A 56,673-nucleotide genomic window follows, 5' to 3' on the forward strand; every position below is an offset into this window, starting at 1 on the left:
GTTCGTATTTAGTAAATAGAAAAATTAAATAAAAAAATCGCGAAGAATCGCGATTTTTTTTGTTTTTTAAATTTCATAATACGGAAACGGACGGTCACTATCTAATGGACGATTTGGTACTTCTTTTTCCAAAATAGCCCGCCAACCAGATACCAATTCTTCAAAAGTCAATTTGGTTTCAGGAGAAGCAGTTGTAAGCTTCCGTCCAAACCAAGCCATGGTTGCAGTTTCAAACTGAAGCATAGCGTAGTCGATTACCGGTACATTTGCCTCTTCATAATTCTCATTTACTGCTTGGGCAACTTCTGATGCTTGTGGAAGAAGTTGATTGCTGATTTTATCTACAACACTTGCGTCCATCTCTCGCCAAGAAAGTAATTGACCATCTACCTGATAAAAGAGCTCAAAGGTTTCTTGATTTTTCTTAAAATTGGTAAGAACAAAAGCACGTTCTACTGCATCGGGACCACCAACAGCCTTGACAGCGTTTATCAAGAGGTTTTGTTCCATTTGTCTCCAATAATCATCAGCTTCTTCTACTAAATCAATTGTGAAAGGTGGAACAATTTCCTCGGCAGAAATTTCGCCTTTATTCGCTTTCTCGATATTACCAAATAATTTTTTTAAGAATCCCATTTGCTTCTCCTTTTGGGTTTTATCCAACTGACCCTTCCATTTCATAGCTAATCAAGCGGTTAAGCTCAACTGCATACTCCATTGGAAGTTCTTTGGTGAAGGGCTCTACAAATCCCATGACAATCATCTCAGTTGCTTCAGTCTCTGACAAGCCACGACTCATAAGGTAATAGAGTTGTTCTTCTGAAATCTTAGAAACCTTAGCTTCGTGCTCAAGTGCAACTTGCGAGTTGTGGATTTCATTAAACGGAATGGTGTCAGATGCTGACAAGTCATCCATGATAATGGTGTCACACTCGATGTGAGAAACAGATTTCTTAGAGTTCTTGTTGAAAGTCACTTGTCCACGATAGTCTACCTTACCTCCACCTTTAGCGATTGATTTAGAGACGATAGACGAGCTCGTATGTGGAGCATTGTGGATCATCTTAGCACCAGTATCTTGGTGTTGCCCTGCATTGGCAAAGGCAATCGAAAGCATCGTCCCACGCGCACCTTCTCCATCTAGGTAAACTGATGGATATTTCATAGTTGTTTTGGCACCTAAGTTTCCATCAATCCACTCAACAGTCGCATCTTTCAAAGCCTTAGCACGTTTTGTTACCAAGTTATAAACGTTATCTGACCAGTTTTGGATGGTTGTATAACGCATATAAGCCCCGTCCAAAGCAAAGATTTCTACAATAGCAGCATGCAAGCTGTTGCTTGAATAAGTTGGCGCTGTGCATCCTTCTACGTAGTGGACACTTGCTCCCTCATCAACGATGATTAAGGTACGTTCAAACTGTCCAGTATTTTCGTTATTGATACGGAAATAGGTTTGAAGTGGAATATCTACCTTGACACCTTTTGGTACGTAGATAAAGGTTCCACCAGACCATACTGCTGAGTTGAGGGCAGCCAACTTGTTATCTGTCGGCGGTACCAACTTAGCAAAGTATTGCTTAAACAAGTCTGGGTATTCCTTGAGGGCAGAATCTGTATCTGTAAAGATAATTCCTAACTTCTCAAATTCTTCCTTCATGTTATGGTAAACCACTTCTGACTCATACTGGGCAGAAGCTCCAGCTAGATAGGCACGCTCAGCTTCAGGAATCCCAATCCGTTCAAAGGTTTCTTTGATTTTTTCAGGAACGTCATCCCAAGAACGGGCTGGTTTATCAGATGGTTTTTGGTAGTAGATCAAGTCATCAAAGTCAATCTCTGACAAGTCTGCTCCCCAAGTTTGCATGGGCATTTTTTTGAAGGTTTCATAAGATTTCAAACGGAATTCCAACATCCACTCAGGTTCTCCCTTAGCTGCTGATAGTTCACGAATGACATCTTCATTCAATCCTTTTCCTGTCGATAGGACAGGCTCTACATCGTCATGAAAACCAAATTTATATTCACCAAGATCGATTGGTTTTGGTTCTACTCTTTCTTCAGCCATAATATCCTTTCTTTCATTATATATTTCTATGTTTCTTATTTATCTTCTTGATTTTCAATTGTTTTTTTGAGAGCATTCCAAGCTAAGGTTGCACACTTAATTCTTTGTGGGAATTTAGCTACACCAGATAAGAAAGCTGCATCTCCAAGGCTGTCTTGTCTGTCATCTTTTTGCCCTTGAACCATTTCAGAAAAAATGGTTGCAAGTTCTAGGATTTCTTGCTTGGTCTTGCCCAAAACAGCATCCGTCATCATACTAGCAGAAGCAGTGGAAATCGTGCATCCTGAATTTAAAAAAGCAATATCTTCCAAACGATCCTCTGCGTCAAACTTGACAGAGAGGTTGATAACATCCCCGCAGGTTGGATTATTGAGGCTGATTTGCTCAGCATCTTCTAACTTTCCTTGATGATGAGGATTTTTCGAATGGTCTGCTACCACTGCCATATAAAGGCTATCTAGTTTAGAAAGTGCCATTGAAAAACTCCTTTGTCTTTTGTAGGGCATCGACCAACTTGTCGCAATCAGCCTTGGTGTTGTAGATATAAAAACTAGCGCGAGCTGTTGCTGGAACATCCAAATATTGAAGCAAAGGTTGCGCACAATGGTGACCCGCACGAACTGCTACTCCTTCATAATCCAGAGCAGTTGCAAGGTCATGAGGATGAAGGTCGCCTAGGTTAAAGGCAATGACACCTGAACGTTGAGCCAAATCTTGCGAACCGTAAATGGTCAATCCTTCAATTGCCTGTAATTTTGGAAAGACATATGCAATCAAATCTTGTTCATGGGCTTCAATGACGTCCATACCAATCTTTTCAAGATAATCCACGGCAGCTGCAAGTCCAATAGCACCAGCCATATTGGGAGTTCCTGCCTCGAATTTCCAAGGTAACTCCTTCCAGCTAGCAGATTGCTCGTAAACAAAATCAATCATCTCGCCACCAAATTCTACTGGTGACATTTGTTCCAGATACTTTTCTTTCCCGTAAAGGACACCGATACCAGTCGGACCAGCCATCTTGTGACCTGAAAAGGCAAAGAAGTCCACATCCAAATCCTGTACATCAATCTTCATATGAGGCGTAGATTGAGCACCATCTACCACCATGATGGCTCCAACTTCATGAGCTATTTGCGTGATTTCTTTGATAGGATTGACCACTCCAAGAACGTTTGATGCATGAGCTAGTGAAACAAATTTTACTTTGTCAGTCAATTTAGAACGCAAGTCATCCATATCCAGAGCTCCATCTTTGAGATAGACATAAACAAGCTCTGCCCCAGTCTTTCGGCAAGCTTCCTGCCATGGAATAATATTGGAATGGTGTTCCATGACTGAAATCAAGATCTGGTCTCCCTCAGTCAAGATTTCTTCAGCAAAACGCGCCACCCAGTTAAGACTGGTCGTAGTTCCTCTAGTGAAGAGTACTTCCTTTGTCGAACCAGCGTTGATGAACTTACCAATGGTTTCACGAGCGGCTTCATATGATGCTGTCGCTCTCTCAGCCAAGGTATGAACACCTCGGTGGACATTGGCATTGTCCTGTTCATAGTAGCGATTAATGGCTTCCAGAACAGCTAGTGGTTTTTGTGTCGTCGCAGCATTATCCAAATAAACAAGAGGTTCGTCATTAACAATCTGATCTAAAATTGGAAAATCCTTGCGAATCACTTCTGCATCTAACATAGGCTTCCCCTTAGCGTTTTGACAATTTTTCTTCGATCGTTGCAATCATTTCATCACGAACTTCCTTGACAGGAATCTCAACGATTACAGATCCAAGGAAACCACGAACAACTAAACGTTCTGCAGTTGCCTTGTCCAATCCACGGCTCATGAGGTAGTACATGTCTTCTGGATCAACTTGTCCAATAGAAGCCGCGTGACCTGCAGTGACATCATTTTCATCAATCAAAAGAATTGGGTTGGCATCGGAACGCGCTTGGTCTGAAAGCATGAGAACACGACTTTCTTGTTGGGCATCTGCTCCCTTAGCACCCTTGATGATGTGACCGATACCATTGAAGGTCAAAGTTGCTTTTTCAAGGATAACCCCATGTTGCAGGATATTACCGATAGAGTTGCAACCATAGTTAGTTACTCGAGTATCAATCCCTTGCACCTGACGACCACTTGAAAGAGCTACGACCTTGAGGTCTGCATGGCTACCATTTCCAAGTAGGTCACTATCAAAGTCAGCAACAACATTTCCTTCGTTCATGACACCGATAGCCCAGTCAATACTTGCATCGTTGCCTAATTTACCACGACGGCTAATGTAGGCAGTGACATTCTCACCAAGACGATCAATTGCAGCAAATTTCACTTGAGCACCAGAACGTGCAATCACTTCAACAGTGATATTAGCAGTCGCCTTAGCACTGCCCTCACCGCGTGATTCTAAACGTTCGAGGTAGCTGATTTTAGAGTTTTTACCTGCAATGATCAGAATATGCTTGTTAAATGGCACATCGCTATCGCTATCTTGATAGAAAATTCCTTCGATTGGTTCTGTGATTTCGACATTGTCTGGAATATAGAGAACAGCGCCACTATTAAAGTAAGCTGTGTGGTAGGCTGCCAATTTGTCATCGTCGTATTTTACTGATGACATGAAAAATTCTTCAACGAGTTCTGGAATTTCTTCTAAAGCCGAATGGAAGTCTGTAAAGACCACTCCTTGTTCAGCCAACTCAACTGGAATTTGTTCGAAAACAGTTTGAGTTCCAACCTGCACCAATTTCAAGTGATTATCTAAAGCAGTGAAATCAGGAACATTTGCTGATGGTTCACTTTCCATGATGATTCCATCCCCCAGATTCCAACGGTGAAATTTTACACGCTCAATGACTGGCAATTCCAAACTCTCAATCTTATCAAAAGCTTTTTGACGGAGGTCTGACAACCAGCTTGGTTCAGCGTGCATTTCTGAAAAAAGTTTAATAGTTTCTTTAGTCATTTACTTCTCCTAAAAGATACGAAGGGATTACAATTCTTCCTTGTAGTCATAGCCAAGTTCTTCAGCTAGTTTCGCGTATCCTTCACGTTCCAAGCGTGCAGCCAATTCTGGACCACCAGAAAGAACAACACGACCTTCCATCATAACGTGTACCACATCTGGTGTGATATAGTTCAAAAGACGTTGGTAGTGAGTAATGATCATAGCACCAAAACCTTCACCACGCATAGCATTCACACCTTTAGAGACAACTTTAAGGGCGTCAATATCAAGACCAGAGTCAATCTCATCTAAGAGTGCAAAAGTTGGTTCCAACATCAAGAGTTGAAGAATTTCGTTACGTTTTTTCTCACCACCTGAGAAACCTTCATTGAGGTAACGCTCTGCCATTTCTTCTTTCATGTTGAGCAATTCCATTTTTTCGTCTAACTTAGTGATAAATTCACGAACTGAAATCTTCTCATCATCTTCTTTACCAGCATTCATAGCTGCACGAAGAAACTCAGCATTTGTAATCCCAGGAATTTCTGATGGATATTGCATGGCAAGGAAAAGTCCCATACGCGCACGCTCATCCACTTCCAATTCAAGGATGTTTACACCGTCAAACAAGACTTCACCTTTAGTGACTTCATAGTTTGGGTTCCCCATAATAGCAGCTGAAAGAGTAGACTTACCGGTACCATTTGGTCCCATGATAGCTGCAATTTCTCCTGTTTTAAGAGTCAGATTGACCCCTTTTAAAATTTCTTTTCCTTCAATTTCAACGTGAAGATCTTTGATCTCTAATACTGACATGATTGTTCCTTTCTTTTCATCCTTTTTACTGTATTTACCTGAAATTTAACCTTTTTAAATCCCTCGAAAAACACAGTAAAATGTCAATAAATATACCTTAATAGTATAACAAAAAAAAGCCTAAAAGGCTTTGATTTTGTCTAGAAGCTAGGAGCTACTTCTTCCCTTGAAAATGATCGTCTATAGCGCTCACAATTTTACCCATGATATAACTCACGCGAAAATTTCTCAGGATCAAAATAGCCCAAAGCAAGGCCACGATATACCGTTGCTCCATGATGGATTCATTAAAGAAATAAGTCTCAGCAGCAGTAAATAAGGCCATGATAATAAATTGTTGTCTGTTCATAGTCTTTTACCACCAATCCCTTTTAGTCTTCTGCTATGGTCACTTTATCTGCTAAAAATTCAAAGCCTTGAGGAAGAATTGACTCCTCAGTCTCTTCCTCCACGACCTGTTCTTGAGAACCTTTAGCTCTGCTTGAAAATGCAGCTCGAACTTCCTTCCATTCTTCCATAGAAATAGCAAGAATCTCTGGAGAAAATCCAGCAGCACGACTAAGAATATTGCCAAACATGGTGTTAAGATTGTCTCGTTTCATGGTTTGACCAGCATTGAAATTCGATTCAAAAGCCAAAATCGCATGATGTTCATTAGCAGCAACTGGTTGAGAACCAGCCAAGAGTGCCTTATCTGGTCCTGATAAGCTTTCGATGACTTCTCCCCAAGCATTCTGAAGACGGATTAAGTTTTGACGGGCTAAGTCTGGATTTTCTACTGCTTCTTGAAGAATAGACTGAACCTTATTTCGGTCTACACGATAGATTGACTTACTGTTAGTCGGACGACTTTGTGTAGAAACAGTTTGTTTGGGATTAGAACCAACATTAGCAAGAGCTTGTTTCAATCGTGCAACTTCTTCTCGAAGAGAAGACAATTCCTCAGCCACTTCACCTGAAAGTTCTGGTTGAGAATCAATTTCTGCTAAACGAATAGTCATCATTTCGGCATAAATTTTAGGTTGTAGGCTAGCCTTAATATCAGCTAGACTTCTAGTAGCAAGACTAATCATCTCAAACAAGACATCCTGCGGAAGAGCTAAGTTTCTCTCAAACGCATCACTATGATGTGTATTTTCTCCACCTGCTTGAACAATTAAGATATCACGGAGATATTGCAGCAAATCGACTACAAAACGTGTCATGCTCTTTCCATTCTCAAAAATCAGATCAAGATTTTGAAGGGCTCCTGGTACATCCTTTTGAGCTAAAGTAGCTACGTAATGATCCAAGGCACTTAAACTAATGGTACCAGTGATTTCTTCTGAGACTGCAGTTGTCAATGTAGCTTCTTGGGTTAAGCTTAATGCCTGGTCTAGAATTGACAAGGCATCCCGCATCCCACCTTCAGCTCGGCGAGCAATAATTTCAACAGCTTCTGTTTCGTAATCAATCCCTTCTTTTTCTAAAATCTGGAAGATATGATCTCGAATATCCTGAGTCTTAATGGACTTGAACTCAAATCGTTGAACACGAGACAAAATAGTTGCAGGAATTTTATGAAGCTCAGTCGTTGCCAAAATAAAGACTACATTTGGAGTTGGTTCTTCCAGTGTTTTCAAAAGGGCATTAAAGGCACCTGTCGAAAGCATATGAACCTCATCAATGATATAAACCTTATACTGAGCTATACTTGGAGCATAAGTTGATTTATCACGAATATCACGAATTTCATCAACACCATTATTAGAAGCAGCATCCATTTCGATAACGTCTTCTAAACTTCCATCCGTAACAGCTTGACAGATGTAACAGTTATTACAAGGTTCTCCCCCTACTTGATTAGGGCAGTTCATAGCCTTAGCAAAAATCTTAGCCACACTAGTCTTACCAGTTCCACGAGGCCCTGAAAATAGGTAGGCGTGACTAATCTTATCCTGTTCCACAGCCTGTTTAAGAGTTCTAGCAACAACTTCCTGGCCCACTAACTGTGAAAAATTTTGACTTCTATATTTTCGATAAAGCGCCTGATACATTATTCCTTCTCCTCAAACATTGAAAATTTCCATTCTGTCTTATCTAGTAAAATGGTCACAAACTCTTCTAAATACTTCTGATCAATTTCATCATAATCATCGACATAAGATGAGTCCAAATCTAATACACCCAGAAGCTGTCCATTTTTTACCATTGGAAGTACGATCTCGCTACGAGCACTACTATCACAAGAAATATAATTTGGATAAGTCTTGACATCACCAACGATAACTGTTTGACAGCTAGCCGCTGACTCACCACAAACTCCTTTTCCGAGCGCAATTCTAACACATGAGACTCCACCCTGAAAAGGGCCTAAAATAAGCTCATTTCCGTCATATAAATAGAAACCTGCAAAGACAGTACGAGGAAAGTTCATTTTTAAGAGAGCACTGGCATTGGATAGATTAGCCAACACATTAGTCTCACCTTCTAAAAGACTAGAGAGTTGTTCATTTACAATTTGATAAATTGATTCTTTTTCGGAATGTAACATAAATCCATTATATCAAAAAATACTAGTTGAAAAAAGAAAAATCCCTTGTTTTACAACAAAGGATTTATAATTAGTTCTGATTGATTAAAGTTCGATGTCTCCGAACAAGTCAGCCATTGAGAATCCTGTTTGAGTTTCAGGAAGTTCAAAGTCACGTTTTTCTTGACGTTTTGGACGACGTGGACGTGGAGCACGTTTTTCTTCGTTTTGTCCTTCTTCTTGAGCTGGACGTTCTTCAAGAGCTTTGATAGAAAGTGAAACGCGTTCTGCATCAGCATTAACATCAAGAACTTTAACAGTAACTTCTTGACCAACTGTAAGAGCTTCTTTTGGATTTTCAATACGTTTGTGTGAAATTTGTGATACGTGAACAAGTCCATCGATACCTGGCAATACTTCAACAAATGCACCGAAGTCAGTCAAACGTTTAACTGTACCTTCTACAACGTCACCTTTAGCCAATTTTTGCTCAACGCCATCCCATGGTCCAGGTGTTGTTGCTTTAAGTGAAAGTGATACACGTCCTTCTTCTTCGTTAAGGTCAAGGATTTTCACTTCAACTTCTTCACCAACAGTTACAACTGATTTTGGTGAAACGTTACGTTCGTGTGACAATTCAGTCAAGTGAACCAATCCATCAACACCACCAAGGTCGATGAAAGCACCGAAGCTTGTGATACGAGCAACTTTACCAGTTACTACATCGCCAGCAGCCAATTTACCGAAAACTTCTGCACGAGCTGCTGCAGTAGCTGCTTCTACAACTTCACGACGTGAAAGGATGAAGCGGTTTTCTTTAGGGTCAACTTCTTTGATTTTAGCTTCAAATTCTTGACCTACAAAACGCTCAGTGTTACGTACGAAACGAGTATCCAACATTGAAGCTGGGATAAATCCACGCAAACCTTCAAATTCTACTGAAAGTCCACCTTTAACAGCGCGAGTTCCTTTAACTGTAACAACTTCTTCTTCGCGTCCTACAAGTTTGTCCCATGCTTTGCGAGCTTCAAGGCGTTTTTTAGATACAAGGTATGTTACTGTATCAGTATCTTTACCAACTACTTGACGAAGTACAAGAACATCAAATACTTCACCTACTTTTACAAAGTCATTGATATCAGCATCGCGATCGTTTGTCAATTCGCGAAGAGTCAAGACACCTTCAACACCAGTTCCAGAGATTGCAACGTTAGCTTGATTAGCATCAACTGTCAATACTTCAGCACTAACAACATCACCAGGTTCAACTTGGCTAACGCTATTTAGCAAATCTTCAAATTCATTCATCTAAAAAATCCTCCAACAATCAAGTCTTTTTAACTTGACATACTTATAATTTTTTTCCTAAGCACCCGCAACGACATGAACATCTCGAACGTCCTTCAATTATAAAAATAAAATACCCTAAGATATTTTTCTTTTTATCTTGAATTTATTACCTAAGAACTGGGGTAGCTGGATTCGAACCAACGCATGAGGGAGTCAAAGTCCCTTGCCTTACCGCTTGGCTATACCCCATTGATGATATGGAGAGAGAGGGATTCGAACCCCCGAACCCGAAGGAGCGGATTTACAGTCCGCCGCGTTTAGCCTCTTCGCTATCTCTCCGACAATCAACGAAAACTATTATATCATGAAAATTTGCAAAAAACAAGCATTATTTTGCTAAATTATAGTTCTCAATCAATATTTCCACAGCTTTTTCAAGATTTTTGTAAAAACTATCGACATTTCCATTCTTTATGATTGCAAATTGGTCATCTAGTTCGGCAATTTCACCGATTAATTTTTTACCAATCATTAAAGTATAACCATCGTACTTATCTTTTCCAACTACTACTTTAGCATCTGATAATTGAATCTCAATTTTTTTGTCTTTTTTACTCATACCATACCTCTTTTCACTTTTTCTATTTTACAAGAAATTCCCTAATCTAGCAAGAAAAAACTCTCTATCATGCTTATCTTGACAGAGAGTTTAAGGAATATTTTTTAATTTGAAAATTGAATTATTAGTGAGTCGCCCCTCCGACCAATTTCAAATCTTTATCTTTATGGTCCACGATAGCACCAATAGCAACTTCGATACCTCGGACAATATCTCTTAAGCACATGGATGCAATATTAGGCTTATTTACCACTTGTTCTGTCATATAGGGAATATGCATAAAGCCTGCTCTCATGTTAGGAAATTTCTTATCCGCTAAATAGAGTGCCTGATACATCAGATGATTGCAAACAAAGGTTCCAGCTGTATTGGATATTGAAGCAGGTAACCCTTCTTCTTTTATGGCTTGTACCATTGCTTTGATAGGAAGTGTGCTAAAGTAGGCAGCTTCTCCATCTAGGCGAATGGGAGTGTCAATCGGTTGATTTCCTTGGTTATCTGGAATTCTAGCATCATCTTGATTGATAGCAACTCTTTCAGGAGTTAAACTCGCTCTTCCTCCTGCTTGTCCGATGCAAAGCACAACATCTGGTTGGTATCGATTTATTTCTGCTTCTAAAACCTCTGCTGATTTATAAAAGACCGTTGGGATTACTGCCCAATGAAGCTCTGCACCATTGATTTCAGACGGTAATGATTTAACTGCTTCTAGAGCTGGATTGACCTTTTCACCACCAAAAGGATCAAATCCTGTAACTAATATTTTCATTTTATTTCCTTTACTAAAATGCCAAAAAGTACATCAGAAATACATGTATGATAATCATGACAATAGCTACTCCTACTTGCGCTTTGATAACGCCATTTGGATCCTTCATATCCAAAAGGGCCACAGGTAGAGTATTAAAATTGGCAGCCATTGGGGTTAATAAAGTTCCACAACAACCTGCTGTCATAGCAAGAGCACCCGCCACGATTGGATCTGCTCCCAAGGAAAATACAAAGGGAACACCAATTCCAGCAGTAATGACAGTAAAGGCCGCAAAGGCATTTCCCATAATCATTGAAAATAGAACCATTCCCAACACATAAGCCACTACACCCATCAACCGACTCCCCGAAGGCACAAAACCACTTATCAGATGTGACATTAAATCTCCAACTCCAGCTACAGTAAAAATAGCCCCCAAAGCTCCTAAAAGTTGGGGTACAATCCCACTAGTTGAAACTTGCTGAACCATGCGATTATTTTCTGCCAGCAAGCTTTTAGGAGAACTCTTAGTAATCAATAAAAGAGAGATGGTTGCAAAAAATGCTGCAAGGCTGATAGCAATCTTACTAAACTCAGGGATCATTTTAGCTAAAACTAAAGCAATCAAAGCCATCAGCATAACCGGAATAAAAATTTTATTCTTCAACCGTTTAGCTTCAATATTTGCCTTGACTTCATCCAGAGACGGCAATGTCCCGATACGAACCTGTTTAAAGAGAGTTAGTAGTGCTAATAGCACTACGATAACTCCAATACAGATAGAAGGTAGATAGGAACCACCAATAAAACTGATTCCCAATAAAGCCCAAAACCCAGCTGTTCCATATCGAACTGGGTTTGTTTTGTCTTTATAGCTACAATAGGCCGTGTGAAGAAATTGACAACCAATCACAATATAGGTTAACTCTAATAACTGTCTTGCTAGATTAGTCATTCATCTTTTCCTTTACTAAGCTTATTCGCTAGCAGTTTTCTATCAAATAAGTAATTGTACAGCCCTACCACAAGCAAGGCAACTCCTGCAACAATAAGAGAAGCCGAAGCGATCCCTGCATAATTACTTTCGTAACCTAATTGGTCCAGAGTGCCCCCCACCAAGAGGACACCACCTGCACCAACGAAAGTATTCTGAGCAAAGAAATTTGCAAAATTATCATTTGCTGCTGCACGCGCTTTTAGCGCTTCGCTCTCCTGCTCCGTTAATTTTCTACCTAATTGTGACTCTGCCGCTGCTTGTCCCATGGGTTGAACCAGAGGCCTTACAAACTGCGGCTGCCCTCCTAGACGAATGGCAAAGAACCCGTCGAGTTCCCGAAAAAAGAAATAAATTGTATAAAAACTTCCTACGGTCAGTCCTTTAATCTTTTGAATCAAGTCAATTGAACGTTGCTTGAGTCCAAAAGTTTCAGATAAACCAACCAAGGGCAAGGTCACCATAAAAATCGTAAGAACTCGTTGATTGCTAAATTCTCTTCCTAAAATTTCCAAGAACTCAACAAGAGAAACTCCAGAAACTAGAGCTGTAACTAAACTAGCTAAGACTACCGTTGCGATGGTATCTAATTTATAGATAAAACCAACCACAATGATAGCTATCCCTATTAGTTTAATCCATTCCATATAGGCCCCTTTATTCCAAAAATACTAGTCTGTTTTATTTGACATGACTTTCTAGTTCTTTTTGGTATTTACTGTTTGATTCCAATTTTTCTTTTTGCCATTTTTCAAGAGCTGCTTGATATTCTTTAGCAGATACAATTTCTTTTTGCAATTTCATTCCCTTGAAGATATATGGATCACCCTTAATACCTACTTGTGAGTATGGTTTAGAGAAAGGAACAACGTTGCTGACAACTGGTGAACCACCTGATGAAGCTGTTGGCATCAAGAGAGAACTATCAGTGAGCCATGCTTGAGCTTTAGCATATTTTTCATATCTCTTGTCCAAATCGTTTGTTTCAGAAACTGCATCATCCAAGAGTTTCTTATATTCGTCCAGACCAAGTTGAGCTACTACTTCCTTGTCTTTACCTTTTGTAATACCAAGGTGTTTCATAGCAGAACCAGTCTTAGGATCCATGATATTAAGATAACTTGCTGGGTCTTGGTAGCTTGGAGCCCATCCAGTACTGTTCAAGTCATAGTCTTTTTGAGCTGGAACACGCGCCTGCGATGTAATGCTTTCCTTTTCGTTATCGGTCATCTGAAGGACATCAATCACGACATTTTCAGAACCAAGAGTTGACTCGATTGATTGTTTGAAGGAATTGCTTTGTTGAACGGCGATTGTATCTGTCTGTTCAACTGGAACATCCAAGTGAATTGGGAAGGTTACACCTTTTGCTTCCAATTCTTTCTTAGCTTTCTCAAATGAAGCCTTAGCTTTGTCAGGATTGTAGATAGAATCTTTTCCGTCTACAAGCTCAACGCCTTTCCATTGGTCTCCATAGTTGACCAATTCTTTTTGAGCGATATCACCAAAGTTTTTACCACCAGATTGTACAAAGTTATCTGGAACTAGACTGTTACGAATGATCTTGTCCGCACCATCTTCACCATTGAGTTGTGCAGCATAAGAATGACGGTTGAAGGCAAAGTTGATTGCTTGACGGAAGTCCTTGTTCAACATCGCTTCTTTTGTAGAAGTTTTCTGTTCTTCACTTGTTTTCGCAGTCTTATTATATGATTGACGGTTTACGTTAAAGGTAAAGTAATAACTAGTTGAATCCTGTGGACTGTATGTGATTTTATCTCCGTATTGTTCCAATGTAGAAGCAAAGTTTGAGCTACTTGGGAAGATACGAGCTGTTGTATAAACACCTGAAGAGAAGCTACGGATTAATGATTCTTGGTCTGAACCATCATAATAGGTCAATTTTACTTTCTCAATTTTAACCTTCTCTTTATCCCAATAATTTGGGTTCTTTTCGTATTCGATTAAAGATTTTGAAGTCAATGTCTTCAGGATATACGGACCGTTATAAAGAATACCAGATGGACTTACTGCTCCGTAATTCTTACCTGAAGCTTTGAGGAATTCCTCGTTTACCGGCAACATGGTTGCTGAAGTTACTTTCGAATTCCAGAAACTTTCAGGTGCATTAAGAGTATACTGGACTGTGTAGTCATCCAACGCCTTAACCCCAACTGTAGAGAAGTCATTAGTCTCACCAGTCATATATTCATTCAAGCCCTTAATGGAGTTTTGAATAAGAGTAACACCGTCTGATTTACCATCTGCTACGTGTTTTAGTCCAGTAACAAAGTCATGCGCTGTTACTTCAGCGTATTCTTCACCCTCTGAGGTATACCATTTAACTCCTTTACGAAGTTTATAAGTATATGTCAAACCGTCTTGTGAGACAGTCCAATCCTCTGCTAGTGAAGGAACCAAATTTCCATATTCGTCGTTTTCCAACAATCCATCAACAACGTTACCAATAATATCCGTTGTTGAAGTACGAGTTGCAATACTGTAGTCCAAAGATGATGGGTCTACTCCATAGACATAAGAGAAGGTTGTAGGTGCATCTGCTTCTTTATCAGCTTTACCACAAGCCACAAGAAGAACTGCTGTACTCAGGACAACTCCTGCTGTTAACATCCACTTTTTCGTTTTCATAAATATCTCCTTTAATAATTTTTAATCTACTTTTACAATCCAGCCTTCTGGTGCTTCAATGTCACCAAATTGGATACCTGTCAATTCATCGTATAGTTTACGAGTTACTGGACCAACCTCTGTTTCACTGTAGAAAACATGGAAATCATCACCGTGTTGGATTCCCCCAATAGGTGAGATTACTGCTGCTGTTCCACAGGCACCTGCTTCTACAAATCGATCCAGACTATCAATTGGTACATCTCCCTCAACAGGCTTCAAGCCCAAACGATGCTCTGCCAAGTAAAGTAATGAGTACTTGGTAATCGATGGCAAAATTGACGGACTGAATGGCGTTACAAACTCATTATCAGCTGTAATTCCAAAGAAGTTTGCTGAACCAACTTCTTCAATCTTAGTGTGGGTTGATGGGTCTAGATAAATAACATCTGAGAAATGACGGGATTTAGCCATTTTTCCTGGCAAAAGACTGGCTGCATAGTTCCCACCGACCTTGGCAGCTCCTGTTCCATTAGGTGCAGCACGGTCATACTCATCTTGAATCAAGAAGTTTGTTGGAACCAATCCACCCTTGAAATAGTTTCCAACAGGCATAGCAAAGATAGTGAAAATATACTCCTCGGCTGGTTTTACCCCGATGATATCTCCAACACCAATCAAGAGCGGACGAAGGTAAAGTGTTCCACCAGTCCCATAAGGTGGTACGTAGTCCTCATTAGCCCGAACAACTGCTTTACAAGCTTCTACAAACATTTCTGTTGGCACTTGGGGCATCAAGAGACGGTCACAGGTACGTTGGAGTCGTTTAGCATTTTCATCTGGACGGAAGAGTTGAATACTGCCATCTTTTGTACGATAGGCTTTCAATCCTTCAAATGCTTGCTGTCCATAGTGAAGGCTTGGAGATGATTCTGAAATATGCAAGGTTGCATCTTCTGTTAATTCTCCTTGAGTCCATTGTCCATTTTTAAAATAAGCGATATAACGATAAGGTAGTTTCATATAGGAAAAACCGATATTTTCCCAATCAATCGTAACGGTCATGACAATCTCCTTTATTCTAATCAAGCTTTGTGTTCTATTCTACACTATTCTCCTAAAAATTCAAGTATTATTTGTAATTTTCTGAAAATTTTACTTATAAAAAATCAGTCACTAGGACTGATTTTCTTATCAATTATCTTTTTCTTCTTTAAAGACTTCTTTGAGGTAGGCATCGAAAACTTCCTCGTCTGAAATAGTATCTGAGATAAAGCTTCCATTACTTGTGCGCTCTGATAGATTCAAATCTTGCAGAATTGCTTCGTAAATCGTTCCATTATTTGATTGGATAACAAGAGTTTGTTCACCATCTTCTACTTCTGTACTGAAGAGATCTCCGATAAATCCTTGTTCTGAAACAGCACCGGCCAAGAAGACGCGATGTGGTTTACTCTTCAATTCTCTCAGAACTTGAAGGCCACGCTTAGCACGACTGGTCGCTGGAATTTCCTCTGTTGATACACGTTTCAAGCTTCCACGTTGCGTTAACAGATAGAAAGATGAAGTATTGCAGATAAAGGCAGCTTGAAGCTCATCATCTGCTTTCAGATTCATAGCTTTAACACCTGCAGCCTTGGCACCAACAACTGGAACCTCTTCGATATTAAAGCGAAGGGCATATCCATTTTTACTAATCAACAAAACATCATCCAATTTAATCGGAGCTACTGCTACAATCTGGTCACTATCGTCTTTCAACTTAGCATACTTGACAGACTTAGAACGATAGGTTCTCCATGGAGAGAATTCTTTGCGTTCGACACGCTTAATCTGTCCAAGGCGAGTCGCTGCAAAGTAGGTTGTCGCATCATCAAACTGATCCACAACTTCTACGTATAGCACTTCTTCGTTGGTTTCAAAGTTTGTAATCGTTTGGCTCAAGTGCTCACCGATATCCTTCCAACGAATATCTGCTAATTCATGGACAGGACGGTAGATAACATTTCCTAGTGTTGTAAAAATTAAGAGATGTTGAGTTGTCTTAACAGATTGGATAAATAGCAATCGGTCATCATCCCGTTTACCAATTTCCTCTAACGTTGAAGCTGAGAAAGAACGAGGGCTAGTACGCTTGATATAGCCAGCCTTCGTCACGCTGACATAGGTATCTTCCTCTGCGATAAGGCTAGCTGTATCAATCTCGATCACTTCTGCTGTATCTTCTAAAGAACTCAAACGAGGTGTCGCAAACTGTCTCTTGACATCACGAAGTTCTTTTTTCATGAGATTATACATAGTTCGTTCGTCACCGATGATAGCCGTCAGCATAGCAATTTTTTCGCGAAGTTCTGCTTCTTCTTCTTGCAAGACAACTACGTCTGTATTGGTCAAACGGTATAGTTGCAAGGTAACAATAGCTTCAGCCTGCTCTTCAGTAAAATCATAACTGACCTTGAGGTTCTCCTTGGCATCAGCCTTGTTCTCAGAAGCACGTATAAGAGCAATGACTTCATCTAAAATAGAGATGACACGAATCAAACCTTCCACGATATGGAGACGTTTTTCAGCCTTTTCCTTGTCAAAGCGAGAACGTGCCAAGATGACCTCACGACGGTGGGCAATATAGCTAGATAAGATAGGCACAATTCCAACCTGACGAGGGGTGAAATTGTCAATCGCAACCATGTTGAAGTTGTAGTTGATTTGTAAGTCAGTATACTTGAAAAGATAGTTGAGAACAAGCTCTGTGTTCGCATCTTTCTTGAGTTCGATAGCAATACGAAGACCATCACGGTCAGACTCATCACGAACCTCAGCGATACCTGCTACCTTGTTATTGACACGGACTTCATCAATTTTCTTGACCAAGTTAGCCTTATTAATCTCATAGGGAATCTCAGTGATAACGATTTGTTCCTTACCACCTTTTAGCTTCTCAATTTCAGTCTTAGAACGAACGACCACGCGCCCCTTACCAGTTTCATAGGCTTTCTTGATCTCATCACGGCCTTGGATAATCGCTCCTGTAGGAAAGTCTGGTCCAGGCAAGAATTCCATCAACTTATCTACCTTGGCAGTTGGGTGATCAATCATGTAGACTGTCGCATCGATAACCTCAGCCAAATTATGCGGTGGAATATCTGTGGCATATCCAGCCGAAATCCCAGTCGAACCATTGACTAAGAGGTTTGGAAAGGCTGCTGGCAAAACCGTCGGCTCTTTCTCGGTATCGTCAAAGTTCCATGCAAAAGGAACTGTCTTTTTCTCGATATCCTGAAGAAGATAACCAGCAATCTCAGACAAACGAGCCTCTGTATAACGCATAGCCGCAGGTGGATCTCCGTCCATGGAACCATTGTTACCATGCATTTCAACTAGAATCTCACGGTTTTTCCAATCCTGAGACATACGAACCATGGCATCATAGATAGAAGAGTCCCCGTGTGGGTGAAAATTCCCCATGATGTTCCCGACAGACTTGGCCGACTTACGGTAGCTCTTGTCAAAAGTATTGCCATCTTTATTCATCGAATAAAGAATACGACGCTGAACCGGCTTCAATCCATCACGAATGTCTGGCAAAGCCCGGTCTTGAATGATATATTTGGAGTAGCGACCAAAGCGCTCTCCCATGATGTCCTCTAAGGACATATTTTGGATATTACTCATATAAGATACAAAGGGACGTTTCGGCCTGGCGAAAATTTCTGTAGAAAAATAGGAAATCGATGCAGGGTTCGATGAACCCAAGGCGATTTATCTTTTTTCCCAAGAAATTAGTCCCGTGTTCAGTTACCTCTAGTAACCAAACTATCCTTTCTGTAGTTTAAAATACGTTTTAAAAGATGCGTCAGGAGTTTTCACACAGCATTTAGGGCGTGTTCAACTCCTTTCAAAGAATGTAGAGTAGATTTTATACAGTTAAAGAGATTTTACGGGAATTAGTCCCGTGTTCAGTTACCTCTAGTAACCAAACTATCCTTTCTGTAGTTTAAAATACGTTTTAAAAATGCATCAGGAGTTTTCACACTGTATTTAGGGCGTGTTCAACTCCTTTCAAATTTTATATAAGTGAACTAGGTTGTAACAAAAAAACGATTTATCTTTTTTACACACCGTTTAGTCCGTGTTCAGTTTTTACATGCAAGTTGAAAAGAATGATCTCACAGAAATAGACGTGTTTGGATTATAAAAAATAGATTATTCATATTCTTGTTTTAATGCATCCTTAACTTCTTCTTTTAACGAATCCAAAAAATACTTTTTAATTTTAATTACTTCATCTACAACAGAATTGTCTAAATAGAAAACTCTACCAGTCTGTTGTTCATGAAGTTTTTTTAATAAATCCTTTTTATTTGGCCAAATAAGTTTTCTTGCTGCTGGAATGAATGCTTTATGTCCAGTGAACGGTAAAGTGAAACATTGACCTTTTTTAAATGACTTATTAATTATCGTTAAGGTAGCAAAGCCCATAACCTCTTCACCGAGCACAACAACAATGAATGGTCTAATATCATATTCATTTCCTTGATTAGAATAATAACAATACTCTTTAGAAATATTATATTTATATTTCTTACCTTCAATTTCTGTCGATTTAAATTTTAGAACTCGTAAATTATCAGGTTGCAAACCATGACTAGAAGTATTTAACTCAATCTTATTATCATCCTCTGAATAAATCAAATAGACTGTTGGATCATCTCCAAAATCACCTTCAAATTCAAAAGACTGAAACAAATAATAATTATATTTATAGTCATTTCTTGAAGTAATGGTCATTTTAGAAATCACAGGGGCAGTAATTACCAAATTGTCTATTTTCGATTTTTGAATATATGCTAGTTGAGTATCTTGTTTAATATTATTTTTAAAACCAAATTCTTGCAATTGTTTTAAGAGTTCCTCTATTGAGGATACTATTTCAGTATTCGATTCTTTAAAAACATTTGCTAAAACAGCGGTATCTGACTGAGAAAATTGAGACATTTCTCTCACTAGGTCAATCAATTTTGTATCCAGCTCATCCATCAAACTAATTGAAAAACTTTTATTGAAAGTCTGAGGATACTGATCCTCCAAAGAGTTTTTAAAATCATCATAAGTCGCAAACTTACTTTTCGAGTGATATTCAATCATCAAAAGTTCTTCAAAGATATGATTTGTCTCCCAAAATCTTAAAACCTCTTCAAAATACGGATTATCTTTATGACGATCTATCATATAATCTCGAAAATCTTCGATAAATTTTTTTAAACTCTTTTTATCAGCCTTCTCTTGCAAATTTAGTGAATCATAAAATTGATTCCAAGAAAAATCCGCTACTTTGCCAAATAAATATGAAGTAATTCCTAAATCTAAAAACATTATAATCCTCCGAAATGTTACTAAATGGCTTCATCCTTATCAATGGAATTCTAATCTACTACATTTAAGCATCTTCTTTCCTCAGCATATCTCATCATCTTCTCAGCCGCTTCTTTTTCATACTTAAAGCCCATCTTTTGAGCAAGATATTGAGCTTCTTGATGGAAAAGTTGCATGGTAGCGAATAAAGACTGAGTGATTTTGTCTAAACTTGAGAAATCAAGCAGATTTGAGAATTCCTTCTCCTTCTCAACAGGCAAGTAGTTAAAGAGGTACTTATAGTTCTTACCGATGTCGACTACTCCTCTATCTCTTGCGACCTGCCAAGCTAAGATTTTCAAAAGTTCTTGCTGACAAATACCGTAGAGATGGTCCGTTGCATAAATGACTTGCTTACGACAAATTCCTTTGACCACGTAGGCTGACACCCACCAAAATTCATTACAAGTTTTTTCAAAATCCGTCTCACTAGCTGGACTTGTCCAGAAGCGCTCTGGACTGGGAGAATGAGGCACAAACAAGCCCTTAGGATCCTCTTGCACCGTGAAATCCGCTTCGCTTTCTACCCACTCTTGAATGTGGTCTTTGGGGCAAAGGGTTAAATCAATCCGATTGCCATCTTCAAATAGCATGAGGTAGAGACGACGGTTTCCTAGGATATTATGTTGTTCAATGATACGTGTGCCAAACTGGTCCAACCAAGCAAGGTCACTTGTTAGAGTGTCTAAGTCGTCCACAACATAGACTACGTCGTAATCCTGAAACTCATCTTTTGGTGCTTGACCCTCTGCTCTTGAACCAGATAGAGCCACGGCTTCGACTTTTAAGGTTTTCGCAACTTGTAAGAGCAAATTTAGTATTTCTGTTTCAGTTCTCATGTAGTTCTTCCTCAGTGGTCTCTATGTTCTGAATAACAGCATCTTCATTTCTTTGCTTAAGAAGTTTCTGAACTCTTTTTCTTTCAAGCTCTCCGACTATAAATTGGATAATTGAACTGATTCCAAAAAGTGGTAGCAGCAACATAATTCCCATTTCTTCCGTAAGCATTAAAAAGAGGAAGTTAATAATCGAAAATATTGCTAAAAACCAAGCATTTATCCTAAGAAATTTTGAGTAACTATTAGGATAATGCTTGAGATGTTTATTGCTCTTATAAATAGCTGTGAATCCAAAAGCAAGGCTCACAGGTGTGAAAATATAAAAGTCAAAAACATAGAAGAGCAAACCTGCATAAGGATTAGACCTTAAAGGATTATCAAATAAAAAGACACCTGTGGTTACTATAGTTAATAGTAAAAATTCAAGAAAGCGAATTTTCTCAGGTTTTCCTGGTTTAGCAATCATATACGTAACTGCACCTAGAACCAGGACTATCACAAGAAAAGGAGTGTCAAACAAAATACTTATCATGATTCATACCTCTTTTAGGGAGCCAAGATCATTAAGAAGGAAGATCTAATTAAATCAATCCTTGAGACTGACGCCATTTATCATAGGTTTCAATGTCTGTTTTGACCATATTCATACAAAGTCCTACAACAGCCATATCATCCAAGTAGCCTGCTAACGGAATAAAATCTGGAATAATGTCAATTGGGGAAAGGAAATAAATAAGTGCGCTTAAAACGGCTAAAATAGTCCCATAAGGAACCGTGGTGTATTTTCCTTGAACATAATTTTTCACTAAAGAAATCATGACTGGGATCATTGTAAATTTCTTACCAACCAATGGCATCTCTTTAATTTTTTGCTCCAAACGGTACAAAAAATCATCTAATTCATCTTTATCGTTTAATAAGGCCTCAGATTGCGCATAGCCACTTTCAAGAGCTTCTTTCACTTGCTCTTCACTAAGATTTTCAGACATATCTTGTCCTCCATTTGTATTTATATCCTAATTTTAAAACACTGTTGCTTCTTCCATGTGTATTTTTTAAACTAGTTTCTGATTTTTAAACTGATAAGCCTAGTCTGTATTAACTTTATCATTAGAATTTTTTTATCTTTTATCTGGAATCATAGAATGACTTGCACTAATTGCAACATTTTCATCAAGAATATGTTTCAATTCATCCAAAGCTTTTCTAAAATTTGTAATTAAAGCTGGAGAAATATTCCAACAATCTTGTTCAGTATTAGGAATATTATTTCTATATTTTGTGATTTCCTCATCCATATTTTGTACTCTTGAAAATATAGATTTAGATTCTGGCCTAGTTTGCGTCTTATCTTTTATCAATGGATTTTCACATATACTTCTAACTACAGCTAGTTCGATTGTTGTAGAATCTTGTAAAAAATCCTGTTTTGTTGTCTTTGTTGATAATTTATTAATAGCTTCTTTAGCTCTCACAATTTCATCTCTAAAGAATATCTCCTCTTTTATCTTAGATATTGTTTTTAATCTTTGCTCTTCAATATTTTTTACTTCAGTTAGTACTTGAAAATTAATAAAGACAGAGAAAATTCCAATTAATCCAGAAAAGATTCCAATAAATGATATAATTCTTTCAGCATCACACACCATCTCATTAGTAGAGCTAAGTGCTAAAAAAAATGATAATCCTAATAAAATTAACACAATTAAACTTACAATTATTTTATTTCCAATTAATTTTTTCAAAACACCATCTCCCCACTCTCTTCCAACGTAAACTTGACATTATCTTCAATCCACTTACGACGTGGTTCGACCTTATCACCCATTAAGACATTGACACGACGTTCTGCACGTGCTAGATCTTCGATTGTAACACGGATAAGAGTTCGAGTTTCTGGATTCATGGTTGTTTCCCAGAGCTGGTCCGCATTCATTTCACCAAGACCTTTATAGCGTTGGAGCGTTGCGCCTTTGCCGAATTGTTTACGTAGTTCTTCTAGTTCGCCATCCGTCCACGCGTAGGCTACTTCTTCTTTCTTTCCTTTACCTTTTGACATCTTGTAAAGAGGCGGAAGGGCGATATAGACATGGCCTGCCTCGACTAGTGGACGCATGTAGCGATAAAAGAAGGTTAAGAGAAGAGTTTGAATGTGGGCACCATCGGTATCCGCATCGGTCATGATAATGATCTTGTCATAGTTAGCATCTTCAAGGGAGAAATCTGCCCCAACACCAGCACCGATGGTATAAATCATGGTATTGATTTCTTCATTTTTGAGGATATCAGCCATCTTGGCCTTGGCTGTATTGATCACCTTACCGCGAAGAGGTAAGATAGCCTGGAATTTACGGTCACGACCTTGTTTGGCAGAGCCACCGGCAGAATCACCCTCGACTAGGTAGAGTTCATTCTTAGCTGGATTTTTAGACTGGGCTGGCGTTAATTTACCAGAAAGTAATCCCTTGTCTTTCTTATTCTTTTTGCCATTTCGGCTCTCATCACGCGCTTTACGAGCCGCTTCACGAGCATCACGAGCCTTGATAGCTTTACGAATCAGATTTGAAGCTAGTTCCCCATTTTCCATAAGGAAGAAGGTCAGTTTTTCAGCAACAATACTATCAACGATTGGACGAGCTAGTGGACTTCCTAGTTTGTCCTTAGTCTGTCCTTCAAATTGCAAATGTTCTTCAGGAACCAAGATAGAAAGAACAGCTGACAATCCTTCACGGTAATCTGACCCTTCAAGATTTTTATCTTTTTCCTTGAGAAGCCCCGTCTTACGTGCATAGTCATTCATAACCTTGGTAATGGCTGACTTCAGTCCTGTCTCATGCGTTCCACCGTCTTTGGTACGGACGTTATTGACAAAGGATAAGATGTTATCTGAAAATCCATCATTATACTGGAGGGCAACTTCTACTTGGAAACCATTGTCTTCTCCTTCAAAGTAAAGGACTGGCGTCAAGGTTTCCTTGTCTTCGTTAAGATAAGAAACAAAGTCCTGTACCCCATTCACATAATGGAACTCGATTGCTTCATCTGTTCGCTTGTCCGTTAATGACAAGGTTACATTCTTCAAGAGAAAGGCTGACTCATTGAGACGCTCTGAAATAGTATTGTACTTAAAGTCTGTCGTAGAAAAGATGCTGGCATCTGGCATGAAGGTCACTTTGGTACCTGTCTTAGATTTAGGTGCAGTCCCAATCTTTTCTAGAGTGGTAACTGGCTTGCCTCCATTTTCAAAACGTTGTCTATAAACTGCGCCATCACGAGTAATTTCTACCTCTAACCAACTAGAGAGGGCATTGACGACAGAAGATCCAACCCCGTGGAGACCTCCTGATGTCTTATAACCACCCTGACCGAATTTTCCTCCGGCGTGAAGGATGGTAAAGATAACCTCAACCGTTGGAATTCCCATAGCGTGCATTCCAGTCGGCATTCCACGTCCGTGGTCTTGAACCGTTAAACTTCCGTCTTTATTAATGGTCACATCGATCCGGTCACCAAATCCAGACAAGGCCTCATCGACAGCATTATCGACGATTTCCCAGACAAGGTGGTGGAGACCAGCACCGTCAGTCGATCCGATATACATCCCTGGACGTTTACGGACCGCATCCAACCCTTCTAACACCTGGATGGCATCATCATTATAATTGTTAATATTGATTTCCTTTTTTGACACAAGGAACCTCCTATTTGTTCATCTTTACTATTTTACAGGTTTTCTAGGGATTTTGCAAAATTTTTCTAGTTAAAAAGCCTATTCCCAAGTCTTTTTTAGCAAAAACATCACCTAGTTATACCAAAAAAAGAAACCAAGACAAAATCTTAGTTTTCTTTTCCTTTAATTTGGTTTGTAGCCACATCTTCACCAAACCATTTCTTGCTTATTTCTTGGAATTTACCTTCTTGATAGAGTTCTTCAAAAGCTTTATTCAAATTCGCTAACAAGGTCTTATCAGCTGGTCTCACACCAACTGCAAAAGACTCACTCTCAAAACCAGCAGGAATAATCTCATACTGATCTAAAATTCCTTCAGTTTCAAGATAATAATTGGCGTAAACACGGTCGATTAAAAGGGCATCAATCCGATCATTTTGCAAGTCAATCAAGGCTTCGTTAAAACTCTGATATTGGTTGGCTTTTTGATCTTTTACGATATTTTTTAAAAGTTCTGGTCGGGCTTCGAAATCTATATAACCAGAAGATCCTGCCTGGGCACCCAAAACCTTTCCTGTCATATCAGACACTGATTGTATATTCTGAGATTTCTTAGAGACTAGAACCTGCTGGTTCTCCATGTAAGGAATGGTAAAAGCAACCTTCTCACGGCGTTCATCAGTCGCTGAATATCCATTCCAGATAGCATCAATGGTGCCATTTTGAAGTTCTGTTTCCTTCATATCCCAATCAATGGGTTGAAACTGAACCTTAAAGCCAAGTTTCTCAGAAACAGCTTGGGCTAAATCAATATCAAATCCAACATATTGCCCATTCTTTTCTTCAAAGCCCATGGGAACAAAAGTATTGTCAAATCCAATAGTAATGCTTTCTTGTTGTTGGTATTTTTCCCAATTATCTACTTTAGGATTGCTAGCTTTTTGCGTGCATCCTACCAGGAAAAAAGCAAGAAAGAATACCAAAACAAGGCTGATTTTCTTTCGATTCATAGACACCTCCTACTTAGGCTCTACTTTGAGAATCTGGTCAGCAATATTCTCTGCAAACTGGAGATCGTGAGTCACGACAATCTGAGTCATGCCTAATTCTCGATTTTGTAGAATCAGTTTTTCAACCTCGAGACGCAACTCAGGGTCAAGGGCTGAAGTTGGTTCGTCATACCCAATCACTTCGGGATCTATCATCATAGCGCGTGCTAAGGCAACCCGTTGCTTTTGACCACCAGATAATGAGTATGGATAGGCATCTGCATGAGCTTCGAGTCCTAGACGAGTTAATAAGTCGACCGCCTTCTTCTTAGCATCCGCTTCAGACATCCCCATAGTCTTGATGGGTGACAATATCAAGTTCTCCATAACGGATAAGTGAGGAAAAAGCTGAAAATCTTGAAACACAAAACCTAACAAGTGACGCTTTTCAAGTTCATCCAAAGGTAGGGATTCTCCATTATAAAAAATCTCACCTGAATCAATGGTTTCAAGTCCAGCTAACATTCTAAGTAAGGTTGTCTTCCCACCACCAGAAGGTCCAACAATAGCCAAAATCTGCTTTTCAGGAATTGTTAAATTGAAATTGGATAAAATTTCTTTTTTTCCAAATTTTTTGCTGATATTTTTTAACTCTAACATGGATAACCTCCTATCTATAGTAGCTAAACTTTTTCTCAAGTTTCTTAGCTATAATCGTAACAATACCAATCATGAGAAGATAGATAGCTCCTGCTAGAAACATTGGAATCAAGCTCGCATCACGATTGGCTGCAGTACGACTAGCTAGGATTAAATCTGAAATACCGAGTGCATAGACCAAAGAAGTATCTTTAACCAAACTCATAACCTCGTTAAATACACTTGGTAAAACAATCTTAGTGACCTGAGGCAAGATAATATAGCGGACGGTATCGATAGGTTTGAATTTCAAAACCTTAGCTGCTTCATATTGTCCTTGAGGAATCGTTGCAATCCCTCCACGGAATATTTCTGCAAAATAGGCTGCATAATTAAGCGTGAAAGCAATAATCGCTGCTGGTACCCGATCAAGTCGAATCCCGATACTTGGAAGAACATAATAAATAAAAATCAACTGCAAGAGCAATGGTGTACCACGCATCACCCAGATATAAACATCAATCATGTAATGGAGGGGTTTCCAATGGACCTGTAAGCAAAAGGCAACCAAAATACCTAAAGGAATTGAAAAGAGTAAGACCAGTGCAAATACTTGTAAAGTCATTGTCGCACCGCTCAATAAACTAGGTAATATCTCAAATAAGTAAGACATATTCCACCTCCTAAAAATAATTGTTCCTATTATAGCATAAATAAACATTAAATCAAGTTTTTCAGAAATTTTCATGAATTTTTAAAACTTTAGCCTTTATTTTTGAATAAAAATGGTACTCATGATAAACTTATCAACTTTGATAAAGTATCAGATGTCACAGCTAGTAAACAGATTCAGTTCCGTTTCTCTCCTAATTCATGGTATAATAGAAACATGATGACAATAGTATTATTAATTTTAGCTTATTTATTGGGTTCAATTCCTTCAGGCTTGTGGATTGGACAAATATTCTTTAACATCAATCTAAGAGAACATGGATCTGGGAATACTGGAACGACCAATACCTTTCGAATCTTAGGCAAAAAAGCTGGAATGGCAACCTTTGTAATTGATTTCTTTAAAGGTACTTTGGCTACTCTACTTCCACTAATCTTTCATGTGCAGGGAGTTTCACCAATCGTCTTTGGACTTTTAGCAGTCATTGGACATACCTTCCCTATCTTTGCAAAATTTAAGGGTGGTAAAGCTGTTGCAACCAGCGCAGGAGTTATTTTTGGTTTTGCTCCTCTCTTTTGCCTATACCTTGCAGTCATTTTCTTTGGAATCCTTTATCTGGGAAGTATGATTTCCCTCTCTAGTATTTCAGCTGCTATTGCTGCGATTATTGGAGTCCTTCTGTTTCCTCTCTTTGGATTTATTTTAACTAGTTATGACCTACTTTTTACTGTGATTATTATTGGTCTTGCCAGTCTAGTAATTGTACGCCACAAGGACAATATCAAACGTATACAAAGTAAAACAGAAAATCTCATTCCTTGGGGACTTAACCTAACGCACCAAGAACCAAAAAAATAAAACGTCAGTTTCAACTGACGTTTTTTATGTTATTTAGACTTGATATAGTTGATACCATCTGCCTTCGGCGCAACAGCTTTACCAAAGAAGGCTGCTAGGACGACAATGGTCAAGAGATATGGTGCTATTTGCAAGTAAACGGCTGGTACTCCTTGCAAGAATGGAAGCTGAGAACCGATAACTGCCAAACTTTGTGATAGCCCAAAGAAAAGACTTGAAAGCATAGCACCAACAGGATTCCATTTACCAAAGATCATGGCTGCAAGAGCGATAAATCCAGGCCCTACGATAGTTGTAACTGAGAAGTTGACGGAGATTGACTGAGCGTAAATAGCTCCTCCGATTCCTCCAAGGAAGCCTGAAATCACAACTCCAAGATATCTCATCTTGTAGACATTGATACCCAAAGTATCTGCTGCTTGTGGGTGTTCACCAACTGAACGAAGGCGAAGTCCAAAGCGAGTCTTAAAGAGGATAAACCAAGCTAGGAATGAGAAAGCAATTGCTAGGTAACCTAGTAGACTAGTTGACTTGAAGAAGATATCTCCGATAACAGGGATATTAGCTAATACTGGGAAGTCAAAACGACCAAAAGTTTGCGTTAAGTTATCCGTTTGTCCCTTATTATAAAGCACCTTCACCAAGAAAACTGCCAAGGCTGGCGCCATCAAGTTAAGCACAGTACCACTGACAACATGGTCTGCACGGAAATGAACTGTAGCTACTGCGTGAACGAGCGAGAAGATAGCTCCGACTAATCCACCAACTAGAAGAGCTAACCAAGGAGTTAATGCTCCCAAATCTTGAGCAAATTCAAGGTTAAAAACAACTCCAGAAAAGGCACCTATGACCATGATTCCTTCAAGACCAACGTTAACAACTCCACCACGTTCTGAGAAAACTCCTCCGATACTTGTGAAAATAAGTGGTGCTGCATAAATCAACATCGAAGAAACCATAAGGGTTAACATTGTTGTAATCGACATCCTTATTTACCTCCTTTAAGTTGTTTTCTTGGTTTGACAAAGCGTTCGATGATGTAGTGAACGCTGACAAAGAAGATAATTGAGGCTGTAACGATACTTACAAGCTCAGATGGTACTTGTGCAGCATTCATACCAGGGGCTCCAACTTGAAGAACACTGAAAAGGAAGGCTGCAAATAGAATTCCAACTGGTGAGTTTGAAGCAAGTAGGCTTACTGCCATACCGTTAAATCCGATTGCTAATGATGAACCTTGAACATAAACGTTTTGGAAGGTACCAAGTCCTTCTACTGCGCCACCAAGTCCTGCAAGGGCACCAGAAATAATCATTGATAGAATAATGGTGCGTTTCGCTGAAATACCTGCGTATTCAGAAGCATTTGGATTGAGACCAACTGCACGGATTTCAAAACCAAGAGTTGTTTTCTTGAGCAAGAACCAGATAACTACTACTGCTATGATTGCAAAGAAAATTCCAATGTTCATACGAGAGTTTCCAGTCAACTCAGCAAGCCATGGTGTCTGATAGGTTGCATTTGCACTAACACGAATGGATGAGTCAGTACTTTGCATGATTTCTTTAGGGAAGTGATGAATAAAGGCATTGCCCACATAAAGAACAATGTAGTTCATCATGATGGTTACAATAACTTCAGATGTCCCAAGGTAGGCTCTTAAAATACCAGGAATAGCACCAACGATTCCTCCTGCAACTAAGGCAATTACAATCGTCGCAAGAATCATCAATGGTCGTGGCAAATCTGGGAAAGAGAGGGCGAACCAGCCACTCATAACCCAACCTGCGAGAGCTTGTCCTGGAAGACCAACGTTAAAGAAACCAGCACGACTTGCAACTGCAAATCCAAGGGCAATCAGAATTAAAGGTCCCATAGCACGGAAGATTTCACCGATTCCACGAACACTACCAAAGGCTGTGTAGAATAATTCTTCATAACCCCAGATAGCATCGTAACCGAAAATCCACATGACGATGGCTCCGAGTAGAATTCCTAAAATAACAGAAATCAAAGGAACCGAAATTTGTTGTAATTTTTTAGACATCACTCTTCTCCTTTTCCAATTCACCACCAGCCATCAAGACACCAAGCTCTTGCTTGTTGGTTGTTTCTGGCGTTACAATCCCTTGAATCTTACCATCATGGATAACAGCAATTCTATCAGAGACATTTAGAATCTCATCTAGTTCAAAGCTGACTACAAGGACAGCTTTCCCATTATCACGTTCTTGAATCAAGCGTTTGTGAATGTACTCAATAGCACCGACGTCCAAACCACGAGTAGGTTGACTGACGATAAGGAGATCAGGATTTCGATCGACTTCTCGAGCGATGATAGCTTTTTGTTGATTTCCTCCAGAAAGAGCTGATGCTGGAACAATCTCACTAGCAGCACGCACATCGAATTCCTGCATTAACTGTTTAGCGTACCCGATGATATTGGTGTAGTTTAAGATTCCCTTCTTGCTAAGAGGTTCCTTATAGTAGGTTTGAAGAGCGATATTTTCAGAAATCATCATTTCTAAAACTAAACCATCACGGTGGCGATCTTCCGGAACGTGGCCTACACTCATTTCTGTAATTTGACGAGGGTGTAAGCCTACGATAGACTGGCCTTTCAACTCCACGCTACCAGACTCAATCTTACGAAGACCAGTGATAGCTTGGATTAATTCAGATTGACCATTTCCATCAATACCGGCAATTCCGACAATCTCACCAGCTCGAACATCGAGTGAGAGATTTTTAACAGCAGGAACACCACGGTTTTCGTTTACTACTAGGTCTTTAATAGACAGAATGACTTCTTTAGGTTGAGCTTCCTGTTTCTCAGTTTTAAAGGAAACAGAACGTCCTACCATCATCTCAGCTAAGTCAGCATTAGTTGCGCCAGCAATCTCTACTGTTTCAATAGATTTACCACGACGGATAACTGTGACACGGTCTGATACAGCACGAATCTCATCCAACTTATGGGTAATCAAGATAATTGATTTACCTTCTTTAACCAAGTTCTTCATGATAGCCATCAATTCATCAATTTCTGATGGCGTCAAAACAGCGGTAGGTTCATCAAAGATAAGAATATCAGCTCCACGATAAAGTGTCTTCAAGATTTCAACACGTTGTTGAGCCCCAACAGAGATGTCTGCAACTTTGGCAGAAGGATTCACAGCAAGGCCATAACGTTCAGACAACTCATTGATTTCTCGAGTTGCACGAGCAATATCTAGCACACCATTTTTGGTCAATTCACTCCCCAAAATGATATTTTCAGCAACAGTGAAAGCTTCTACCAACATAAAGTGTTGGTGGACCATCCCAATCCCTAAGCTAGCTGCTTTTGATGGCGAATCTAGTTTTACAACTTGACCGTTGACCACAATTTCACCACTAGTTGGTTCTAAAAGCCCCGCTAGCATGTTCATAAGAGTGGACTTACCAGCTCCATTTTCTCCTAAAAGTGCATGAATTTCACCTTTACGAAGTTCAAGGTTAATCTTGTCGTTAGCGACAAATTCACCAAAAACTTTGGTAATTTCACGCATCTCAATGACATTTTCGTGTGCCATGTGCTCTTCCTTTCAGAATTATATTTTATTTCAATAAAACCTGCTAAAGAAACTTAGCAAGCTCTATTGAGACAAAACCATTTGTCTCAATTCTTAAAGAAGCGGCCACTGGCCGCTTCCTAAGAAATGACTTCCTTCAATTATTTTTCAGGAACTTTGATGCTACCATCAAGGATTTTAGCTTTTGCATCTTCAACAGCTTTTTTACCTTCTTCAGAAAGGTTTGTTACTGCCAAGTCAACACCTTTATCCTTCAATGAGTAAACGATAACTTGACCACCAGGGAATTCACCTTTTTCAGCCTTGTTTGAGATATCTTGAACTGTTGTTCCAACTTGTTTCAATGTAGAAGCAAGCACGAAGTTAGCTTCTTTACCGTCTTTAGAAGTGTATTTACCTTCATCAACTTGGTCACGGTCTACACCGATAACCCAAACTTTTTCGTCTTCATTTTTACTTTCGTTCAATGATTTAGCTTCAGAGAAGACACCAGCTCCAGTACCACCAGCTGCTTGGTAGATAACGTCTGCACCTGCAGCGTATTGGGCTGCAGCGATTGTTTTACCTTTAGCCGCATCACCAAATGATCCAGCATAGTCTACTTGAACCTTGATAGATGGGTCAACTGACTCAACACCAGCTTTAAAACCAGCTGCGAAACGAGAAATAACTTCAGATTCCATACCACCTACAAAACCAACTTGTTTAGTTTTTGTAGTTTTAGCAGCTGCAACACCTGCAAGGTAAGCTGCTTCGTTGTCTGCGAAAGTAACGCTAGCAACGTTCTTTTGATCTTTAATCACATCGTCAATCAAAACATAGTTTTTATCTGAATGTTCTTTTGCTGCTTCTTCAACAGCGTTGTGAAGTGCAAAACCAACACCAAAGATCAAGTTGTAGCTTCCAGCTGCTTGGTTCAAGTTGTTAGCGTAGTCAGCTTCACTTGTTGATTGGAAGTAAGTGTAACCATTGTCTTTTGAAAGGTTGTGTTCTTTACCCCAAGCTTGAAGACCTTCCCAAGCTGATTGGTTAAATGATTTATCATCAACACCACCAGTATCTGTAACGATAGCTGCTTTAGTCTTCACATCAGAAGAAGATGAAGCTGCGTTACGAGAAGAGCGATTACCACATGCAGCAAGTCCAAATGCTGCTACTGCAACTAGACCAAGGCCTAGCCATTGTTTCTTGTTCATTTCTGAACCTCCTAAATAAGATGCGCAACTAAGTTGCAAGTATGGATTGATCGGTCACAAGGACCCTTGCCACTCAGAGAGTGACACAGACTATTGTAAGTCTGTAAAAGAATATGGAAGTAATTCCCCGACCGTCATCTCGACCGTCGATTTATCTTTGGCGACTAGAGTCACCTTTAGATCTGGTTTAAAAAATTCGACCATAACTTGACGACAAGCACCGCAAGGCGAAATTGGTTTCTCAGTTTGACCATAAACAATCAATTCTGAAAAGTCTCGTTGTCCTTCAGAAATCGCCTTAAAGATTGCTGTTCTTTCGCCACAGTTGGTCAAGGGGTAGCTAGCATTTTCAATGTTAACCCCTGTATAGATACTTCCGTCCTTGGCTACCAAAACAGCGCCAATCGGAAAATGTGAGTAGGGAACGTAAGCTTTTTTACTAGTTTCAATCGCTAATTCAATCAACTCAGTAGTCGCCATCAGCTAATTCTCCTTTTAAGATTGCAACACCAGAAGATGTTCCAATACGAGTAGCTCCTGCTTCAACAAAGGCAACTGCATCTGCATAAGAACGAGCTCCACCAGCTGCTTTGACCCCCATATCAGGACCAACTGTCTGACGCATTAATTGAACATCTGGCAAAGTTGCTCCACCTGTTGAGAAACCTGTAGAAGTCTTGACAAAGTCTGCACCAGCTTTTTGAGCAAGTTGGCAAGCCAGAACTTTTTCTTCATCCGTTAACAAACAAGCTTCAATAATAACCTTAACAAGTTTGTCACCGCTAGCCTCAACAACTGCTCGAATATCTGATTCGACCAAGTCAGCATTCCCAGACTTAAGCGTTCCAACATTGATAACCATATCAATCTCATCAGCACCATTTTGGATGGCTTCTTTGGTTTCATAGGCTTTGACAGCTGAAGTTGTAGCTCCAAGAGGAAAACCTACAACTGTACAAACCTTGACATCAGTATCTGTTAGACCTGCTTTTGCATGCGAAACCCAGCAAGGATTCACACAAACACTGGCAAAATCGTACTCTCTTGCTTCAGATAGCAAACGATCGATTTGTTGTTCGGTTGCATCTTGCTTTAAAAGCGTATGATCAATGTATTTATTTAATTTCATTTCGGATTTTCCTTAAATTAGGAGATAATTTCGATGATTTCACGCATTTTTAGCGTTTCATCACTCATTTTAATTTTAACATATTTTTGGAAATCTGTAACTATTTCCGGAGAAATTTTGCCATTTGCATATACTTTTGCGACAATTTCACCTTTTTTGACTGATTCTCCAACTTTCTTCTCAAAAACAATTCCTGTCTCATAATCAAGAGCATCTGTTTTGACTGCACGACCAGCACCTAATCTCATGGCAAAAAGACCGAACTCCATGGCTGGAAGTGCCTCAATAACACCATCTTCCTGAGCAGGAATCTCAATTACATGGTCAACTTTTACTGGACGATAGAGGTCTTCTAGGTTTCCACCCTGAGCTAGAACCATCTCTTCAAATTTCTTGAGTGCCTGACCATTTTCAAGATGTTGCCTTACTTCCTCGACTGTTTTTTCAACATTTGCCAGAGAAAGCATAATCTGGGCTAACTCACAGATAAAGTGACTAATATCCTCGCGTCCTTTACCCTGAAGAATTTCTAGTGCTTCTAGAATTTCCAAGCGATTCCCAATGGCACGTCCTAATGGTTGACTCATATCCGTAATGACTGCTACTGTCTTTCGACCAACAGCTTTCCCGAGATTTACCATGGTTTGAGCCAGTTGGCGTGCCTCGTCGACTGTCTTCATAAAGGCACCTTCACCGACAGTAACATCAAGCAAAATAGCATCCGCTCCAGCTGCAATCTTTTTACTCATGACAGAACTAGCAATCAGTGGAATAGTATCAACTGTTGCTGTCACATCACGTAGTGCATAGAGCAACTTATCCGCTTTGACTAGTTGGTCAGATTGACCAATAACTGAAACCCCGATATCCTGAACCTGTTTGATAAAGTCATTTTGACTGCGTTCGACTTGAAAACCTTTGATAGATTCTAATTTATCGATAGTACCTCCGGTGTGCCCCAGACCTCTACCACTCATCTTGGCAACTGGTACGTCAAAACTAGCTACCAAGGGTGCTAGGATTAAAGTTACCTTGTCACCAACACCACCCGTAGAGTGTTTATCAACCTTGATACCTTCAATAGCAGATAAATCAAATTCCTGACCTGTCTTGACCATGTTCATAGTCAAATCGGAAATCTCACGTGTGGTCATGCCTTTAAAATAAACAGCCATAGCAAAAGCAGACATTTGATAATCTGGAACAGTTCCAGCTACATAGCCTTCTACCAGCCATTTGATTTCACTTGAGGTTAGTTCTTGTCCGTCTCTTTTTTTCTGGATTAGATCTACTGCTCTCATTCTTTCACACTTCTAAGGATATAATATCCCTTGTCTTTCTTCACGACCTCACAATTACCAAAGACTTCTTCCATCTTGTTTTTGGCACTAGGAGCTCCTTGTTTCTTTTGGATGACAATGGTCAAATCTCCACCATCCTTAAGATAATCAATACTTTTCTCAATGATTTCATGAACAACCTGCTTGCCTGCACGAATGGGCGGATTCGAAATGACATGATCGAATTGACCTTCTACCTGCTCATAAATATTGGACTGGAAGATAGTCGCTTGAACATTGTTTTTTACTGCATTTTGCTGGGCTAAATCCAGGGCACGATTATTGATATCCACCATGGTCGCTTGGGCACCATAAGCTTTAACCAAAGACAAGCCTATTGGACCGTAGCCACAACCAACATCAAGGATTTTTTCATCTTTTTCGACATCCAGACATCTTAACAACAACTGACTTCCGAAATCAATCATTTTTTTGCTAAAGACACCAGCATCTGTCAAAAAGGTCATCTTTTGCCCAAGTAGGTCAACTCTAAGTTCATGAACATCATGGGCTGCATCTGGATTTTCTGCATAATACATTTTACTCATAGTTTCATTTTACCATAAAATTTAGATATTTTAAATCGTTTACACGGTCTATACCATCTAAGGCCCTAAGAAGAGATAACCTAGGAACATACTAATAAAAAATGAAAATAGACAAGCTAGACCAATCAATATCAGCCACCATTTTCTTGTTAAAATGGCGAGAATCAAATAAATAAAACCAATAATTGGTAGCAAGAATAACAAGACAAAGGCAGACCAACTATAGGTTTGACTTCCTAAACTCACAGTAAACTCAATCAATGTTGGAGACAACCACAAAATAGCAACAAGTAAACAACTTAGTTTTAGTATTTTATCACTTATTTCTACTCTCATAACATCACCTCTTTTGATGTTTATTCTACCTCTATTCTAACAAAGAAAGCGCTTTTTCTCAAATGATTCAGATGTCTTTCTTTGTAAATTATGGTATACTGAGGTATCAAACGAGGAAATTTTATGACCAACGAATTTATACATTATGAAAAAATCAGTCGCGGAACTTGGCAATCTTTACATCGTAAAACTACACCTCCTTTAACCGAGGAGGAATTGGATTCGATTAAGAGTTTTAATGACCAGATTAGTCTCCAAGATGTAACAGATATTTACCTGCCGCTAGCTCATCTGATTCAAATCTACAAACGCTCCAAAGAAGACCTAGCCTTTTCAAAAGGGATTTTCCTCCAAAGGGAGAGTAAAAATCAGCCATTTATTATCGGAATTTCAGGTAGTGTCGCTGTTGGCAAATCAACTACTAGCCGACTCTTACAAATTTTGCTTTCCCGTATTTTTCCAGAAGCAAGTGTTGAATTAGTGACAACTGATGGATTTCTGTATCCTAACAGTATCTTAAATGAGCGAAATATCCTAAACCGAAAAGGTTTCCCTGAGAGTTATGATATGGAAAGCTTGCTCGATTTCCTTGATCAACTTAAAAACGGTCAGGATGTAGATATCCCCGTTTATTCTCACGAAATCTACGATATCGTACCTGATAAAACACAAAGAGTCCAAGCAGCGGATTTTGTCATCGTAGAAGGTATCAACGTCTTTCAAACACCACATAACAGCCGTCTTTATATTACAGACTTCTTCGATTTTTCAATCTATGTAGATGCTGCAGTCGAGGATATCGAGAGCTGGTATTTGGACCGTTTCTTGAAACTTCTTAGCTTTGCACAAGATGATCCAAACAACTATTACTATCGTTTCACCCAGCAACCAATTAGTGAAGTAAAAGATTTTGCCCATCAGGTTTGGACAAGTATTAATTTGACCAATCTACAAAACTACATCGAACCGACCAGAAATCGGGCAGAAGTCATTCTTCATAAATCTAAAAATCATGAAATTGATGAAATTTATTTAAAAAAGTGATTTCCCCTTGTCAAAATAATAGTTTTCAGATATAATGGTATAGTTAGTAAATATGGAGGTAAGAACATTGGCAAACATTAAATCAGCTATAAAACGCGCTGAATTGAACGTTAAACAAAACGAAAAGAACTCAGCTCAAAAATCAGCTATGCGTACTGCTATCAAAGCTTTTGAAGCAAACCCATCTGAAGAACTTTACCGTGCTGCTAGCTCAGCCATCGATAAAGCAGAAACTAAAGGTTTGATCCACAAGAATAAAGCTAACCGTGATAAAGCACGTCTTGCATCTAAACTTGGTTAATCTTTAACTGGATACAAAATGAGCTCTTCGGAGCTTTTTTTGTGCGAATTTTTTAGGAGGATATCATGAAAATTACCATTATAGGATATTCTGGAGCAGGTAAATCAACTCTAGCAGAAAACCTATCTCGCTACTACTCCATTCCAAAGCTTCATATGGACACCCTTCAATTTCAGCCAGGTTGGGTAGACAGTGACCGCGATTGGATGTTAAAAGAGATGAGAGACTTTCTCACCGAACATTCCGATTGGGTGATTGATGGTAATTATTCATGGTGTTATTACGAGGAAAGAATGAAAGAAGCAGATCAAATCATCTTTCTAAATTTCTCTCGATGGAATTGTCTGCTTCGAGCCTTTAAGCGTTATCTTAAATACAAAGGAAAAGTCAGAGAAAGTAGGGCAGCTGGTTGTCAAGAACAATTTAATTGGGAGTTTATTCGATGGATTCTCTGGGATGGCCGAACAAATAATGCTAAGGAAAGATACCAAAAATTAAGTGATACCTACCCTGAAAAGATGCGTATTCTCCATTCTCAAGCAGAGATTGATTATTTCTTGCAATCTCTTAAAAAATAGACGATAGAGCAATATTTCATTAAAGCCAGCATAGACTGAATGACTAAAAAGGAAGATTTTCATCCAGAAAATCTTCCTTTTGTGTTCCTTTTTATTTAGCAATTAAGGTTTCTAGACCAACCTTCATCATATCGGTGAAGGTATTTTGACGTTCCTCTGCAGTTGTATCTTCATCTGGATTGACCAAACTATCTGAGATGGTCATAATAGCTAGAGCATCAACATGGTGTTGGGCAGCAAGATAGTAAAGGGCTGCTGCTTCCATTTCTACAGCTTTCACGCCCCATTTACCAAGCTCGATATTCTTTTCACCATAGTTTGAATAGAAAACGTCTGATGACAAGACATTTCCGACATGAGTAGTCATGCCAAGGTCTTTAGCAATGTGGTAAGCCTTATCTAAAAGATCAAAGCTAGCGATTTGTGGGAAATCGTATTGAGGCCAATCGTTGCGGATGATGTTTGAGTTGGTTGCAGCTGCTTGAGCCAAGACCAATTCACGGACGTGAACATCCTTATTCAAAGATCCAGCCGTTCCCACACGGATCAATTTCTTTACTCCGTAGTCGACAATCAACTCGCGCGCATAAATAGAGATGGATGGCATCCCCATTCCTGTTCCCATAACAGATACACGGTGACCTTTGTAAGTACCTGTGTAACCAAACATGTTACGAACTTCGTTAAAGCAAACAGCATCTTCAAGAAAATTCTCAGCGATAAATTTCGCACGAAGAGGATCCCCAGGAAGAAGAATTTTATCAGCAATTTCACCCTGCTTAGCAGCAATATGGATAGACATAATATAAGATACCAAGGGCGTTAAAGAGGCAAAGTAAAAATAGGAAATCCGACAAAGATGCTTCACATCTAGGAGGATTTATCTTTTTTACACAGCCTCTAGCCCGGGTTCAGTTTCAAACCCGAACTACCCTTCCTTTCATTTTTTATATACAGGACAGGCGACAGAGAACAAAGTAAAAATAGGAAACTGACGACGCATCGTAGATGCTAGACAGTTTATCTTTTTTACACAGTTCTCCGCCCGTATTCAGTTCAGCGAATACGGTTAACCTTTCCTTTCTGTGTGTATTTTTTGTTTAGAAAAGCTTTCCACTCGTGTTCAAATCTGAACACATGCTCTACCTTTCTTTATTAAATGATATTGATTATAAATTTAAAATATATTTTTGATTAGAAAAATTAGAGTATTCTTATTAATTTTCTATTATCCTTATCTTTGGTCGTAAGTATTTCTCCCAAGGGATTCGGTCCAGCATTTTAGCAAAACCAAATGCCAAGTAAGCAGTCACCAAAAGAAAAGGTATAGCCTCTAATGATTGACCAGTGAACCCCATTACCAATCCAGTTGCAGACAGGGGTGCCTTCAAGGTCACAGCTAAAAAGCAAACCGAACCTAATAGTAAGACTGCTGGCTGGTTGCCACCTCCTAGAATCATGGTCAAGAGTGCAGCTCCTGCAATCCCCAAGGCAAAAGATGGAGTCAAGGTACCGCCATAGGCACCTGCCCAAAGGGTGACTAAAACGACCGTGGCTTTCAAGACAAATAAGAGGATTACCGTCTTGGCATTACTACCGTTTAAAATCTCCTGAGCCATCATACGCCCGTTACCAAGTAGATGAGGCAAATGGCTAGCCAATCCAACAAGGAAAAGGAATGTTACAGGCAGAGTATAGAGTATCCGCTTGTCCTTTATTCTCTTTGAAGAAACTTGTTTGTTGAAGCGACTAAAAAGCCAAGCGAGTGGAGTCAGGAAAAGAACTAATAGGGGAACAAGCCACATATCACCTAGTGCCCAAATCATGGCTGGAATCTGGTAGAGAGCATGATCTGAAACAACAAAGCCTGCTGTAAAGGCTGATACATATGTAGTCAGACCGACCAAGAAAAAACGTTTGACAGATAAAGCAATTCCCAAGGTTTCAAAAACGAAAAACACACTCGTTAACGGAACCTGATAGACAGCCGCTAAACCCGCACCAGCTCCACAGGCAATGAGAAAGATTTGGTCCTTCACGGAGAGAGAAAAAATATTGGCAATAGGTCTTGCAAATAAAGCTCCAATCTCCCGCGGCGCAGCTTCCTTACCGATAGGCGCTCCTCCTCCAACTGCAACAATCTGCCAAATTGAATGAACTAGCTGTTTTAAAAAATGAAGTTTGTATTGTGATGTTTCATCTTTCATCTGCGCTTTGATGGAAAAAATCTTTGCATTTCTTTGCAAGGAATACCAGACCAAGGCAGAACTGACACCCACGATGATTAAACTGAAGCCTATTCGTGATGAGGCAACACCATCTGTCAAGAATCCAGTGTTATGCTCTGTCTGACCAAAAGCAATCCCTTCAACCAGCTCTAAAAGATAATGGAGCAAAATTCCGAATATACCTGAAACTAGCCCTAGCATGATGACCGCTAGAACTAATTTGAGGTTATATGGGATCTTCTGAAGACTCCTCCTCAACTCATGTATCATGATTATAATTCAGCAAGAATCGCTTTCAGCAATCCTTTGAAGTCGCCTTTGACGCGTTCTGTCACTTCCACTACTTCTTCGTGGTTGAGTTCTTCTTGGAAACCAGCAGCATGGTTAGTGATACATGAAATTCCTAGAACTTTCAAGCCTGAGTGGGCTGCCACAATAACTTCAGGAACAGTTGACATACCGACAGCATCTGCACCAAGAGTCTTATATGCACGGATTTCAGCTGGAGTTTCATAAGTTGGACCTGTCACACCGATATAAACACCATCATCCAGTTTAATGCCCAATTTGTCTGCTACTTGATGAGCAGTCTCACGGTATTCTGGAGTGTAAGCTTTCGACATATCAGGGAAACGCGGACCAAAGTCATCCAAGTTTTCACCAATCAATGGGTTTTGACCAGTCATATTGATGTGGTCAGTAATAGCCATCAAGGTACCAGGACCGAAGCCGATACCTCCAGCAGCGTTGGTTACAATCACTCCTTCACATCCCAAAACTTTCATGACACGAACTGGGAAAGTCACCACTTCAAGAGGATTTCCTTCGTAGAAGTGGAAACGACCTTGAAGAGCCAAGACTTTACGTCCAGCAAGATCACCATAAACCAATTTACCAGCATGTCCGACTACTGTGGATTGACCCCAGTTTGGAATGTCAGAGTAGTCTACTACGACTGCATTTTCGATTTCTTCAGCCAATTCTCCAAGACCTGATCCAAGGATTAGACCGAACTTAGGTGCTTGGATTCCCTTGTCTTTCAGGAAGGCAGCTGTTTCATTGATTTTATCTAAAAATGTCATTGTGTGTCTCCTTTATTAGTTTTTTAGCATTTGACCGATTTTGTCAAAAGTTTTAGCATTACGAATGGTGATTTGGCGGTAGAAAGGCATCTTGAGTAAGTATTTGTGATAGGCTGTTTCGTAGTATGATTCTTCAGAGAATTTCCCCCAGAAAATCCCAAGTCTTCCAAAATGAACGACTTCATCTTCCAGTTCAAAACTGTTCACTTTCTCGATGACTTGATCCACATCCAAGCCCTCAGTGTAAAAGAGCACATCCTTTCGAGCCATCTCATGATTCCACCAATCAGGAAGATTTCTAAGGTCCTCTTCATAGTCTTCGTAAGACAACAAGGAAAAACTCTGAATAAATGGATAACGTCTTTCAAAGAAAGCCTGTAAATTCTCTATTAATTTAGTTCTAGGCACAATGCTATTAAAGAAAATATTGCCACTGTTGATGTAGGTTTCAACCTTTTCCAATCCCAACTCTGTCAGTTCTTGACGAAGTTGCGCCATGACAACCTTATTTTTCCCACCGACATTAATGCCCCGAACAAGTAAAGCATATCGCGTCATCTTATACCAATTTATCTAAGAAACTTTCACCTATCATGGCTTTTTCAACACCAAAGTTCTCTGCAATCGTTGCTGAGATGTCAGCGAAGTGTCCAACTGGAATTAATCCATTGCCTTTAAAGGATGGACTGTATGCCAAAAGTGGAATATATTCACGAGTATGGTCAGTACCAGCGTAGGTTGGGTCATTTCCGTGGTCAGCAGTAATCAAAAGAAGATCGTCTTCTCTCATTGCTGCCATAATTTCTGGTAAGCGCTCATCAAACTCATGCAAACAATCACGATAGCCGTGTGGATCACGACGGTGTCCATATAAAGCATCAAAGTCTACCAAGTTTGTGAAGGAGAACCCTTTTTCAAATTCAGGAAGTCCCATAGTCTTCAATAGTGTATCAATTCCATGACTATTTGACTTATTGTGACCCATATCGTGGTTGATACCAGCACCGTTGAAGATATCGTTGATCTTACCAACTGCATAGGTGTCGATACCAGCTTCATTCAATTTGTCCAATACAGTTGGAGCAAATGGAGATACAGCCAAGTCACGACGGTTAGCCGTACGAGTGAAGTTTCCAGGCTCACCAACATAAGGACGAGCAATGATACGACCTAGAAGAGCTGGCCGTTCCAAAGTGATGGAACGAGCATATTCACAGATACGGTAGAGTTCATCCAAAGGAATGATGTCTTCGTGAGCTGCGATTTGAAGAACTGGGTCAGCTGATGTATAGATGATCAACTCGCCAGTTTCCATTTGGCGTGGTCCGAAGTCATCGATAACAGCTGTTCCTGAGTATGGTTTGTTGGCTTCGCGGATGACCTTGCGACCTGAGAATTCTTCGATTTTTGTCAAGATTTCTTCTGGGAATCCATTCCAGAAAGTATCGAAAGGTTCAGTGATATTGAGCCCCATGATTTCCCAGTGACCTGTCATGGTATCTTTACCTAGAGATACCTCTTCAAGCTTAGTCGCATAACCTGTTGGATTGCTCTCAGCTGGAACAGTCTTCAAGGCTTGTTCACGAGGGATGTTTCCAAGACCAAGTTTTGCCATGTTTGGTACATTCAAACCTACTGATTTTGAAATGTGTCCAAGCGTGTCTGATGCTCCATCAGGTACACCAGCGTTGACAAAGTTATGAGCATCTGGTGCTGCACCGATTCCTACAGAATCTAGTACCACCAAGTGAATACGATTAAATTTTGGCATAGTGTGTCTCCTTTTATTTTGATTATTTTGCTTTTGTTGAAGTTAAAATCTGAACGCCCTCTTGTCCAGCAACGATGACCTTATCCACCATTTGGTTAAACAATCCATGCTCGACGACACCAACAACATGGTCCAATTCTTGTCCAAGAGCAATTGGGTCTTCAATCACTTCCAAGGCGAGGTCAATGATAAAGTTCTGCATATCCGTCACAAAACGTTGGCCATCCTTTTCGCGGAAGCTCGGTTTATAGCTAGCTCGCTCAAATCGACGGAAGACCTGTTCGGCACCATATTGAACAACTTCTACTGGTAATTTAAAGGCACCGAGTTTCTCTACTAGCTTACTTTCATCAACTACCCAGATATATTCTTTAGATGGAGTTGCGACAACCTTTTCCATGAGAAGGGCCCCACCACCGCCTTTGATTCCGTTAAACTGACTGTCTACTTCATCTGCACCATCAACTGTCAGGTCTACAAAGTCCACTTGATCAATTGACTTAAGAGGAATATTGAGTCCTTCTGCCTGCTTGCTGGTCACACTAGAAGTCGTTACAGCTGTAATCTGCAAGCCCTCTTCCTTGATACGACGACCTATTTCTTCTACGAAATAGTAGGCAGTTGAGCCTGTTCCAAGCCCGACAACCATACCATCTTTGACGAACTCGGCAGCTTTAATCCCTGCCATTTTTTTCAGATTTTCCACTTATACACCTCCAAATAGAGCTACTTCTATTATATCATGAATACGCTTCAAATTCATCCTTGTACTAGAAAAACCCGAACATTTTATTTCGGGTTTTGTGATGTTTATTTAACCATATCAGGGTCATAGTCATAAAATCCAGTATCCAAGAAACGATTTTTAGGATGGAGCTTGCGAACTTCTTCATCAAGCAAGAAGGCCTGGTCATGAGTAAAGTTCCCTTCTTGAATCAAATTGCGCGCTTGTATAAAGAGTTTTGCAATTTCTACAAAATTTTGGCCTGGAGTGTAGAGACCTTCCAGTTTCCAGTGGGTAAATCCATGTTCTACCAACTCAGTCAACTTGGTCATCAAATCAAGGTCATTGTTAGCAAAGATATGAGTTCCATGATTGTCTTCAAAAATAGAATAATGGCTCTCTGGGTCACTTGGCTCAGCCAAGAACAAGTCACGTTGACGAGATTTTTCATCATCAATCTGTGTGAAATTGTAGTAGTTTTGCAAGAGCGGACGCTTCGAATGGTGGATAACACTAGCACCGTATACCAAGATCTCAGCAGGAATTTCTAAAATTTCAGGCATTTTGAAAAGTTCTGCAGATGGGATTTCACGCGCCAAAACTGCTTCTGACGCTCCTGCTTTTTGTCCCCAGAAGTTAATCTGACGACTGCTTGTGACCATGGTTGACGCATCGTAAATCGTTTTGAAAGAATAGTTATCACGGTTAACCACATAAAAGACACCTGCGTCCCCAACTGTGATATAGTCCGTTTTGATTTCTTCTAAAAAGTCCAAGAATGGCTTGATACGGTCCATCATGTCTTGGTGCATAAGAGCATTGACCGCAACGATTAATTCCTTACCGGCATCATGAACAATTTTTGAGATTTCACGCAATTCTTCATGACTAAAGGTCGTTGGCAAACGAAGACCAAAATCTTTCTCACCGACATAAATGCGGTCGACACCAGCTTCAAGTAGCTGTTTTACTTGTTCAATACTTTCAGCAGTTGCTGTAATGATAATCTTTTCCATAGAGAAAATTATACCACATTTCCAAAAAATCAGCTATATAGAAAAGTGGATCTTGTTAGTCCAAATTTTAAAAAAAGTGAACCGTACCAATAACAGTTCACTTTTTAGATTTATGCTTGTGTCTTTTCAACAAGTCGTCCGTCATTCATCACATAAATACGGTCAACCTTATCTAGTAAGCGAGTATCATGTGTGATCATGACAACACCCCTGCCTTGCTCATGGGCAATTGAAGCCAGCATATCCGTAACCTGGTAAGCACGTTGTGTATCCAAGCTAGCTGTCGGCTCATCTGCAAGCACGATACTAGGATTATTATAAAGGGCTCTAGCAATTGCAGCTCGTTGGCGTTCACCACCAGAGAGAGCTTTGGGGTAGTGATTTTGAACCTTTTCCAAATCCAACAAACTAAATAACTCTTGTCGGTTACTTTTTACAGATTTCTTTTTATCCAAACGATCAATTAAATCTAGTTGCTCCTTTACTGTTAAAAATGGAATCAGATTTGAAGCCTGGAGGATAAAACCAAATTCTCTGAAGCGCAAATCCGTTTTTTCTTTTTCAGATAAATGCCCAGTCTCTTTTCCCTTTACCAGAATCTTTCCACTTGAAGCTTCTTGAAGTTGGCCTAGAGTCGTTAAAAAAGTTGTTTTACCTGATCCAGAAGGCCCCACAATTGCTACAAACTCCCCAGCGTTTAGCTGAAAATTGGTCTCATGGAGAGCTGTAACTTTCATATTGCCTTCGCCATAAGTTTTTGTCACTTGAATCATCTCAATTAATGTCGTCATATCATTCTCCTTATCATTCTGCGATCGCTGTAATTGGATCTACTTTAAGTAGACGCGGAAGCGAAATGGCGCCACCTAGTAGTGCCATCAAGCAAATGACCAGGCTTAACACAAAGTATGCTAACCAACTAGGGTAGAAAAAGAAGGTTGCAGGTAAGACTAAAATGACAGCCCAAATGGCTAATAAAGCCAATCCTATACCCAAACCAGATAAAAGAAAGATTTGGCAGAAAAGGGACCATACGATGGATTTTATCTGAATCCCTTGCGCTCGCATAATTCCATAGAGGCCTAATTTTTGAATGGTAATGATGTAGATAAAAATTCCTACAATCAGACCTGTAATGACAATCATAGCTAGAATCATTCCTGAGAATACATTGACCTGAGGGGTATAGCCAGGAATTTTCGAAATCATTTTTTGAATAGAAATCTGCTTCAAACCATCGCCAGTCACTTCTACATCATTTTGCAATACCAATGCAGAGATCGAACGATTGCCTTTTGTTGTTCCTTGTAAATCCCAATACGTTGTTAAACTTGTAAAGACAACAGGCTCCGTGAAAAATTTATTTTCTCTGGTCAAACCTACAATCTTAAAACTTGTCTCACTTCCGTTGAGTTGAATAGCGTCCCCGAGTTTGATGCCGTAATTTTCAAAAGACTGATCCACTACCACTTCTTGGTCATTTTCTGGGTAACGCCCTTCAATCAAGCTTGGCGAGATAAAACTGTCCCACTCTTGACCAAAAATAGAGACATTCATCTTGTCACTACTATTAACAAGGTTTGTCACCGCAAACATGTAGCTTAGGGGAACAGAATCCTCAGACACTTTATCTTTGTAGTCTTTCTCTGGTATAAAGGATGCAGTCAAATTATCATTTGCATAATCAGATAGCACAACTCCTGTTGCTTGCCAATTATCAATAGCAGCCCTGTTATTTCGAACAAGCCCGAGAGCCAAACTGGTCATAAAAAAGACCATAAAAGCAATGAGAAAAATGGTTGTTAGAATTAAACTGTAACGCAGTTTATTCTGTAAAATTTCTTTGATAGCAAGATACATGCCAATCTCCTTTAAGTATTCTGTTGTCGAGGGAACAAATCACCTCTTTACCATAGCACTAAAGATAGAAAACTATCTCGTCATGAACAACTAGAATCAATTTAAAAGAATCCTGTCCTTACTTCAAAATTGAATTTATTTGCATCTGTGTATGATTTTTATTCGTTTTATGCATCAAATTTCCCCTCGTTGAAATAAGAGAAAAATAATAAAGTTTAAACGGTTTACTCATCCTATCATTTTCCCAACAGCATGTCAAGAAAACCGAAATTGGCCTTGATAACAGATTTTATGCAATTTGTAACAATCCTGTAATAATTCTCTCTTTAAAAAATGATAAAATAGTAATGTACTGTTAAGGAGAGAAATATGCCCGCAAGAAAACTACACCCGTATGAGTTAGAACAAGAAAGTATAAAAACTGCTCAGTTTCAAGATTATGTCCCAGAAAATACTTCTGTTGCTAGTGTAAAGGAAGTCCTATTTTTTGCAAACATTGCTTGCTTCTGTATCTTTTTAGCTATCTTTAGCTTTATGTTCTTATCGCTTAAATTGAACACTGTTTTATCATTTGCTTTGGCTATCGGCCTCAGTCTTGTAGCTTTACAATTTCAGCGCACTTTTATCAAGAAAAAATTCAAATAAAAACCTTCGATGAATCGAAGGTTTTTTTATTTATTCTTTCGTTTTGATGGTGTTGTGATAGCTATCTTGACTTCAAAAATTGTTCCGTTAGGTTTGTTATCTTTCACGCTGATAGAGCCTTTTAAGGCATCGACGATCTGCTTAGCTAAAGACAAGCCTAAACCGAAACCACCCTTTTGCCGTGTACGTGCCTTATCCACGCGATAAAAACGATCAAAGATTTTCTTTTTATCGGCTGCAGAAATACCGATCCCATTATCAGCTACCGTTAGATAGAGGCTTCGTTCTTTCGTTGAAATCTCAAAATATATCTCTCCTTCTTCTTCAGTATACTTGACCGCATTGTCAAACAGAATGGTCATCAATTGCTTGAGGAGGAGTTTATCTGTGATAATGGTGCGATGAACACGATTTTGGAAACGAAAAACACGATTATTCTCGGACCCAATCATCTCATAGTTAGTAAAGGTTGTATTAAAGAAGTCTGGCTCTACCTCTCCAAACTCAGGCTTGATTCCATCATCTCTACGTGCCAGATTGAGAAGGTTAGTCGTTAGAAACTTCATATTTCGAACTTCTTCCAAACTAGATGCGATACTCTCACTTGACTCCATAATAGTCGCCTCTGGTTTTCTAAAAAGAGTTTCCAGACGGTTCTGAAGAACTGCCAACGGAGTTCGTAATTCATGACTGGCATTTTCCACAAAGCTTTTCTGCTTTTGCATACTTTCAAGTAAGGGTTTAACACTGACACGTGCAAGATAGAGACTGGCTAAGATAGATAGAATCCAAAAACTTGCCATCACCACCACGATTAACTGCTCGTGGTTTTGACTAATTTGCTCTAGTTGGCTTGTGTTAATCAGGATAGCAGCATACTTAATATTAGTCGAAACAGAATCAATATTCATTTCCGTTAAGACCACCCGATAAATCTCATCCTGGCCGTAGCTATTCACAACATGAAGTTGTCGGATATGGTTTAAATCCTTTTTATTGAAAGTTATTCTGTCTAATCCCAAAAAGCGATTGCCAGTCACTAATTGATTCAAATTTGAATCTAGCAAAATCACTTCAGTATTGGAACTCACATTTGGCTTTTTATCAGAAGCTGAAGCGACACTGCCACTATCTAAATCCTTAACGTCTTCAGTTGCACGATTGACGGCCAATTGAATGATGTCCTGAGGATTGTTGCTGAGAGATAGGAGTTTCTCATCCACCGATGTGTAGAGACTGGAGTGCATAACCTGCAATATAATCAAGGTCATGGCAGAGAAAATTAGGGTGAATACTCCAAAATTACGGATAAAGTAGCTAAAATCTTCTGCGTACCAATTCTTTTTTAATTTCTTAAACATGTTTTAAAATATACCCAACACTACGCAAAGTTTGGAGATTTTCAGCAAAGGCTGAACCTTTCAATTTCTTACGAACTTTTGATACATAAACTTCTACTACGGAGATGGTTGTATCACTGTCAAATCCCCATAAACGGTCAAAGATTTGGGTTTTTGGTAAGATGACATTTTGGTTTTGGAGGAAATAGACCAAGAGTTCAAATTCTTTACCAAGGAGCTCAACAGAGGCATCTTGAACCTTAACTTCATTAGTAGATAGATTGACTGTTAAATCACCGTACGTTAAGGTATTTTCGTTAAATTTCCCTGATCGTTTGAGGAGGGCCTGAATACGCATCTTGAGTTCTTCTAGATAAAATGGTTTGGTTAGATAATCATCTGCTCCCAGCTCAAACCCATGTCCTTTGTCATCAAGACTTTCCTTGGCTGTCATGATGAGAACTGGAGTCGAAACACCTTTTTCACGTAGTTCTTTTAAGACTTGGAAACCATTTTTTTCTGGTAACATCAAGTCCAATAGAATCAAGTCATAGACGCCACTTTCAGCCTCGTAGAGACCTTCTTCGCCATCAAATACCTGCATAACATCTGCAAAATCATCCAAAAAATCAAAGACTGAATTTGACAGGCCTAGGTCATCTTCCACTAATAGAATTTTAATCATCAAAAATTCCTCCTTATTATATCCATTATAGCAAAAATATCTTAAAAAAAACTCAACTTTCCTTGTTTTTCTAAGAGAAAGTTGAGTTTTTATATACTATTTAGTCAAGAAGTTTTTAAGCCTTACCATATTGTGCAACAACTGCTTCAACTGCTGCTTTCTCACGTTTAATCAATTCAACGCGAGCCGCGATATCCTTGATACCCATGCTGATATTACGGCTAAGGGCAAGATCAGAAAGTTGTGGTTCAAAGAAGGCCTTATACTCTGCCAAACGTTGTTCTGTTTTAAAGATGTGTGATGGGAAGATAACAAAGCTATCAAAGCTCATATCTCCACCAAGGGCTGCCTTGATCCAATCCCAGTTTTCACGAGCCCATACCCAAACAGTTTCTTGGGTAGCTTGGTGTCCAAGGAATTGGAGATACCATGCTGAAAGGTCTTGTGGTTTCACAACAAATTTGTCTTTCCAAGTTGCAAGAAGAGTTTGGATGTTTTCTGCATCTGTACTGTATGCAAGCGCAGCTGCTAATTGACGTTTGAAAACTGCATCTGTTGCATGAGTGTATAGGTCTAGGTAAGTTGCAACCAAGTCCTTAGTCTCATTGTGTTTAATCTCATTGATGAGGACTTGAGCACGAATGGCTGCTGGAAGTCCTGCAAGTTTTTCTTTATGGGCTGCAAAGATTTGACTTGCTACCTGACTAGCTTCTTCATCATTTGAACGAATCATCATAGAAATGGTCAATTGACGAACCAACTCATCCTCATCTGATTCTCCGTCTTTCGCTTCAAAACCAAGTCGTTCATAGTTGTGACGGGCCAATTTAGCAACCAGAGTGTTAAAGGCTTTCTCAGCTTCTGTTCCTTCATCGATAAAGCGCTCAAGGGCACCAATAACCTGAGAAACTGCAGCAACAACCAGGTAAGACTCTTCCTTAGCAAGTTTATCAAGTACTGGCAACAAGTCTGCATATGATACATGTCCTGCTTCAGCAAGCAAACGACGTTCTTGGACGATTTGAAGCTTACTTGTGTTATCAAGTTCAACTAATTCTGAAAGAATAGCATCCAGTAATTCACCTTGATAGTCAGTAATGTAGTGGGCAGTATTTTCAGTGTTGAGGCGAAGAGCTGTTTTGTTTTCAGCAAGAAGCGCTGCATAACCTGGAATTTCGATGCTTTCAGTTTCGAGAGTATCTGGCAAGCCTTTCCAATTACTGTTAAGAGGCACTACCCAGAGACGATTCTTGTCTTCGTGTTCACCGATGAAGAATTGTTTTTGTGAGATCTTCAAAACATCATTTTCAACTGTAGCAGTCAAAACTGGATAACCAGGTTGCTCCAACCAAGAATCCATAAAGGCTGCTACATCACGGCCTGATGCTTGACCAAGGGCATTCCAAAGGTCACGACCAATAGTGTTTCCGTATTGGTGTTTTTCAAAGTAAGCATGCAAACCTTTAGCAAAATCAGCATCTCCTAGCCAACGACGAAGCATGTGCATGAGACGGCTTCCTTTAGCATAAACGATAGCAGAGTCAAAGAGTGTATTGATTTCATCTGGGTGTTTGACTTCAACGTGAACAGACTGAACACCATCTGTCGCATCACGTTTCAAAGCAGATGGAACGCCACTTGTTTGGAAATCTTCAAAGATATTCCAGCTTGGCTCAATCGCATCTACACAGACGTATTCCATCATGTTGGCGAAGCTTTCGTTGAGCCAGAGGTCATCCCACCATTTCATAGTTACGAGGTTACCGAACCATTGGTGAGCAAGCTCGTGGGCAATGACGAGGGCTACTTGTTGACGGCTGGCAAAGGTAGAGTTCTCATCCACAACCAAGTAGACTTCACGGTAGGTTACGAGACCCCAGTTTTCCATAGCACCAGCTGAGAAGTCAGGAAGGGCGATATGAAGAGATTGAGGGATTGGATACTTGACTCCGTAGTAGTCTTCGTAAAATTCGATAGAACGAACAGCGATGTCTAGTGAAAAATCAAGATTTGAAAGTGGATGGGCCTTGGTTGAGTATACACCTACCAAGGTACCATTTTTAGTTGTAGCAGTTACCCCTTGCAAATCACCAGCTACGAAAGCTAGCAAGTAAGAAGACATACGAGGTGTAGTTTCGAACTTCCAGATACCAGTTTCTTTGCGGTTTTCAACATCGATTTCCGGCATGTTAGACAAGGCAAGTTCACCTTCTGCTTGGTCAAAACGAAGAGCTAGGTCAAAGGTTGCTTTAGCTTCTGGCTCATCCACGCATGGGAAGGCTTCGCGGGCAAAGTGGCTTTCAAACTGAGTCGACAAAACTTCCTTCTTAACCCCATCAACTGTGTAGTATGATGGATAGATTCCTGTCATGTTGTCTGTGATTTTACCTGAAAAAGCAATAACCAATTCAACTGAACCTGCTTCTGTAAGATCGATATGAAGAGCTTCGTTTTCGTTATCAACTGTAAATGGACGAGCTTGTCCTGCTACTTCAACAGAAGCAATTTCCAAGTCTTTTTGGTGAAGGGAAATACGGTCACTTTTAGCTTGACCAGTAATGGTTACTTTTCCTGAAAAAGTCTTGGTCTCACGACTCAAGTCTAAAAATAAATCATAATGTTCAGGAACAAATTTTTCGATATAATGTTCTACTGCTTGCATCATATTCTCCTATTCTAAATTTCTGAGCGAATGCTCTAGTTCAAACATACCTATTTTATCATATTTTTAGTCAGAAAAAAGCTTTGGACAGTGATTTCCAAAACTTTCTTCCTTAGAGTAGTCTAGAGAGGATAAACCTTGCGAAATTCTTCTAAAACCACCTTGCTGTCAGGTGTAAACGTCAGACCTGCTTCCTCCAGCCACTCCGTGAAAAACTCCTCATGAACCTGACGCCAATAAGCCAGAGATTTGTCTCCTTCACCTTCCTTATAGGCATGGTCGGCCGACACTTGATGAAAAGGCTGAACAGAAACCTTTGTAACTTCGACGATACAGACAGCTTGATTTTGACTGTCTAAAATAACATCAAAGGTTCCTTCTTTGGGAAGGGGTTCGTCCTCTAGTGCGTAAAGGTCGTAGGCTGAGGTAGTTGCTGTTTTTTCGCCTTTAAGCACCAAATCTGCCAGAAGATCTGCTTCCACTCCAAAAGCCCAGGCGTCTATCTCATCTCCGATAGAGGGGTTGATTTTCTTGTAGGCATTCCACATTTCTTGAGGTGTCATGGGTTCTCCTTTGTAATTTTTTACTTTCTTCTTTTATACTTTTAAGATGGTCTGGATGGTCAATTTCTAAATCAAAAATCTCTGGAATAGAGCTGTAATGAAGAATACATTCGATACCCATCTGATTCATTTTTTGTATGAAAGAAGGATTCAGATAGCCTGCTATAGCAAAATCAATCTTTTTCATCCTTGTTTTATCCTGCATCTGTCTCAGCATATCTAGCATTATTGGACTTTCCATATCATGCCATTGACTGTTTCTCACAGTTGCAAAAATAAAAGAAGTTAAATCATTCATTCCAACTACAATCTTTGAAATGCCCGTTTCCAGTATCCTGTCCAAGTCGAAATAAGCTGATGGTAATTCAATCATCGTGCCGACTTTCCCGGTAAAACCATACTGACGCAATACTGTAATAGCTTGTTTTAATTGTTCGGCATCATTGACAAAAGGAAAAATAACAGACAGATTGGGATTGGTTTGAAAAACTTCTGTAACAACATTTGTCTCAGCCTGAAATTCATCTGGACACGCCAACAAACGCCTGATACCTCTGTATCCAAATAAGGGGTGGCGTTCGTTAAAATACTCTTTAGTCCCGTCTAGACTATTTGCTTCTGCATTTGTTAACTCTGAAAAGCGATACCAGACTTCTTCATCTGAGTACAAATGACAAATAGTGTCTAGATAATCTTTCACAAATTGCTGACAATTTGGTAATAGTATGTTTTGGTTTAGTTCTCTCAACAAGTATTCCCCACGAATCAAGCCGACGTGGTGCAATAAATGGGGATAAACTTTTTCAACAATTTTTTCGCCACTAAGAGCTAGTTGATTTTGCATGTTTTACCTTCCAATTCATGTAAGAGGTCTTGTCCAATTCTGGAAATCCTCGTAACTCTGCCTTCACCTTTAATACTAAAGGCGAGGCATTTTCTTCGGTCATCTGCTCAAGAGGAAGCCAAATTGCATTTGCTGAATCATTACTTCCATCAAGAACCTCCTGAGGAAGGGATTTTTGAGAGTCCTCGAAATCGAGCACTACATCATAAAAGGCCATGATATGGTGTACGGCGAAGTCTCGCCCTTCTTCATGAACCAGCACATCATAAATCCTAGGATTTGAATACTGGCTAAGCATATAACCCGTCTCTTCCAGAGCTTCTCTCTTGAGGGTTTCCGTCAACCCCTCACCGAGTTCCTGGCTACCACCTGGTAGGTCAAAACGATGCTGATAGGGGCCTCTTGTTTTTTCAATGCAAAGCAGTTTCCCATTCTCATAGCAAATGCCATAGACACCAAAGTGTTTTTTGATTTCCATATTCTACTCTTTTCTAAAAGTCCAAGATCAATAACTTACCTTATCCCTTAAAAGGAAAAAGGCTATAAATTTCATGCTCCTTGATATACTTCTTTAGCCATTTCCTCTTGATCATCCAGATAAAGTAAATAGGCCAAACGATTCAGTGATTCGAGATAGCTAGCTTGGGTCTTCTTATTTTTTTTAGGGATCCGGTTTAAATACGATACTAACTCGACATCATTTTCAACCTCTTCGATTAGTTCTTTCACATTCATTTCTTTTCTCCTATCCAACTCACTTTTTGTTATTGAAAAAGGCTTTTCTAAGGTCAATCTTACCGAAGTAGATATTTTTTTGCTGTCGCTTGGACGTCTGGGGAAAGGTAGCGCTCTATCAAGTCACCTGTCCCTACAATATATTCCTCCAGAGGGACATCTTCTCTTTGTTTCCAAAAATTTGAAAAAGCGAAATAGAACTCCAAAAACTCCGTCAAACTTGCGCTGAGTTTATAGAAGTTAGGATCTCCAGGACTGCCCGCGTAAACTGGAGAACTGTCATCTTTCATATCACAGAAAAGAATATCATCTGTATCTGTAGTAGCAAATATCTGGTATTGCCCTTCACTAAACTGAAGAATATCTTGTAAGGCCCAACATTCGACTGTCCTTGTAGGAGAATCTAATGCCAACAAAATGATATTAAAATTTTGATTAGCAAAAAATAAATCCTCATTGAACACTATATGTTGATAATAATCAAGTAATTCTCCTGTCAAATCTGAGGACTGGATCCTTAATTTTTCGTTTGAAAAACTCACTGGTTGGGGAATAAACGTTGTTTCCTTATAGAGTCTAATGATCTTTTTTAATACAGTCACTACTGTCATTTTTCTCTCCTTGGTCATTCCTCTTCCGTCTCCTTTAAGAATTCAAGCCATATCTTCAGGTCTGGATTTATGTCATGCGCTATCTCAGCATGCTTCCTATAATCCATATCCAAGTAGCCTTGTTCATTCCGGAAAATAATACCTTGTTCATAACAGTTTTTAAGAGCTGTGAGCATAGATTCTAATGACCGGTATTCGACCTGGGCCTCTTCTTCAAATACATAAAAACCAAGAATTTGACCCTGAGCTTCTGGAGCCAAGTTCATGGCATAAAAATCTCCCCCTCCACTGGCAAAAATTGGGAACCAAGACTTGCCCCAAGCATCCGTTTCTCTTAGTTCTAAGTAGGTCTTGATACTCTCTTCCAGAGACATCAAATAGAAACCAGGAAAAAATGCCAGCTCACCGAGTGTGATTCCCTCACTATCTTCTGAACCTTTTCTCCAAGTATAAAGAGCACGCAAGTCCTGCGTTGGCTGCAATGGTATTTCCTCAAACAATTCTTGAATCTGTTGAGAAGATATTCCCGGATTTAGATGGTCTAAACAAGAATGATCTAGCCGTTGGAGACATTTTTCGACCTCATTTAATAATTGGGTGATCATTTCCATTTGTTCTCCTTGCCTTGTAAATCATTAGAGACGAGTTCCTTCGTCCCTAGAAAAGAGCTTGCGATTATTCAATCCCATCCTCTTTATTATACTCTATCATGCATTTGACTGCATATTCTACCCATTCCCAAAAATCGTTAAACTCTTTTCGTTGCTCCCAGCCTTCGGCAGCAAAATCATGAATGAGTTGGACCTTATTGCCCTTTCCTATTTCAAAACAAGCTGTATCATCACAATCTCCTCTTTTAGCAAATGGAATCAACTTTCTGCTTGGGTACCTTTCCTGCAATCCCTCATACAAAGACAGGGCCCATTCTGAATCCAACAGATACCAACAATCAAAATCAACTAAATTAAGTTCGATACATTTTTTAAACGATTCAGGATACTGAAATATCCTTTCGTCCAGTAAATAGTTTTTCATTTCTTATTTCTCCTTTTAGAAGCATTTTCTACTGATCTATATAGATTTATAAACACATTACAAAGGCAAGTTTAACCATTTAGAATCATCAAACCATTCTTTCTTATCTATCCGCTATTCTGCGTAAGTACTCTTCCCAGGTGAGGATTATAAACCTTAAATAGATAATCCTCACTCAGCTAATTCTTGAGTTTAGGCTGTCAACTACTCTTAAAATACGCGACCTCGAAGTCCATAAATTTCATTCTTAAATTCAAAGGAAAATAGATGACTAGTCTAAGATGGACAAATAAGAGACTAAAATATCCTTTACCAATTCTAGAAAGGCAAATTTATTTCTTGGCTCTTTTGAAGCCAAGCCAAATTCATATTCAAAAAAATGCTCAACCACTTCATCTCCAGCCTGTATAACATCCTCAATGGTCTCAAGCACTTGCTTCTGCTTCTCTTCTTCTAGGCTCAAGAAATCCTCTTTCACAAATGCATCAAATACTGTAAGGACATCTTCCTTTTTACTCATATCAAAAGGATATAGAAACTCTGCCTCTTCACTTGTAACAACATTACTTTCTATGGACATCATTAGATTCCATAATACTAAATAGTGCCTATGAAAATTATCTCTACTTTTCAACTTTTCCCCCAATTTTTGCGAAATATCCTTTACTGAACAGGTTTAGACTAGCATTCTGGACTATTACTTACTTTATTGAGAAATCCTCCCCTTTGACCATCATCCCTTCCTAATCTCAACTAACTAGTAGTATTATTTTAAAACTTCTCCCGAACGAATATAAGCTTTAAAGAAGTTTTTAGGAACAGAGGCAATCTTAGGTGTAATAGATAAGCCATAGTTTGCAAAATCTAAAGCAAGCTTCTTAGAATCGATGGCATCATAATACTCAACATACAATCTGCATAAGTTCACTTTGGTAATAGAGAATTGTTTTAACAACCAATCCTTCTCAAGATCCTTCTCGGGATCTATGCTCGAAAATACGGTAGGATAGGATGAATACTGAGCAGTAAAATCGATGGCCTCTTGGACAGCCTTTTCCAATTCAGCTTGATCCATGCCATTTCTATGATCGATAGAACCTAATCGAGTCCTTAAAGCACAATC

General features: G+C 39.5%; 59 protein-coding genes, 2 tRNA genes and 2 pseudogenes (1 of these 63 only partly in view). 5 read left to right on the forward strand and 58 right to left on the reverse strand.

Annotated elements, in window-relative coordinates:
- Positions 1-66: 66 nt before the first annotated feature.
- The 28 genes and pseudogenes from HMPREF9423_RS07265 to HMPREF9423_RS07400 form a co-directional block, all read right to left on the reverse strand.
- A complete protein-coding gene (locus HMPREF9423_RS07265; RefSeq protein WP_006155887.1) occupies positions 67-636 on the reverse strand; it encodes a hypothetical protein in 570 nt (189 codons plus the stop codon).
- 19 nt (positions 637-655) lie between these two features.
- The gene (sufB, locus tag HMPREF9423_RS07270) at positions 656-2,068 is read right to left on the reverse strand and encodes a Fe-S cluster assembly protein SufB (protein WP_004253255.1); all 1,413 of its coding nucleotides are present in this window, start codon (positions 2,066-2,068) and stop codon (positions 656-658) included.
- 35 nt (positions 2,069-2,103) lie between these two features.
- Positions 2,104-2,544 (reverse strand): Fe-S cluster assembly sulfur transfer protein SufU, encoded by a 441-nt coding sequence (sufU, locus tag HMPREF9423_RS07275; protein ID WP_006148683.1) that lies wholly within the window; start codon positions 2,542-2,544, stop codon positions 2,104-2,106.
- The gene (locus HMPREF9423_RS07280; protein ID WP_006155890.1) at positions 2,531-3,757 is read right to left on the reverse strand and encodes a cysteine desulfurase; all 1,227 of its coding nucleotides are present in this window, start codon (positions 3,755-3,757) and stop codon (positions 2,531-2,533) included. Before HMPREF9423_RS07280 ends, sufU begins: the two co-directional genes overlap by 14 nt.
- 10 nt (positions 3,758-3,767) lie before the next feature.
- Complete coding sequence (sufD, locus tag HMPREF9423_RS07285) at positions 3,768-5,030, reverse strand: Fe-S cluster assembly protein SufD (protein WP_006148685.1); 1,263 nt, start codon at positions 5,028-5,030, stop codon at positions 3,768-3,770.
- Positions 5,031-5,057: 27 nt separating this feature from the next.
- Positions 5,058-5,828 (reverse strand): Fe-S cluster assembly ATPase SufC, encoded by a 771-nt coding sequence (gene sufC, locus HMPREF9423_RS07290; RefSeq protein WP_000114489.1) that lies wholly within the window; start codon positions 5,826-5,828, stop codon positions 5,058-5,060.
- Positions 5,829-5,982: 154 nt separating this feature from the next.
- Positions 5,983-6,177, reverse strand: coding sequence for a DUF3272 family protein (locus HMPREF9423_RS07295; protein WP_004253242.1), 195 nt, complete (start codon positions 6,175-6,177; stop codon positions 5,983-5,985).
- A 22-nt stretch (positions 6,178-6,199) separates the two neighbouring features.
- Positions 6,200-7,864, reverse strand: coding sequence for a DNA polymerase III subunit gamma/tau (gene dnaX / locus HMPREF9423_RS07300; RefSeq protein ID WP_006148688.1), 1,665 nt, complete (start codon positions 7,862-7,864; stop codon positions 6,200-6,202).
- Entirely contained in the window at positions 7,864-8,361 is a 498-nt protein-coding gene (locus tag HMPREF9423_RS07305; protein ID WP_006148689.1) for a GAF domain-containing protein, read from the reverse strand. Before HMPREF9423_RS07305 ends, dnaX begins: the two co-directional genes overlap by 1 nt.
- Before the next feature lie 84 nt (positions 8,362-8,445).
- On the reverse strand, positions 8,446-9,648 hold the full coding sequence (gene rpsA, locus HMPREF9423_RS07310) for a 30S ribosomal protein S1 (protein WP_004253232.1): 1,203 nt from the start codon (positions 9,646-9,648) through the stop codon (positions 8,446-8,448).
- A gap of 159 nt (positions 9,649-9,807) precedes the next feature.
- Positions 9,808-9,879, reverse strand: a tRNA-Gln gene (locus HMPREF9423_RS07315).
- Between the two features lie 9 nt (positions 9,880-9,888).
- Positions 9,889-9,969, reverse strand: a tRNA-Tyr gene (locus HMPREF9423_RS07320).
- A 49-nt stretch (positions 9,970-10,018) separates the two neighbouring features.
- Positions 10,019-10,249, reverse strand: a complete 231-nt coding sequence (locus HMPREF9423_RS07325; RefSeq protein WP_006148690.1) for a DUF2969 domain-containing protein — start codon at positions 10,247-10,249, stop codon at positions 10,019-10,021.
- A 124-nt stretch (positions 10,250-10,373) separates the two neighbouring features.
- On the reverse strand, positions 10,374-11,018 hold the full coding sequence (gene pcp / locus HMPREF9423_RS07330; protein WP_006148691.1) for a pyroglutamyl-peptidase I: 645 nt from the start codon (positions 11,016-11,018) through the stop codon (positions 10,374-10,376).
- Positions 11,019-11,031: 13 nt separating this feature from the next.
- The gene (locus HMPREF9423_RS07335) at positions 11,032-11,955 is read right to left on the reverse strand and encodes a DUF979 domain-containing protein (RefSeq protein ID WP_006148692.1); all 924 of its coding nucleotides are present in this window, start codon (positions 11,953-11,955) and stop codon (positions 11,032-11,034) included.
- Positions 11,952-12,641, reverse strand: a complete 690-nt coding sequence (locus tag HMPREF9423_RS07340) for a DUF969 domain-containing protein (protein ID WP_006148693.1) — start codon at positions 12,639-12,641, stop codon at positions 11,952-11,954. Before HMPREF9423_RS07340 ends, HMPREF9423_RS07335 begins: the two co-directional genes overlap by 4 nt.
- A gap of 34 nt (positions 12,642-12,675) precedes the next feature.
- A complete protein-coding gene (locus tag HMPREF9423_RS07345) occupies positions 12,676-14,643 on the reverse strand; it encodes a peptide ABC transporter substrate-binding protein (protein WP_006148694.1) in 1,968 nt (655 codons plus the stop codon).
- Between the two features lie 21 nt (positions 14,644-14,664).
- Positions 14,665-15,687: a branched-chain amino acid aminotransferase gene (locus tag HMPREF9423_RS07350; protein WP_006148695.1), complete on the reverse strand. Its 1,023-nt coding sequence runs from the start codon at positions 15,685-15,687 to the stop codon at positions 14,665-14,667.
- Between the two features lie 129 nt (positions 15,688-15,816).
- Entirely contained in the window at positions 15,817-18,294 is a 2,478-nt protein-coding gene (parC, locus tag HMPREF9423_RS07355; protein ID WP_006148696.1) for a DNA topoisomerase IV subunit A, read from the reverse strand.
- A 531-nt stretch (positions 18,295-18,825) separates the two neighbouring features.
- Entirely contained in the window at positions 18,826-19,995 is a 1,170-nt protein-coding gene (locus HMPREF9423_RS07360; RefSeq protein WP_006148697.1) for a hypothetical protein, read from the reverse strand.
- Between the two features lie 50 nt (positions 19,996-20,045).
- A complete protein-coding gene (locus HMPREF9423_RS07365; RefSeq protein ID WP_006148702.1) occupies positions 20,046-20,873 on the reverse strand; it encodes an aminoglycoside 6-adenylyltransferase in 828 nt (275 codons plus the stop codon).
- Positions 20,863-21,339, reverse strand: coding sequence for a hypothetical protein (locus HMPREF9423_RS07370; RefSeq protein ID WP_006155685.1), 477 nt, complete (start codon positions 21,337-21,339; stop codon positions 20,863-20,865). The genes HMPREF9423_RS07365 and HMPREF9423_RS07370 overlap by 11 nt, the downstream gene beginning before the upstream one ends.
- Positions 21,340-21,523: 184 nt before the next feature.
- A pseudogene (locus HMPREF9423_RS12850) lies at positions 21,524-21,622 on the reverse strand (YkvA family protein); the annotation flags it as partial.
- 372 nt (positions 21,623-21,994) lie between these two features.
- Positions 21,995-22,618, reverse strand: coding sequence for a cupin domain-containing protein (locus tag HMPREF9423_RS07380; protein ID WP_006148705.1), 624 nt, complete (start codon positions 22,616-22,618; stop codon positions 21,995-21,997).
- Entirely contained in the window at positions 22,615-24,564 is a 1,950-nt protein-coding gene (parE, locus tag HMPREF9423_RS07385) for a DNA topoisomerase IV subunit B (RefSeq protein WP_006148706.1), read from the reverse strand. The genes HMPREF9423_RS07380 and parE overlap by 4 nt, the downstream gene beginning before the upstream one ends.
- 146 nt (positions 24,565-24,710) lie before the next feature.
- Positions 24,711-25,553 carry an amino acid ABC transporter substrate-binding protein gene (locus HMPREF9423_RS07390; protein WP_006148707.1) on the reverse strand — a complete coding sequence of 281 codons (843 nt, stop codon included), beginning with the start codon at positions 25,551-25,553 and terminating at the stop codon, positions 24,711-24,713.
- Positions 25,554-25,562: 9 nt separating this feature from the next.
- A complete protein-coding gene (locus HMPREF9423_RS07395; RefSeq protein ID WP_006148708.1) occupies positions 25,563-26,192 on the reverse strand; it encodes an amino acid ABC transporter ATP-binding protein in 630 nt (209 codons plus the stop codon).
- A 10-nt stretch (positions 26,193-26,202) separates the two neighbouring features.
- Positions 26,203-26,844, reverse strand: a complete 642-nt coding sequence (locus tag HMPREF9423_RS07400; RefSeq protein ID WP_006155687.1) for an amino acid ABC transporter permease — start codon at positions 26,842-26,844, stop codon at positions 26,203-26,205.
- Between the two features lie 216 nt (positions 26,845-27,060).
- Here HMPREF9423_RS07400 and plsY point away from each other — a divergent pair, with 216 nt between their 5' ends.
- A complete protein-coding gene (plsY, locus tag HMPREF9423_RS07405) occupies positions 27,061-27,702 on the forward strand; it encodes a glycerol-3-phosphate 1-O-acyltransferase PlsY (RefSeq protein WP_025170191.1) in 642 nt (213 codons plus the stop codon).
- A 29-nt stretch (positions 27,703-27,731) separates the two neighbouring features.
- Here the strand turns inward: plsY and HMPREF9423_RS07410 are convergent, their stop codons facing one another.
- The 9 genes from HMPREF9423_RS07410 to HMPREF9423_RS07450 all read right to left on the reverse strand — a co-directional run bounded on the left by HMPREF9423_RS07410 (position 27,732) and on the right by HMPREF9423_RS07450 (position 35,826).
- Positions 27,732-28,688, reverse strand: a complete 957-nt coding sequence (locus tag HMPREF9423_RS07410) for an ABC transporter permease (RefSeq protein WP_006148711.1) — start codon at positions 28,686-28,688, stop codon at positions 27,732-27,734.
- A gap of 2 nt (positions 28,689-28,690) precedes the next feature.
- Positions 28,691-29,749 carry an ABC transporter permease gene (locus HMPREF9423_RS07415; RefSeq protein ID WP_006148712.1) on the reverse strand — a complete coding sequence of 353 codons (1,059 nt, stop codon included), beginning with the start codon at positions 29,747-29,749 and terminating at the stop codon, positions 28,691-28,693.
- Complete coding sequence (locus tag HMPREF9423_RS07420; protein ID WP_006148713.1) at positions 29,742-31,277, reverse strand: ABC transporter ATP-binding protein; 1,536 nt, start codon at positions 31,275-31,277, stop codon at positions 29,742-29,744. The genes HMPREF9423_RS07415 and HMPREF9423_RS07420 overlap by 8 nt, the downstream gene beginning before the upstream one ends.
- A 140-nt stretch (positions 31,278-31,417) precedes the next feature.
- The gene (locus HMPREF9423_RS07425; protein ID WP_006148714.1) at positions 31,418-32,473 is read right to left on the reverse strand and encodes a BMP family lipoprotein; all 1,056 of its coding nucleotides are present in this window, start codon (positions 32,471-32,473) and stop codon (positions 31,418-31,420) included.
- Positions 32,474-32,563: 90 nt separating this feature from the next.
- Entirely contained in the window at positions 32,564-32,953 is a 390-nt protein-coding gene (locus HMPREF9423_RS07430) for a cytidine deaminase (protein WP_006148715.1), read from the reverse strand.
- Entirely contained in the window at positions 32,940-33,602 is a 663-nt protein-coding gene (gene deoC, locus HMPREF9423_RS07435) for a deoxyribose-phosphate aldolase (RefSeq protein ID WP_006148716.1), read from the reverse strand. Before deoC ends, HMPREF9423_RS07430 begins: the two co-directional genes overlap by 14 nt.
- A gap of 17 nt (positions 33,603-33,619) precedes the next feature.
- Positions 33,620-34,903, reverse strand: coding sequence for a pyrimidine-nucleoside phosphorylase (locus HMPREF9423_RS07440; RefSeq protein WP_006148717.1), 1,284 nt, complete (start codon positions 34,901-34,903; stop codon positions 33,620-33,622).
- Positions 34,900-35,490, reverse strand: coding sequence for a class I SAM-dependent methyltransferase (locus tag HMPREF9423_RS07445; protein WP_006148718.1), 591 nt, complete (start codon positions 35,488-35,490; stop codon positions 34,900-34,902). Before HMPREF9423_RS07445 ends, HMPREF9423_RS07440 begins: the two co-directional genes overlap by 4 nt.
- A 57-nt stretch (positions 35,491-35,547) precedes the next feature.
- Positions 35,548-35,826 carry a hypothetical protein gene (locus tag HMPREF9423_RS07450; RefSeq protein WP_006148719.1) on the reverse strand — a complete coding sequence of 93 codons (279 nt, stop codon included), beginning with the start codon at positions 35,824-35,826 and terminating at the stop codon, positions 35,548-35,550.
- A 123-nt stretch (positions 35,827-35,949) separates the two neighbouring features.
- On the opposite strand from HMPREF9423_RS07450, the gene coaA reads away from it, so the two are divergent.
- The 3 genes from coaA (at position 35,950) to HMPREF9423_RS07465 (ending at position 37,749) form a co-directional block, all read left to right on the forward strand.
- Positions 35,950-36,870 carry a type I pantothenate kinase gene (gene coaA / locus HMPREF9423_RS07455; RefSeq protein WP_006148720.1) on the forward strand — a complete coding sequence of 307 codons (921 nt, stop codon included), beginning with the start codon at positions 35,950-35,952 and terminating at the stop codon, positions 36,868-36,870.
- Positions 36,871-36,922: 52 nt separating this feature from the next.
- A complete protein-coding gene (rpsT, locus tag HMPREF9423_RS07460) occupies positions 36,923-37,171 on the forward strand; it encodes a 30S ribosomal protein S20 (RefSeq protein ID WP_006148721.1) in 249 nt (82 codons plus the stop codon).
- A gap of 65 nt (positions 37,172-37,236) precedes the next feature.
- The gene (locus HMPREF9423_RS07465; RefSeq protein ID WP_006148722.1) at positions 37,237-37,749 is read left to right on the forward strand and encodes a DNA topology modulation protein; all 513 of its coding nucleotides are present in this window, start codon (positions 37,237-37,239) and stop codon (positions 37,747-37,749) included.
- A gap of 91 nt (positions 37,750-37,840) precedes the next feature.
- Here HMPREF9423_RS07465 and deoD read toward each other — a convergent pair whose 3' ends face one another.
- From deoD to HMPREF9423_RS07510, 9 genes are all read right to left on the reverse strand, one after another.
- On the reverse strand, positions 37,841-38,551 hold the full coding sequence (gene deoD, locus HMPREF9423_RS07470; RefSeq protein WP_006148723.1) for a purine-nucleoside phosphorylase: 711 nt from the start codon (positions 38,549-38,551) through the stop codon (positions 37,841-37,843).
- Positions 38,552-38,966: 415 nt separating this feature from the next.
- Complete coding sequence (locus HMPREF9423_RS07475) at positions 38,967-40,247, reverse strand: chloride channel protein (RefSeq protein ID WP_006148724.1); 1,281 nt, start codon at positions 40,245-40,247, stop codon at positions 38,967-38,969.
- 2 nt (positions 40,248-40,249) lie between these two features.
- Positions 40,250-41,059 (reverse strand): purine-nucleoside phosphorylase, encoded by an 810-nt coding sequence (locus HMPREF9423_RS07480; protein WP_006148725.1) that lies wholly within the window; start codon positions 41,057-41,059, stop codon positions 40,250-40,252.
- Between the two features lie 15 nt (positions 41,060-41,074).
- Positions 41,075-41,617: a DUF1697 domain-containing protein gene (locus tag HMPREF9423_RS07485; protein WP_006148726.1), complete on the reverse strand. Its 543-nt coding sequence runs from the start codon at positions 41,615-41,617 to the stop codon at positions 41,075-41,077.
- A 1-nt stretch (position 41,618) separates the two neighbouring features.
- Positions 41,619-42,830 carry a phosphopentomutase gene (locus HMPREF9423_RS07490; RefSeq protein ID WP_006148727.1) on the reverse strand — a complete coding sequence of 404 codons (1,212 nt, stop codon included), beginning with the start codon at positions 42,828-42,830 and terminating at the stop codon, positions 41,619-41,621.
- A gap of 22 nt (positions 42,831-42,852) precedes the next feature.
- Entirely contained in the window at positions 42,853-43,536 is a 684-nt protein-coding gene (gene rpiA, locus HMPREF9423_RS07495; RefSeq protein ID WP_006148728.1) for a ribose-5-phosphate isomerase RpiA, read from the reverse strand.
- Positions 43,537-43,640: 104 nt separating this feature from the next.
- Positions 43,641-44,570, reverse strand: coding sequence for a peptidase U32 family protein (locus HMPREF9423_RS07500; RefSeq protein ID WP_006148729.1), 930 nt, complete (start codon positions 44,568-44,570; stop codon positions 43,641-43,643).
- 110 nt (positions 44,571-44,680) lie between these two features.
- Entirely contained in the window at positions 44,681-45,361 is a 681-nt protein-coding gene (locus HMPREF9423_RS07505; RefSeq protein WP_006148730.1) for an ABC transporter ATP-binding protein, read from the reverse strand.
- A 13-nt stretch (positions 45,362-45,374) separates the two neighbouring features.
- Entirely contained in the window at positions 45,375-46,430 is a 1,056-nt protein-coding gene (locus HMPREF9423_RS07510; protein WP_006148731.1) for an ABC transporter permease, read from the reverse strand.
- 369 nt (positions 46,431-46,799) lie between these two features.
- On the opposite strand from HMPREF9423_RS07510, the gene HMPREF9423_RS07515 reads away from it, so the two are divergent.
- Positions 46,800-47,075 (forward strand): DUF3270 family protein, encoded by a 276-nt coding sequence (locus HMPREF9423_RS07515; RefSeq protein ID WP_006148732.1) that lies wholly within the window; start codon positions 46,800-46,802, stop codon positions 47,073-47,075.
- A 26-nt stretch (positions 47,076-47,101) separates the two neighbouring features.
- Here the strand turns inward: HMPREF9423_RS07515 and HMPREF9423_RS07520 are convergent, their stop codons facing one another.
- From HMPREF9423_RS07520 to HMPREF9423_RS07575, 12 genes and pseudogenes are all read right to left on the reverse strand, one after another.
- The gene (locus tag HMPREF9423_RS07520; RefSeq protein WP_006148733.1) at positions 47,102-48,436 is read right to left on the reverse strand and encodes a sensor histidine kinase; all 1,335 of its coding nucleotides are present in this window, start codon (positions 48,434-48,436) and stop codon (positions 47,102-47,104) included.
- Positions 48,429-49,100, reverse strand: coding sequence for a response regulator transcription factor (locus tag HMPREF9423_RS07525; protein ID WP_004253103.1), 672 nt, complete (start codon positions 49,098-49,100; stop codon positions 48,429-48,431). Before HMPREF9423_RS07525 ends, HMPREF9423_RS07520 begins: the two co-directional genes overlap by 8 nt.
- 115 nt (positions 49,101-49,215) lie before the next feature.
- Positions 49,216-51,762, reverse strand: coding sequence for a M1 family metallopeptidase (locus HMPREF9423_RS07530; RefSeq protein ID WP_006155684.1), 2,547 nt, complete (start codon positions 51,760-51,762; stop codon positions 49,216-49,218).
- A gap of 122 nt (positions 51,763-51,884) precedes the next feature.
- Positions 51,885-52,325 carry an ASCH domain-containing protein gene (locus tag HMPREF9423_RS07535; protein ID WP_006148735.1) on the reverse strand — a complete coding sequence of 147 codons (441 nt, stop codon included), beginning with the start codon at positions 52,323-52,325 and terminating at the stop codon, positions 51,885-51,887.
- A complete protein-coding gene (locus HMPREF9423_RS07540; protein WP_006148736.1) occupies positions 52,267-53,169 on the reverse strand; it encodes a putative PEP-binding protein in 903 nt (300 codons plus the stop codon). The genes HMPREF9423_RS07535 and HMPREF9423_RS07540 overlap by 59 nt, the downstream gene beginning before the upstream one ends.
- Complete coding sequence (locus tag HMPREF9423_RS07545; protein WP_006148737.1) at positions 53,147-53,647, reverse strand: NUDIX hydrolase; 501 nt, start codon at positions 53,645-53,647, stop codon at positions 53,147-53,149. Before HMPREF9423_RS07545 ends, HMPREF9423_RS07540 begins: the two co-directional genes overlap by 23 nt.
- An 86-nt stretch (positions 53,648-53,733) precedes the next feature.
- A pseudogene (locus tag HMPREF9423_RS07550) lies at positions 53,734-53,904 on the reverse strand (DUF6707 family protein); the annotation flags it as partial.
- A gap of 59 nt (positions 53,905-53,963) precedes the next feature.
- On the reverse strand, positions 53,964-54,515 hold the full coding sequence (locus tag HMPREF9423_RS07555) for a hypothetical protein (RefSeq protein WP_006155669.1): 552 nt from the start codon (positions 54,513-54,515) through the stop codon (positions 53,964-53,966).
- Between the two features lie 14 nt (positions 54,516-54,529).
- Positions 54,530-55,126 carry an SMI1/KNR4 family protein gene (locus tag HMPREF9423_RS07560; RefSeq protein ID WP_006148740.1) on the reverse strand — a complete coding sequence of 199 codons (597 nt, stop codon included), beginning with the start codon at positions 55,124-55,126 and terminating at the stop codon, positions 54,530-54,532.
- Positions 55,127-55,190: 64 nt separating this feature from the next.
- Positions 55,191-55,550, reverse strand: a complete 360-nt coding sequence (locus HMPREF9423_RS07565) for a hypothetical protein (protein ID WP_006148741.1) — start codon at positions 55,548-55,550, stop codon at positions 55,191-55,193.
- A gap of 271 nt (positions 55,551-55,821) precedes the next feature.
- Positions 55,822-56,184, reverse strand: coding sequence for a hypothetical protein (locus tag HMPREF9423_RS07570; RefSeq protein WP_233419433.1), 363 nt, complete (start codon positions 56,182-56,184; stop codon positions 55,822-55,824).
- Positions 56,185-56,316: 132 nt separating this feature from the next.
- Positions 56,317-56,673, reverse strand: partial view of a DUF4304 domain-containing protein gene (locus HMPREF9423_RS07575; protein WP_006148743.1) — the 3' portion only. 189 nt of this gene lie beyond the right edge of the window; the window shows 357 of its 546 coding nt (coding positions 190-546); the start codon falls outside the window, past its right edge; the stop codon is at positions 56,317-56,319.

Source organism: Streptococcus infantis ATCC 700779 (assembly GCF_000187465.1).
Taxonomy (GTDB): Bacteria; Bacillota; Bacilli; order Lactobacillales; family Streptococcaceae; genus Streptococcus; species Streptococcus infantis.

What these genes read in the sequence shown, in the direction of transcription:
- HMPREF9423_RS07265 (WP_006155887.1), bottom strand. Translation starts at nt 636, where the DNA reads ATGGGATTCTTAAAAAAATTATTTGGTAATATCGAGAAAGCGAATAAA.
- sufB (WP_004253255.1), bottom strand. Translation starts at nt 2,068, where the DNA reads ATGGCTGAAGAAAGAGTAGAACCAAAACCAATCGATCTTGGTGAATAT.
- sufU (WP_006148683.1), bottom strand. Translation starts at nt 2,544, where the DNA reads ATGGCACTTTCTAAACTAGATAGCCTTTATATGGCAGTGGTAGCAGAC.
- HMPREF9423_RS07280 (WP_006155890.1), bottom strand. Translation starts at nt 3,757, where the DNA reads ATGTTAGATGCAGAAGTGATTCGCAAGGATTTTCCAATTTTAGATCAG.
- sufD (WP_006148685.1), bottom strand. Translation starts at nt 5,030, where the DNA reads ATGACTAAAGAAACTATTAAACTTTTTTCAGAAATGCACGCTGAACCA.
- sufC (WP_000114489.1), bottom strand. Translation starts at nt 5,828, where the DNA reads ATGTCAGTATTAGAGATCAAAGATCTTCACGTTGAAATTGAAGGAAAA.
- HMPREF9423_RS07295 (WP_004253242.1), bottom strand. Translation starts at nt 6,177, where the DNA reads ATGAACAGACAACAATTTATTATCATGGCCTTATTTACTGCTGCTGAG.
- dnaX (WP_006148688.1), bottom strand. Translation starts at nt 7,864, where the DNA reads ATGTATCAGGCGCTTTATCGAAAATATAGAAGTCAAAATTTTTCACAG.
- HMPREF9423_RS07305 (WP_006148689.1), bottom strand. Translation starts at nt 8,361, where the DNA reads ATGTTACATTCCGAAAAAGAATCAATTTATCAAATTGTAAATGAACAA.
- rpsA (WP_004253232.1), bottom strand. Translation starts at nt 9,648, where the DNA reads ATGAATGAATTTGAAGATTTGCTAAATAGCGTTAGCCAAGTTGAACCT.
- HMPREF9423_RS07325 (WP_006148690.1), bottom strand. Translation starts at nt 10,249, where the DNA reads ATGAGTAAAAAAGACAAAAAAATTGAGATTCAATTATCAGATGCTAAA.
- pcp (WP_006148691.1), bottom strand. Translation starts at nt 11,018, where the DNA reads ATGAAAATATTAGTTACAGGATTTGATCCTTTTGGTGGTGAAAAGGTC.
- HMPREF9423_RS07335 (WP_006148692.1), bottom strand. Translation starts at nt 11,955, where the DNA reads ATGACTAATCTAGCAAGACAGTTATTAGAGTTAACCTATATTGTGATT.
- HMPREF9423_RS07340 (WP_006148693.1), bottom strand. Translation starts at nt 12,641, where the DNA reads ATGGAATGGATTAAACTAATAGGGATAGCTATCATTGTGGTTGGTTTT.
- HMPREF9423_RS07345 (WP_006148694.1), bottom strand. Translation starts at nt 14,643, where the DNA reads ATGAAAACGAAAAAGTGGATGTTAACAGCAGGAGTTGTCCTGAGTACA.
- HMPREF9423_RS07350 (WP_006148695.1), bottom strand. Translation starts at nt 15,687, where the DNA reads ATGACCGTTACGATTGATTGGGAAAATATCGGTTTTTCCTATATGAAA.
- parC (WP_006148696.1), bottom strand. Translation starts at nt 18,294, where the DNA reads ATGAGTAATATCCAAAATATGTCCTTAGAGGACATCATGGGAGAGCGC.
- HMPREF9423_RS07360 (WP_006148697.1), bottom strand. Translation starts at nt 19,995, where the DNA reads ATGTTTTTAGATTTAGGAATTACTTCATATTTATTTGGCAAAGTAGCG.
- HMPREF9423_RS07365 (WP_006148702.1), bottom strand. Translation starts at nt 20,873, where the DNA reads ATGAGAACTGAAACAGAAATACTAAATTTGCTCTTACAAGTTGCGAAA.
- HMPREF9423_RS07370 (WP_006155685.1), bottom strand. Translation starts at nt 21,339, where the DNA reads ATGATTGCTAAACCAGGAAAACCTGAGAAAATTCGCTTTCTTGAATTT.
- HMPREF9423_RS07390 (WP_006148707.1), bottom strand. Translation starts at nt 25,553, where the DNA reads ATGAATCGAAAGAAAATCAGCCTTGTTTTGGTATTCTTTCTTGCTTTT.
- HMPREF9423_RS07395 (WP_006148708.1), bottom strand. Translation starts at nt 26,192, where the DNA reads ATGTTAGAGTTAAAAAATATCAGCAAAAAATTTGGAAAAAAAGAAATT.
- HMPREF9423_RS07400 (WP_006155687.1), bottom strand. Translation starts at nt 26,844, where the DNA reads ATGTCTTACTTATTTGAGATATTACCTAGTTTATTGAGCGGTGCGACA.
- plsY (WP_025170191.1), top strand. Translation starts at nt 27,061, where the DNA reads ATGATGACAATAGTATTATTAATTTTAGCTTATTTATTGGGTTCAATT.
- HMPREF9423_RS07410 (WP_006148711.1), bottom strand. Translation starts at nt 28,688, where the DNA reads ATGTCGATTACAACAATGTTAACCCTTATGGTTTCTTCGATGTTGATT.
- HMPREF9423_RS07415 (WP_006148712.1), bottom strand. Translation starts at nt 29,749, where the DNA reads ATGTCTAAAAAATTACAACAAATTTCGGTTCCTTTGATTTCTGTTATT.
- HMPREF9423_RS07420 (WP_006148713.1), bottom strand. Translation starts at nt 31,277, where the DNA reads ATGGCACACGAAAATGTCATTGAGATGCGTGAAATTACCAAAGTTTTT.
- HMPREF9423_RS07425 (WP_006148714.1), bottom strand. Translation starts at nt 32,473, where the DNA reads ATGAACAAGAAACAATGGCTAGGCCTTGGTCTAGTTGCAGTAGCAGCA.
- HMPREF9423_RS07430 (WP_006148715.1), bottom strand. Translation starts at nt 32,953, where the DNA reads ATGGCGACTACTGAGTTGATTGAATTAGCGATTGAAACTAGTAAAAAA.
- deoC (WP_006148716.1), bottom strand. Translation starts at nt 33,602, where the DNA reads ATGAAATTAAATAAATACATTGATCATACGCTTTTAAAGCAAGATGCA.
- HMPREF9423_RS07440 (WP_006148717.1), bottom strand. Translation starts at nt 34,903, where the DNA reads ATGAGAGCAGTAGATCTAATCCAGAAAAAAAGAGACGGACAAGAACTA.
- HMPREF9423_RS07445 (WP_006148718.1), bottom strand. Translation starts at nt 35,490, where the DNA reads ATGAGTAAAATGTATTATGCAGAAAATCCAGATGCAGCCCATGATGTT.
- HMPREF9423_RS07450 (WP_006148719.1), bottom strand. Translation starts at nt 35,826, where the DNA reads ATGAGAGTAGAAATAAGTGATAAAATACTAAAACTAAGTTGTTTACTT.
- coaA (WP_006148720.1), top strand. Translation starts at nt 35,950, where the DNA reads ATGACCAACGAATTTATACATTATGAAAAAATCAGTCGCGGAACTTGG.
- rpsT (WP_006148721.1), top strand. Translation starts at nt 36,923, where the DNA reads ATGGAGGTAAGAACATTGGCAAACATTAAATCAGCTATAAAACGCGCT.
- HMPREF9423_RS07465 (WP_006148722.1), top strand. Translation starts at nt 37,237, where the DNA reads ATGAAAATTACCATTATAGGATATTCTGGAGCAGGTAAATCAACTCTA.
- deoD (WP_006148723.1), bottom strand. Translation starts at nt 38,551, where the DNA reads ATGTCTATCCATATTGCTGCTAAGCAGGGTGAAATTGCTGATAAAATT.
- HMPREF9423_RS07475 (WP_006148724.1), bottom strand. Translation starts at nt 40,247, where the DNA reads ATGATACATGAGTTGAGGAGGAGTCTTCAGAAGATCCCATATAACCTC.
- HMPREF9423_RS07480 (WP_006148725.1), bottom strand. Translation starts at nt 41,059, where the DNA reads ATGACATTTTTAGATAAAATCAATGAAACAGCTGCCTTCCTGAAAGAC.
- HMPREF9423_RS07485 (WP_006148726.1), bottom strand. Translation starts at nt 41,617, where the DNA reads ATGACGCGATATGCTTTACTTGTTCGGGGCATTAATGTCGGTGGGAAA.
- HMPREF9423_RS07490 (WP_006148727.1), bottom strand. Translation starts at nt 42,830, where the DNA reads ATGCCAAAATTTAATCGTATTCACTTGGTGGTACTAGATTCTGTAGGA.
- HMPREF9423_RS07500 (WP_006148729.1), bottom strand. Translation starts at nt 44,570, where the DNA reads ATGGAAAAGATTATCATTACAGCAACTGCTGAAAGTATTGAACAAGTA.
- HMPREF9423_RS07505 (WP_006148730.1), bottom strand. Translation starts at nt 45,361, where the DNA reads ATGACGACATTAATTGAGATGATTCAAGTGACAAAAACTTATGGCGAA.
- HMPREF9423_RS07510 (WP_006148731.1), bottom strand. Translation starts at nt 46,430, where the DNA reads ATGTATCTTGCTATCAAAGAAATTTTACAGAATAAACTGCGTTACAGT.
- HMPREF9423_RS07515 (WP_006148732.1), top strand. Translation starts at nt 46,800, where the DNA reads ATGCCCGCAAGAAAACTACACCCGTATGAGTTAGAACAAGAAAGTATA.
- HMPREF9423_RS07520 (WP_006148733.1), bottom strand. Translation starts at nt 48,436, where the DNA reads ATGTTTAAGAAATTAAAAAAGAATTGGTACGCAGAAGATTTTAGCTAC.
- HMPREF9423_RS07525 (WP_004253103.1), bottom strand. Translation starts at nt 49,100, where the DNA reads ATGATTAAAATTCTATTAGTGGAAGATGACCTAGGCCTGTCAAATTCA.
- HMPREF9423_RS07530 (WP_006155684.1), bottom strand. Translation starts at nt 51,762, where the DNA reads ATGCAAGCAGTAGAACATTATATCGAAAAATTTGTTCCTGAACATTAT.
- HMPREF9423_RS07535 (WP_006148735.1), bottom strand. Translation starts at nt 52,325, where the DNA reads ATGACACCTCAAGAAATGTGGAATGCCTACAAGAAAATCAACCCCTCT.
- HMPREF9423_RS07540 (WP_006148736.1), bottom strand. Translation starts at nt 53,169, where the DNA reads ATGCAAAATCAACTAGCTCTTAGTGGCGAAAAAATTGTTGAAAAAGTT.
- HMPREF9423_RS07545 (WP_006148737.1), bottom strand. Translation starts at nt 53,647, where the DNA reads ATGGAAATCAAAAAACACTTTGGTGTCTATGGCATTTGCTATGAGAAT.
- HMPREF9423_RS07555 (WP_006155669.1), bottom strand. Translation starts at nt 54,515, where the DNA reads ATGACAGTAGTGACTGTATTAAAAAAGATCATTAGACTCTATAAGGAA.
- HMPREF9423_RS07560 (WP_006148740.1), bottom strand. Translation starts at nt 55,126, where the DNA reads ATGGAAATGATCACCCAATTATTAAATGAGGTCGAAAAATGTCTCCAA.
- HMPREF9423_RS07565 (WP_006148741.1), bottom strand. Translation starts at nt 55,550, where the DNA reads ATGAAAAACTATTTACTGGACGAAAGGATATTTCAGTATCCTGAATCG.